Raw genomic sequence first — 57671 nt, 5'->3', positions numbered from 1 at the left:
AAAGATCACTCTTGCAGCACAGCAGGTGTTCAACCTCGCAGTCAACGCAGCAGTTCCGACCTCATGTCCGTTTGTTACTGAGGCTCAGATTGCAAAGGCTGTCCGTGAGGCACGCAACCTTGGTGTGGAAGCCCCGATCTACGAGAAGGGTGTCATCGAGATGATCATCAGCAAGGCATACAGACAAGCAAACGCCCTGAAGGCATAATTATCATACAAAATAGGTGAAGATAAAATGGAGTACATTTACGCAGCTCTGTTAGTTCACTCCGCAGGCAAGACTGTGGATGAAGAATCGGTTAAGGCAGTTCTCTCTGCCGCAGGTATCGCAGTTGACGACTCCCGTGTAAAGGCACTTGTTGCCGCACTTGACGGTGTCGACATCGAGGAAGCAATCTCCAAGGCAGCAGCAGCACCGGTTGCAGTTGCAGCAGCAGGTGCAGCAGCACCGGCAGCCGCAGCAGCAGAAGAGGCAGCAGCACCGGAAGAGAACAAGGAAGAGGAAGAAGAGGACGCCATGGCAGGCCTTGGCGCACTCTTCGGATAAATTTCGATTCCGTTCTCATACAAGAGTTACATCGAAATATGCCGCAGCAGGTTACTGCCGCGGCATAATCCATATTTTCCTGACGTTTTTTGAGTACTGTTTTCACTCTATGCACCGACTTCGCGTCGGTTCCCTGACGGGACAAAAAATACATTCTACAAAACAGAGAATCGCAGAAAAACAGTTTTTCACAAAAAATAGTTTGATTGGTTTCTCGTGGGAATGGCGTATCTGTTTGCAGCATATCTGCAAATCGCGGCCAGTACCAAAAGGAAACAATCCTCCTATCTTGGGGACACAGATTCTTTCAGGGGAGCTGATTGTGCCGAAACGGTACTCTTTGACAGCTCCAGAAAACTTCCGGAAGCTGCCAGAGTTATCACCAGAATCCGCCTACGCCAACAGAACTCCCCAGCTCTGACGAATAGGTTGATGTGACACTGGCTTCGTCATAGACGAACAGTACCTGGGGTAGATACCCGTGATACTTTATTTGGACATAACCCAATATAAAGATTTTAGTTATGACAAAAATTCGCGGGAGGATTTTTCCCTGGTAAAATGGGATAAACCATCAGGTTTCAAGCGCTTTTCTGGAAATAGTGCCGTTTCGTGCAATCCATAACTCGGCTGATGCACAGGCATTTTCAATCAGTTCTGCAAGATCCAGACTCCCTTCCTCTTTTTCGATCAGTTCGACCGTGGAACGGGTGGCAGGTTTCCTGGGAACTGCAAGGCACCCGGTATCTCCCGGATTTTCATGAAATGTCCCGATTTTTCTGGCAATTGCAACTGTTTCCTCTTTATCATATGTAAGGATCGGCCGGAGGATCGGTGTCTCCACCGATGCGGTGATCACGCGCATATTCTGGATTGTCTGTGACGCAACCTGTCCAAGATTCTCTCCGGAAACAAGTGCATCAAACCTTCCCCGGGATGCAAGTGCATCCGCAACCCGCATCATAAACCGCTTGCAGAAGATGCACGTATAATGCCGGTCACAGGACGCAATCATCGCCGCAAAAAACGGCTCCATGTCCACAACCCATACCGCAAAATTTCGGCCCGGAGACCAGGTGGACAGAATCCGTGCATTGTCAAGTGCAAGATCTTTTGTTGCAGGTCCCGCCCATCTGCCGCCGTCCATAAAGACACCGGAGACGACAACACCGCGCCGCATCATCAGCCAGGCTGCAACCGGAGAATCGATTCCCGCCGAAAGAAGAACCATTGCTTTTCCTGCTGTTCCGAGCGGCAGCCCTCCCTGCCCCGGAATGCGGCTGTCGTAGACGATACCCCCGTACTCGCGTGCTTCCACAAAGATCTCGTACTCAGGATTATCCAGATCCACCACAAAATCCGGAACCTTCTCCCACACGGCATCCGCAACAATACGCGCAAGTTCCTGACTGGTGAACCCGCCAACATGCTGACGGCGTGCCCGTACCGCAAACCGCATTCCGGGATGCAGTTTTCCTTCGGCAACGGATATCGCCGCCGCAGCAATATCCTCGGGAGAGTTTCCGCAGGTTGTACAGATGCTCACATCTACAATCCCGAATACCCGTGAGACAACCGATGCAATCCGTTCCGCATCACCGTAGATCAGGACCCTGCCCCGGTACTCTTCGGTCTTGTACTCAATACTCTCTGCATCAAGCGCCGCACGGATATTGTGCATCAGCGATGCCATGAACTGTTTCTTTACCTGCTCGCTCTTCAGCCAGAGCTCGCCGATTCTCACCATTACTGCTGTGTCTGTCTCCATCGCTCCACACCTCCTGCCGCATAGCCGGCAACCCGTACATGGGAAAATCCAAGACCTTCCAACCGATCAAGGAGGGAGAGCGCTTTCTGCATCTCCCATGCCTCCACCTCCACAACCGCTTCATCTGCGATCAGCCGTACCCGGAGGGTCCCGGAAATTCCCTGATCCCGCAGCAGTGTTTCTGCAGCGGCAATCAGGCTCAGACGTTCCGTGGTAATGGTCACGCCGAACGGCAGCCGGGTTGCAAGACAGGATGACGGAGGAATCCGGGGGATCTCCAGCGTGTCGGCAAGGGAAAGGATATCTGCTTTCCCAAGACCTGCCTCGGCAAACGGACTGCAGATACCAAGCTGCTGCAGAACTGCATAGCCGGGTCTTTCTTTCGGGGAGTCATCAGCATGCGTACCGTCGCAGACACTGCTCCCCAGCTCATCCGCCAGCTTCAGAAGCGGGCGCATAATCTGCTGCTTACAGAGATAACAGCGGTCCACCGGATTTGATCGAATTGCTGCGTCCTTAAGCAGACCGATCTCAATCGGATACCAGGGAACACCAAGTTTTTTGCACATCGCATCTGCCCGTTCCGTCTCTCCCGGAACCGCAAACTCCGACAGAATAGTCGCAGCAGCAACCGGAAGATCCAGAGCCTTTGCTGTTGCAAGAAGGACAAGACTGTCCTGACCCCCGGAAAGTGCAATCAGCAGTGGTGCACGTTTTTGCAAAATCGATGCAAGTTTTGCCGGAATTATCGAAGGATTCTCATTCACTTTGTGAACATCCTGAAGTACTCAGTATTCGCTCTGAATCAATAAATATGCGACGGCTTTACCAATGTCTTCATGTATGCACTCTCTCCTGTGCAGGAATATCACAACATCTATAAGAATCAGGGCAGAACTATTTACTGTGAGATATGGCTGCAAAGAAATCTTCTAAAAAAACGGCTGAACCGGAGGCACCGGCAAAGCTGTTCTATATCTTCTATAATCAGGAACGCTGGGACAACTGGCTGAACACTCTTGCCGAAGCTGATTTTGCCGGTGATGATGACAGTGAAGAGATGCCGGAAGGATACCGTATTCTGGACGGATTCTCCGACGACATCACGCTTGCAACAATTAAAATCATCCGCCTGTATCAGAACGGCAGAATCTCTCTGGAAGATGCACGAACCAAGCTCCGCGGCGTTGAGGAGATCGTAATGGAGGAACTGCCGGAGTCAGAGGTTGCAGAGATTGTCGGGTCTATGCAGGTGTCCATGCTGGTGCTGTTTGCAGCCGGACAGAAGTACCTGGAAGAGGCATACCCGCCCAGTGAAGAGGTCAAAAACCTCGTGAAGGAAGGCCGCAAGGTCTTCGAAAAAGATCCGGAAAAGGCTCTGGACATTGCATCCTCAATCGGAGCAGCTGTTATTAACGGTGCATCCTGCTGCGGAAAATATGTCAAGGATACCGATGAGCCGACCCTCTTTGATGAGTGGCTTGTTGAGGTGGAGCGCATTGCTGACGCCATGAAGTCCTTAAAGAACTTCGACGAGGAAGCCGGAGAAGCCCAGTGATCGCAGGCCGTGCCCGGTTCCGCTACATCAAAAAACTTCAGCGGGCAGCGGGATACCGGTTGCCGGACGGCGCGTTTCACCCGGCAAATCTGGAAGCCATCACAGGGTCAATGAATATCGACAGCCTGGATCCCGGAACACGGGATCAGGTTCTCCGCTTTTACAAAGACTTTCTTGAGTGCAGCTGCCGCGACTCACCGCTCTGCGGGTGTCCGGAACGAAAGTTTGTGATTGCGGTTCTGGAACTGCGGGAGATGGGACTCAACCATAAGGAGATTCACAATCATCTTCTTGAAGAATACGGGATTGATCTGTTCCCTGCGGATATACTCAGTTTCCTTGAAGATTCCGTGCATCTTCTGGAGGCGGTGCGCAGCGTTGCAGACCTTGCCGGGCAGGAGGGACTGGTCAGACTTTCCGACGAACATATCCGCCAGATTGCCCGCTAACTGTTTTTCCCGTCACGTTTTTTGAGATGCAGAGTACAATAGATCATACATGAATCCGGGTTTTTCCGTATACGGGGTTGCTACCGGTCTTCTTGAGCCGGGCGATGATATTGTCGGGCGGGTGATTGCAGCCGTTGGTGATACGGAGGCAGAGAGAATCTGCGACCGTGATATTCTGCTCTTTGCAGAGTCACCCTTGTCCACCACCGAAGGGCGGAACATCCGGCTTGCCGATATTACGCCGGGCGAGAACGCCAGGGCGCTTGCAGAAAAGTATGATCTTGACCCACGAATTGCCGAGATTGTGATTGCGGAGAGCGATGAGATCCTTGGCGGTATTCCGGGATTTCTGCTTGCCGCACGGGGAAATCTTGTGCTTCCGAACGCGGGCGTGGATGAGTCCAACGCGCCGGACGGCTGGGTCACCCGTCTGCCGGAGGATGCAGACGCGAGTGCGGCACGCATCCGAAGGGAGATCCGGGAGCGTACCGGTAAAGAGGTTGCAGTGATCATCATCGACTCGCGCACGCATGCGATGCGGCTCGGCGTGTCGGGTGTTGCAATCGGATGTTCCGGTATTCTTCCGATCACCGATGAACGCGGCAGGCCGGATCTCTTCGGTCATGAACTGCAGGTGACCCGCCGGGCAATTGCCGACTCACTTGCATCAACCGCCGAGCTTCTGATGGGCGAGGCGGATGAAGGGGTGCCGGTGGTGCTTGTCCGCGGGTATCCGTATACGTTCGCGGAGAATGCGACAATCGAATCCATCGCACCGGATGAAGATCTTTTCCTGGGAAGTCTGACGAAAAAAGTGTGAGGACGGCCTTACGCAATGCGAAGGCCGTTCTCCTCGGCAATATCCACAAATGCGGCGGCAAGATATTCGGCCTGTTCCCGGGTCAGGCCGTAGGTGTTGAACTTCCACTGCTTTGTTACTCCCGGCATAATGCCGGTGATGCCGCGTTTTGCAAGGGCACTTGAGAGGAAGAAGCCCCGTTTTTTATGCGTCCGGGCAACCACATCAAAGGATGCGGAGGTGTCCATTCTGGTGAGTGTGTGGCGGCGCGGGACCTCTGAGGCGATCTTTGTTCCTTCAATGGAGAGGAGGGCATCCGTTACAATTTTGTGGTTGGCAAGTTCCTCGTCCCAGTGTTTCACCCGTTCCTTCACCGTCGGGAATGAGGCTATCAGCCCGACAATTGGAGCGCCCATGAGGGAGCAGCCGAGAATGCCCACCTGTTTTATGCCGAATCTGCGGCCGGTAACATCTCCGGAAATTTTCGTTGTCCGCAGAACAACGTCGGCATACTCATCGGTCGTGGCAAGGACGCCGGATGGTGCGGGGGCTGCCATGCTTTTGTGACCGGAGCCGACGACAAAGTCGGCGCCGAGGTCTTTTCCGTTCACCGGCAGGACCCCGACGGTATAGACGCCGTTGTAGAGTACGGGAATATCATACTGATGGGCAACCCGTGCAACACCTTTCACGTCATGGAAGTTACCATACATGAAGTCCACTGCATCGATGAAGAGTAGTTTCGGTGCGTACCCGAACTCGCGGATGGCCGCTTCGATCCGCTCGGCAGCGGTGTCGGCGGTGATGTGATGGTCCGGGGTCGGCGGAATTTCCCGGACCACGCCGTTGACCACTTCAACCGAGAGATACGCGGTGTAGTGTCCCATGCCGGTCATCATTACCGGTTCGCCTTTGCCGACGAGAGCGCCGGTCACTTCCTGAAACGCTCTGCGTGCACCCGGTACTACCTGCGACTGATCCATGCCGAGCCATGAGGAGAGGTCTGCGTGGAAGTCTGCAATGGGCGGGTTTGCAACGTAGTCCAGACGGAACGGTTTGTGGCAGTGATCACAGACCGAGTAGCCGTCGCCCCAGGCAATTACTGCCTTCATTGCTTCCGGTGTCAGTCTGCCAGCAGCCTGGATGGGATCTAGATTGATCGAGGACTCTTCCACGGTCCGTGTCTCAATTCCCGCGGCACATCTCATCGTCACAAGAGTTCCTCCTCAAGAACGGCAAGCTGTTTGCGTACAGCGTCAATAGATGTTCTGGCTGTTTCCTTCTCTTCATCGTTCAGCTGATGCAGAGGCGCTGTCCGGCGAAGTATGGTCCGGATATCGGTCAGGTGAAAGAGACCGGCAAATACTGCATCAATTGCTTTTTGTGACATAGATATCATCATGCATATCCGGCATTTGGTAATCCGCATGGATACAGTGCGGCTGGTTTTATTTCATGTTGGAATTCGGTCTTTCCCAAAGAACGGGAAGGCATGCTCATACTGCCAGTATGGTCGAATAAGAAAATTTTGCCCCTTGCGGGAAGAGCCAGGTGCCTGAATTGAACAGGCGTGGAACTGCTCTGCAGGCAGTCGCGTAGCCACTCCGCCAACCTGGCAGAAATCATCTCCTGCAGGTTTGCCGGAGAAGAGTTTCCGAGGATTCACAGTGTGAACTTCACACTGTGAATACAAGATTGTCTTCACTCCTATTTATACTTATTCGGAGTTTCGGCATTGTCCGCGGCATGAAAATCTATTTACCTGCAAAAGAAGAATGTGTATTCACAGTGTGAATGCAGCACGCAGGAGAATTTTTTCCATGACCAATACCTACAAAAAAGAAACGCTCGCCATACATGCCGGACAAAAACCGGATCCCGCAACAGGCGCGCGTGCTGAACCCATCTATATGACAACGGCCTACGTCTTCCGCGATGCAGCGCAGGCGGCAGGACGCTTCAGCCTCACTGAGGAGGGAAACATCTATACCCGCCTCACCAACCCGAACAACAGCTCGTTTGAGGAAAAAATTGCCGCACTCGAAGGAGGGACTGCGGCAATCAGCACCGCGTCCGGCATGGCAGCTATCAGCTACGCAGTTCTCGCCGTAACCCGTCCGGGGGATGAGATCGTCTCCGCCGACAACCTCTACGGCGGAACCTATGAACTCTTTCACCACACGCTGCCGAATCTCGGACGCACGGTCCGGTTTGTCAGCTCAGACAGCCTTGCGGAGCTGAAAGAGGCGATTACCGAAAAGACCCGTGCCGTATATTTTGAGTCCATCGGAAATCCGAAGCTTGACATCCCTGACTTTGCGGCGGTCGCAAAGATAGCTCATGACGCAGGAGTCCCTTTCATCGTTGACAACACCGTCGGCGTCGGTACGGTGCGGCCGATCGAACACGGCGCAGACATCGTTGTCATGTCTGCAACAAAGTATGTCAACGGTCACGGAACCGCACTTGCCGGCGTCATCGTTGAGAGCGGTAGATTCCCCTGGGATAACGGCAGGTTCCCCATGTTCACCGAGCCGGACCCGGCCTATCACGGTCTTGTACACTACAAAGCCTTCGGCCCTGCCACCGTCTCAACCAGTATCCGCGTCTCTCTGATGCGTGACATTGGTGCAACGCTCAGTCCGTTCCATGCCTGGCTTTCCTCCATCGGTCTTGAGACACTCTATCTCAGAGTGGGAAGGCATGCGGAGAATGCTCTTGCGGTCGCCGAGCATCTCAAAAACCATCCCAAGGTTGCCTGGGTCAACTATCCGGGACTTGCCGATCACCCCTCGCATGCAAACGCTGTCCGGTACTTCGGCGGTTCCGGCGGCCCGCTGGTCACCTTCGGGGTGAAGGGCGGATACGATGCAGCCGTCACCGTGCAGAACAGTGTGAGGCTCTTCTCGCTTCTTGCAAACATCGGTGATGCAAAATCCCTCATCATTCACCCGGCCTCAACCACCCACCAGCAGTTATCCTCGGAGGAACAGCGGGCAACCGGGGTAACCCCCGATACCATCCGGCTTTCCATCGGTCTTGAGAATGCCGCAGACATCATCGCCGACCTTGATCTGGCGCTGGAAAATATCTGAAAAATATTTTTTTATCTGCGCAGCGTTCCAAGCACCGCCGCACCGCAGACGATCAGTCCCGCCCACCAGAACACGACCGACGGTGACTCGGTTGGTGCCGGCGGAACGGTTGTGGGAACCGTGGTCCCCGGGATGGTCTCTGTCGGCCTGGGTGTCGGCGTCTCCATCGGCTTTGGTACCACGTCAAACGTTGCTGAAGAACTTGTGGAGACGGACTCACCCGAAACCTTCACGGTATAGGTATCAGGGGAAAGTTTCGATCCATCCACGGAAAAGCTCCATGAATTATCGGGAGAACCTTTCATCACCGCAACCGATCCCGCAGTTCCGTACGACGACACGGGATTATTTTTGCCGGAAGGAACAAAGGAGGCGGGCACTACTTCGACCAGCAGCTTGTCCTGCGGCGCAAGATTTGTCCGGCCGGACACGGCAAACGGCTCTCCGGCATACCGGGTGCCGACCGGCGTAATCTCAATGTACGGTGACTGCACCGTCAGTGTCAGCGTGGTGTAAAGATCATCGATGTACGGGGAGGCAAGCATCTTCACCAGAGCATTCGCCGCCTGCGAACCCTGTAACCTGCCGGGACCTTCCACCACAAACGAACTCTGGGTTCCGCCGCCCGGAGCCGCCATAGCAAGGACAGTTTTACCGTCCTGATGGATCTCCTGCACACCGAACCTGCCGTCGTTCATCGGATGCTCAACCACCACAAAGTACTCGCCTGCGGACATACTTTCCGGAATTGCCATCCGGTAGTCGTACCCGCCGTCGCTCACCGAAACGGTTCTGCGTTCATAGTAGTTTGAACCGAAGAGGAAGATCGCAACCGAGGATGGACTGCCGGTGACGGTTCCGGTGATATGAACGGTGTCGCCTTTGGCGGCGGCAAACGATGACGTTGCGGTACTGAGGCCCGGCTGCTTCAGCTGCACGGAGTAGGTTGCATACTGGGTGCCGGAGAGATGGGACTTGTCATTCATCGTGCTGACCGCGTAGATGGTGTAAGAACCGGTATCAAGACCGGTTGAGCTGGTATCCCACCGGTACTCCCAGGTGTGATCGGATTTAACGGAGACTTTGGTGAGTTCGCCGGATGCAAGGGTCGCAAGGCTGACACCGTTGGAGTTCAGGTTCGGGCCGGTGAGGAAGAGGTAAGTGGTATCCGAATCGGTGTTGGTTCCGGAGAGCCGTATTTCTTCCCCGAGATAGTATGAGTTCTTGGAGTCGGTTGCGGTCATACTCATGCCGCCGACGGTTATTCTGATGCTGACCCGGTCATAATCACTTCCTTTTCCGGCTGCTGTACCGTAATCAGTGATGTCGTTGATCCGGACGGTGTAAGAACCTTCTTCGACCGGACGGCCGTTTACGGGGCTGGTGGAGTACTGAACCACCCGTTTTCCGGAGGCGTCGGTGGTGACAACACCCCATGAGTTCGGATCGCCTGACGCACCGTCGGGAAGCAGAACGGATTTTTCACCGCCGCCGATGCTGACCTTCGGATTTTCCGACCCGCGGACAACACCGGGCTGTCCTGCGATCAGCTGCGGGCCCGGGCTGCGGCCCGCGTCAAGGCTGATGAGGTAGGGAGTGTTCGGCAGACCGCTGACGGTTACGGTGAACGGATTGCTCCGGACAACGGTTTCACTGCCGGCTGTGAGCGAAATTCCGGTACTGCTGCCAAGATAGTAGGTGACAGTGTTGGATTTCTTTGCGTAGTTGGCAAAGACCTGCGGCGTTATCCACTCGGCACGGGAGGTGTAAGTTCCGCCGCGCAGGGCGGAGTCGGCAAGGGATATGTCACGGGTTGTGACACGGACGGAGTTGATGTCAATGTCTGCAAGACTGACAGACCCAAGCATGGTGGTCTGACCGCCAACGGGTGTGGTTACGATGATCTGCGCTTTTGCGCCGATTCCGGACGGGCCGACCTTGGGTGAGTCAATGATGTAGTGGATGCTGCTGCTTTTGCTGACGGCTTTGCCGTCCACGGAGTCGGTGGAACCTGCATACTCAGCACGGAGGATAAGGTCCGGCTGCCAGATGTAGAGGTAGCCGCCGGTCCATTCACTGCCGTTATAGATGCGGTAAGCCCCGGTGTACCCCCCGACAGAGACGTCCAGGAGATTGATGACACCGTTTGCATCCGCCTGGATGGTGTTGAGGGCGGACGGATTTGCCGATCCGCTCATGTAGGCAATGGAGGTGGCATAGGCGGAGGCAGTGATTTGTATTTTGATCTTTTCATAGACAAATGCCGTATTTCCAGGGTACACGAGGCGTGCATCGCCGTTGAGGGGATAGGATTCGGCAGTCCCGCCGGAGAGGTATTGCGGGGATGGAACGGATACGGGCTGAGGTTCTTCTTCCTGCCGGGTCGATGCAGCTACTTTGGCATCAGCCTCTTCAAGAGCCTCCTCCAGTACGGTCTTCTGTTTTTTAAGGAGCCCCTGTATGCCCTCTACATCTTCCGGAAGAGAGGATTTCTCCGTGTCGGCGTATGGTTTCTGTTCGGGAGATTTCTGCTCCCCGGATTCAGACTCCTGTGTGGTTTCTGTTGGCTGCTGCGTCGGAATCACGGTCGTTGCTTCCGTCGTCGGCATCGTTGGTATCTCCGTTGTCTGCACGGTCGTTTCCTCGGTTGTCGGCACCGTTGGTATCTCCGTTGTCTGCACGGTCGTTGCTTCCGTCGTCGGCACTGTTGTTATCTCCGTTGTCTGCACGGTCGTTGCTTCCGTCGTTGGCACTGTTGTTATCACCGTTGTCGGTACGGTCGTTGCTTCCGTCGTCGGTACCGTTGGTATCTTTGCAGGGGAGGAATCCTCCTCTGTTCCGCCTTCATCAGCTGCCGCTCCTGCGGCGAACAACAACGCAAAAACGATCAGCACAAACAGATATTTTCTCGTAAATACACACTTCCCGAAATGTACTAAAAATAGATCGCAGGAAAATATAAAATCCTGTGGCTGGAAGATTACTCTTCCTTCTTTGCCGGAACACCGGCAATAGAACAACCTGCCCCGCACGGTTCCTTGGCAGCATCAGGTATCACACGATAGGCATTTGCCAGAACCGATGAGTTTGCAAGAAGTCCTGCAACCAGCACCGCCTCCAGAATTTCCTCTTTGGGGATACCCATCTTTTTTGCCACCTGCATGTGATACGCCGTACAGTGATCACAGCGGAGGGCTGCCCCCACCGCAAGGCTGATCAGCTCGATCACCCGCGGCTCCAGACTGCTCATCTGATTCACTGCATTCTTGTAGAGAAGATGCGAAATCAGCGCTTCGGGGCAGTCCTCAAGCTTCTTGTAAATTAACGGGGCGGTCCCGTACTCCTCCTCAACCCGGGCAAGCCAGTCGGCCGCCGTTGTTTTGGCACCCTTTTCTTCAAGTTCCCGGATAGCTTCCTGAAAATCCAAATCAAACTCAACCATGAATTACACCACAATATTTGTCTCCGATAACGGACGGATCCGGATCAGAATGTAATTGCGCATCCGGGACGGCAGGACATCCGCCACATCACCGACCGTAATATCCCCCTCAATCACCAGATCGCGAATACGCTGTGCATACTCCGCATAGCTGAGCTTTACCCGCAGACCGGTCAGCTGCACCGCAATCGGCGACGGCGAGTACACATCCTCTATCTCCGGAATCTCCTGCTTGATCATATCCTGAATCCGTGCAGGCGACACCGAGAGCGGATCATGCGACAGCTCTTTGCGTTTCTCGGAGATCACCCGTTCCACCTCCTCGATCACCAGATCCAGCCGGTGAATATCCGCCTCCGTCTGTGTCCGGTGCATGAACCGGCCGAGACCGCCGACATATCCCGCCACCGGCGGATCGGTCTGCTTCTCCAGCTGTTCGCGGGACGGCCCTCCGGTCAGAATGATCGGTACCGTAACGCCGCGGCGGAGCTTCGGGAACTTCTTCTCAATGCAGGTTGCAAAGTTGCCGAGCACATAGATTGCCAGATCGTGCTCATTGATCAGGTCGCGCTCCTCGTCATTGATCTGCGAGATGCGTTTGCCAAAACCTCTGGCCATTCCGAGAATGTTTGACTTCGAGCCGTGACTGCGCAGGTACTCGGCAACATCACAGGCCGAGTGCGGCAGGTGATGAATCTCCAGACTTGGAATCACCACGACAATCTCGGTACCGACCAGAGGCGAGGTCTGGACCTCGCCTGCAAGCGGACGGGAGAACTCCTTCAGCCCTTCGATATCGTCCTGCGGCATCAGCACCTGTAGCACAACCTCGTTGGCAATGTTGTGCCGCTGCACAATGTAGCCGCCGAGATCCTCAATGTAGTCAACCACCTCATCGAGCCGGTACACACCGCCCTTGTAGGTAACCGGAACAAGAATCATCGCAGCTCCTCCTCCATGAGCGTGAACCGGTCAGCAATAATCCGGTCAACATCCTCAGCCGGAAGCGTGTTCTCGCTTGCCGCATAGGAGAAGCGATCAGACCCGTAATTTTCGCGGCGGACCTTGAAGCCTTCCGGTGCAATCACCTGAATTGCATAGATCAGATCCTTAAACAGCGACTCTGCCGGATCGATGACGATCCAGTTTTCGAGATCTTTTGGGATAGCCACGTTGCTGATGATCACCGTGAACCGGTCGGGCTGGTCCACGTTGTCGTGACCGATCCGGTTCCAGAGCATCGCGAGCATCGCGGCAAGATAGGTCTCGTCACCTACTGCAATCGTTGCTTTTCCGTCCTGCACCAGCACGTTGCCCACATCCGACACCCGGATAGCCGCTCGCGGCGGACGGATCAGGCCGGTCGCCACAAACAGCGGATACTCAGGATCGATGTAGAGATGCAGCCCTTCCACAATCGAGAGCAGGTTGTGATCCTGCAGAACGGTTGTGGCGATTTTGTTGTAGTTGTCGGCACCATCCTCCGTGGACTCAACCGCGAAGTAGTCTAAGCCTGCCATCTACGCCTCCTTTTTCTGGTCAATGAAACCGGAGGCAAGAAGCGCCCCGCCGGTTGCGCCGATGTACTGTGAGTGGTGCGGAACAACGACCTCGGTGTTAAGCATGCGGCCCATGGCGCGGACGAGTCCCTGAATCAGGGACGAGCCGCCCACCATGATGACCGGCTCTTTGATGTCAACCTCCTGCAGCTGCTGCTCATACACCTGCTGGGCAACGCTGTGACAGGCTGCCGCCGCCACATCCTCGCGCTTGTATCCTGCGGCGAGGGCGTTCACCAGCGACTGGGTGCCGAACACGATACAGTAACTGTTCATCGGCACATCCTCGCCGCCCGCGCTCTTCATGGAAAGGGCGCCAAGTTCGGTGATGTCAACGTCCAGACGCTTTGCGGTCATCTCAAGGAATCTGCCGGACGCTCCGGCACAGATGCCGCCCATCGTAAACGATCCCGGAATTCCGTCGTTGACGCTGATGGCTTTGTTGTCCATACCGCCGATATCAATGACCGTGGCAAACCCTTTCTGGGCGTTCGCGAGATAGACGGCACCCTTCGAGTTGACCGTCAGCTCTTCCTGCACAAGATCGGCGTTCAGGTGTTTGCCGACAAGGAACCTGCCGTATCCTGTGGTGCCGATGGCTTCAATGTCGGAGATTTTGAGGCCGGACTCTTCGAGTGCCAGAGCGACGACTTCGTCGGCGCTCTTGAGCACCTCGGTGGTCGGTCTCCAGCCGGTACCGATGATCTCGTCGTCCTGCATGATGATGCACTTCGTGGTCGAGGACCCGGAGTCAACGCCCATGGTTGTTCCAACCTGCACTTCGCGTGCCATGAGGCTGCGTCTGCGGGCGATGGTGGTCAGGGCTTCGAGTCGTGTAAGAAGGGTGGACGAGCCCGTCCGCTCGTTGAAGGAGTAGGATACCACCGGAATGCGGGAGTTCTCTACGATGTAGCGGCGGAGCTCGTTTCTGACAATTGCTGCTTCCGCACAGCGGAAACAGCTTGCAATGAAGATACCGTCCGCTTCGATGCGGCCTTCAACGATAGCTTGGGCACGAGCGATGGCAAGTTTCAGGTCAGGGCTTTTGACCGGCAGACCAAAGTCTTTGTAGGCACGTTTGACGTCCTTTAATGCAACGTCGGGATAGAACATCTTGCCGCCGACCGTCTCGGCAGCAGTGGTTATTTCGTTCTGGATTCCGCTGTATTCTGCGCCGCAGGTGATCTGGGCGATTCGTACGGGCTGTTCGCTCATTGTTGTACCTCCAAGTTTTTCAGGAACTCTTTGATCGATGCAACAAACGTGACACCTTCCTCCTTTGATGTCGGATAGCGGAGTTCAAGCCGCGGAATGTCCTTTTCCCGGAGCATGAAGGCAAGGAGTTCGTTGGTTCGTGCACAGCCCATGCAGCCGAAGGCGAGATCGGGTTCGTCAATGATGATCGCGGCTTCCGCCTCCTCAACCAGTGGGCCGTAGAGGGACATGCGTCCCCGGATACCGGACGGAACTTCGACAGCCGCCCACTTGAGACCTTTCTGCGGGTCTTCCGAGGTCATCTGAATCGGGGGAGAGTCAAAGCCCGGGGTCTGAATATGTTCGCGTATCGAGATTGCCGATCCGAGCGGCTGATGGCCGAAGCGTGCCACGAGATCGGATAAGATGAGGCTGGTTGCCGGATAGATGAATACTTTTGCCATGGTGTTTACTCCTCCTTCATAAGGGATTCCAGAATGTCGATGTCAAGCGCTTCCGGCGTCGGCATCTCCTGACCGGCTGCTGCCCTGAGTTCTTCTGCGGTCATGGGATCGGTCTGTTCGAGGCCGTAGGCGATGTAGCGCACAAGACCCATTTCATATTCATGACCGAGATAGCCGGGACGTGCACCGCCGAGATCGGCACGGCATCTGCGTGCATCGCCCGGCGGGAAACCGCGGTCCTTGACATAGATGCGGTAGGGATCGAGCTTTCGCAGGTGGGAGATGATTCGTTCCACGTCCTCCGGGCTGCCGGTGATCTGGCAGCCAAAACAGGTCTCCTTGATCATGACGCCCTGGGCAATTTCGTAGGCTGCGGTTGCAATGTCCTGCGGGGTGGTGTCGGGCGAGTCAACGAAGACGTACTTGGTAACGGTTCCCACGTACTGGGGCACATAGGGTTTCACGGTTTCACCTCACGGATGAACACGATTGAACCGTCTTTGATGAGAGGAAGTTTGTCGGTGTCAAGCACCGTTCCGATCACGTTGGTTCCCTCAAACGGTTCGCCGGTCGGACCGTACTCCTCGTTTGCGACACTGCGCACACCGGTCATCCCGCGTGCTTTTCTGGCGTCATTGGTGATCGCAAGGGCATACGGGGGAACCGGCTCTCGGGGAACGTTCTCCGGAATGATGTTGACGTTTGAGGCGAACTCCGGTTTGAAGAGATACATCTCGTTGTCGATGTTGTAGAAGAATGGCATACTGCCGATGGCGTACATCTTGAGACCGGTAACGCGGCGGAAGAGATCAACCGTCCGGGGAGCGTGTTCGTAGTCCAGCGTGATGTCGATGACATCTTCGAGGGCAACGGTGGAGAGTGCGACCTTTCCCTCTTTGAGGACTTCAAGGGTGGTTGCCGGTTTCTGGTCGATGACGACCCGTCCGTTCACGTCGCGGTTGTCGGCAAGCACGCGCAGTCCCCGTGCCTTGGCACGGGCGACTGCCTCGCCGAGCGGCAGACCGCGAAGGTCGAGCTGTTTTGGAACGACTTTGACGGACAGTTTTGTTCCGGCACCGGCAAACCGGGCGAGTTCAATGCCGCGGACGACCGTTCCGGTACGGGTGTGATGCTGGTTGCTCGGGACGTCTCTGGTGTAGATGTAAATGGCGCCCGAACTTTTCCCCGAGGTCCGCACGGTGACGGTTCCTTCCCGCCGGGGTTTCTGGAGTTCCATCGGGACGGTAAGTTTTCCTTCGGCGTGATCGCGAATGTAGGTGGACGCGGTCCGATCGATCACGTACTCGGCGTTGCGCAGCGCAAACAGAAGATGTTCCACCGATCGGGTGCAGGAGGTATCAATCCTGGTGTGATCTTCCGTGTAGCCCTCCGCGTTGATGCGGATCTCGGAAAATATCTGCATGCCGTCCTCAACCGCAAGGGAGAGGTCAGTGGTTACGGCAGCGTTGGTTGTATCGATCGAGGAGAAGACGTGTTCTATTCTGGTGATGCGGTCGCCGTTTCTCCACCGGTTCATGATGCCGAGACCGGAGATGACGGTGCCGAGAACCGCTCCCCCTGCTGCTGCCCCATGGTCTCCCATATGCTGGAGACGGGAGAACATGAGGTAGGAGGTTTCCGAGTCGTACCCGCCGCAGCCGAGACAAAGTACGCCGCGGTCGTAGCGGTAGGACTGGCGGTCCGGGATGAAGTCTGCCCGGAAGGGGCCGAAGGCAACGGCGTATTTGTCTTCCCAGTGAACCCGGAGGTTGGCGTCGGAGACGTCACCGGTCGGTACCGGCAGGACAACGCCCGGCAGGAGTTCGACGACGATGTCGCCCGCGGTCGTTACGAACCGGAGCTGGGATGTGTCGCGCGACCCGTCCGCATCCCCTGCGGCGGCAACTCCGGGCCGGAGAACGGCAACTCCGGGCCGGAGAACGGCAACTCCGCATCCCGCCGGGTGCTCCGGCAGGAGTGCGGCCAGTGTGGTTCCTTGGGGGACGGATGTTGATTCCCCGTTGAGGAATATCTGCATATTTGTCACGGTAACTCTCTTTTTCAGATTTTACATCTCGAACATTTCATCGGTGCTGGTGTGAAGTGTTCCGGCGTTCTGCTCGGGAACGTCTTCGCCTTTGGGATCGGCCTGGGTCGGGACGGATTTGGGGGTGTTGTCCATGGCACGGTCCCGTTCGGTGGCGACTGCCCGCGCCATGATATCCTTCTCGGCGTCGGTCAGGGCCGCAAGAACCTCATGGGTGGGACCTATCTGGATGATCTTTCCGCCGCGCATGAACATGCAGCGGTCGCAGACGTCACGGACGAACTCCATGTCGTGCGAGACGATAACAAAGGTTTCGTCCATCTCTTCGCGGGCGTGGATGATGGAGTGTTTGACGTCCACTTTGGTGATGGGATCCATGGTTCCGGTCGGTTCGTCCAGGAGGATGATGCGGGGTTCGCGAATGAGGACCTGGGCAAGGGCAACGCGGTGTTTCTCTCCTTCGGAAAGGCTTGCCGGATAGCGGTGCAGGACGTCTTTTGCCTTCTTTTCGGTGAACCCCGCCATCTGAAGGGTGATCATTGCCTTGCGGGTGGCAAGTTCTTTGGGGAACTCAAGACCAATTGCATCCGTGAGGTTGTCGATGATGGTCCGGTGAGGGTAGAGGTCGTACTCCTGGTGGAGGAGGCCGATGTATTTCTTTGCCCGCCCGCGATAGAGGTAACCGGGTTTGGTCATGTCGATCCATTCGTCCCCGATACGGACCTCCAGTTTTCCGGCGGTCGGTTCGTAGAGTCCGGCGATCATCTTGGACAGTGTGGTTTTTCCTCCGCCGGAAACGCCGATGATACCGAAGATTTCCCGTTCGTTTATGTCGAAGCTGATCTTATCGACCGCGTTGATGACGCCCCGGTCAACGGCGATGAATTTTTTGGAAAGGTTTTCGGCGCGGACGATGGGATTGCCGATCTCCTGATCGGTGTAAACCAGGTCGTCATGGTAGTTTTCCATGAACGCGGTGATGATCTCTTCGGGTGTGCCGATTCTGGTGATCTTTCCGTCGTCCAGAAGTACCGCCCGGTCGGCAACGTCTTCCAGGACCTGGGAGAAGTGGGAGGTGATCAGCATTCCCATGCCGTTCTCCCGTGACGCTTCCTTGAGCAGGTCGTGCACGATCTTGGCGGTCTTGGGATCCAGGGTGCCGGTTGGTTCGTCGGCGAAGAGGAACACGGGGTCGCGGGCGAGCTGGCGGGCGAGGACGACACGCTGTTTTTCTCCGCCGGAGAGGTCGCGGGCAATATGCATCATGCGGTGGGTAAGACGTACCTCGTCGAGCAGGTCGGCAGCCCGGCCGATGGCTTTTTCGGACGGGTAGTCGATGTCATCCAGGGCCCGGAGCACGTTTTCGATGACGCGGTCATCACCGTAGAGAGCGAACGTCCGCTGGAACATGATGGCAGTTCTTGCCATGATGCGGGTTTTGAGGGTCTCATTTTCCGGTGCCCAGAAGTCAATGTCACGGCTTTCCAGTTTTCCTCCGCAGGTACTGCAGGCGGACCCGGCGTGGCTCGGAAGTTCGACTCTGCCGCATTTGGGGCAGACGGCGACGTGGTAGATGATCTGTCCGGAGGTGGGGGGCTGATCGATACCGCGGACGAGGTGGATCAGAACGGTTTTTCCGCATCCGGAACGTCCGATGATACCAACGATCTCTCCTTCGGTTATTTCGAGGTTGATATTGTCCAAAACCCGTACCATCTCCGGTGCTGTCGCACACTGGGCATTATCGGAAGGACCGTCTGATGGTCCGTATGCAGGAAAATCCATGCAGAGGTCCTTAATGGTGATAAACGGTGTCGTCATTCAAACATCCTCTATGATGTTAATTGTATGTGCTCTGAGGTGTTATTAGTGTTTAGAAGAATGCATTCCGGGGGTTTTTGACGGGCGAGCTGGCAGGCGGAACGTGACGCGGTGATGCCGCGGGAATCTCACCCGGAAAAAGAAGAGGGATTTTTGGGGGAAACGGATGGTCCGGGCCGGATACCTGAAAGGTTACCGGAGGGGTGCCGGACAGACCGGCCCCTTCCCGCGGCGGATGCGAAGCACCGAGATATAGAGGAACACCGAAACAATCACAACCATTGCAACCGGTGCCAGCCAGGGAGGCGTGTGAATGCCGAAACCTTCCGCGACCATGATGAGACTCAGCGTCAGAACCGAGTACATCGCACCGTTCTTCAGGTAGATGTAGCGCTTGATTGTATCAATGTACTTGATGGTCAGCTCGCGTACCACAATCGCACCAAGTCCGCATCCGATAAAGATCAGCGGTACCGAAAACGTAAATGCAAACGCTCCGATAACACCGTCAATCGAAAACGTACTGTCGATTACTAAGAGAAGCATCAACTTTGCCGCATCAGACTTTTCACTGTGACCGAGCTCCGCCGACTTCTGATCCGCCGACAGCCGGAACCCCTGCACCAGGAAGAACAGGGTCGAACCCGCGACTGCGGCAAACGCGAGAATCGGATCCGACTCCAGCGTTGCCCAGACGAGTGCCAGCAGGAGAACTGCAACAACCGCATAGAACCATGGCGCCTGTTTTGTCAGGAACCGCTCACCCGGCATAATGCAGTCCTTCTTCTCGGCAAACAGCCAGTGACAGAACAGGAACAGCATAAAGACACCGCCGAACATCAGCAGATAGGGAGCCGTGCTCTCCATTGCAGACGTCGCCAGATCATCGTCGGTAAACGTTACGGTAAGAGCGCCAATCGGGCCGAGAGCCGGATTTGCCGCCCACAAAATCAGCCACGGCAGAACGCCGCGGACCAGAAACACCGACAGAAGGATACCCCATATGAGGAACCACCGCCGGGCCTTTTCTTTCATAGTGGCTAAAATATCAGCATTGATGATCGCGTTATCAATACTTGCGATCGACTCAAAAATGAACAACCCTATGATTACAACAATAGCGTAAAGAAGTTCCATTCAAACAACAACGCGTTGTTACGCGCTATTTATTCATATGAAAATACCGGTTAATAAATGTTCGGAACAAAACAAGTGGGGGAGAAGGTTACTCTCCTTCCTTCTTTGTATCGATCTTTTCCTTTGCCTTGTTGGAAACAAAACCAATCCACAGGGTAAAGATAACCGCAATAACCGTCACAAAAACCGCATACCCAAGCATCGCCGGAATGCTGCTCTGATCCCCGAAAATCTCCTTGAAAATAGTCTGAATTGCCGAGTTCCACGCAAGTGCGGCAACCAGCCCAAACGCAGCAGTAACAAGTGCTGCAAGTTTGTCAATCACATCAACACTAAATGACATACAAAACCCTATTAGGAAACAAAGATACTTAAATCATATTATGTTCCCTTCCCTGCCCCGGTACCGGGGATGGCATACTTCTTTTCCAGCCGGTTAATGGCAATGGTGGCAATCGTTACAATCACCAGATAAAACACACCGACCGCTGCAAACGCTTCAAAGTAGGCAAAGTATTTGCTTGCAATAATCTTTGCCGCACCCGTCAGCTCAATCACGGTCACCACATAGGCAAGGGACGAGTACTTGATCAGATAGATGAACTCGTTGGAGACACCGGGGAGAGCCTTGCGCAGGGCCTGCGGGATAACAATGTAGCGGACGGCCTGCAGTTTCGTCATGCCAAGAGCCTGCGCTGCGGTCATCTGCCCGCCTTTCACGGACTGAAGTGCCCCGCGGATGTACTCAGAGTTGTAGGCCGAGTTACAGAGAATAAATCCTGTCAGCGCCGACAGGAACGACCCCAGAACGATCCCGATCGACGGAAGACCAAAGTACAGAATAAACAGTAGCAGCAGAAGCGGACAGCCGCGGAAAAAGATCACATACAACTGTGCCGCCCAGCGGACAGGACGCACCCCGTACACGCGGGCGACCGCAACCAGAAGCCCGAGAAGAAATCCAAACGGTGCAGTAAGCGCCACCAGCTGAAGCGTGACAATAAGACCGTCCCAGAGTGCGGGCAGGAGAATATCCTGCCAGAATGGAATCTCTGCGAGAATGTGTGCCCAGGTTTCGCTCAGAAAATCGGTTATCCCGGACAGCGCAGTCGCATTGTTGGTAAGATTCGTCGCCGCGTCCATGACTACTCTTCGTAGGTTCCCATAAAGGCACGGGTGCGTTCAAATGACGGGCTGGTCGGAATATCGGCAGGACTGCCGCGCTCCACAATCTCGCCCTTCTCCATAAACAGGATCTCACTGGCAAACGAGGTGGCAAAGTGCATCTCATGCGTTACGATCAGCATCGTCATACCGTCAGCGGCAAGTTTTCGCATGACCTCAAGCACCTCACGCTTCAGTTCCGGATCGAGGGCCGAGGTCGGTTCATCAAACAGCATGACATCCGGGTCCATGGCAAGTGCCCGGGCAATGGACACCCGCTGCGCCTGACCGCCGGAAAGCTGGGCCGGATAGTAGTCGGCGCGGTCGGCCATGCCGACGCGCTCAAGCTCGAACATGGCTTTTTTGCGTGCCGCAGCCTTGTCCATCTTTTTGACTTTGAGCAGTGCTATCTCCACATTGCGGACGGCGGTCAGGTGATCAAACAGATTGAAGTTCTGAAAGACCATGCCCATCTTCTGCCGGTACTCGTTGATCTTTGAACCGGAGTGGGTGATCTCCTCACCATTGAGGTATACATGACCGTCGTCGGGGACGGTCAGCTGGTTGATACAGCGCAGAAGCGTACTCTTTCCGGTTCCGGACGGGCCGATGAACGCCTTGGTCTCGCCTTTATAGACATCAAACGATACCGACCGGAGAACCTCCAGATCGCCGTAGGCTTTGGAAAGGTTCTCGACCCGGAGAATAGGAGTGTCACTCATGTTTCTGTCACCTCATTATTGCCGAATCCGGGGATCCGGACTTTCTTTTCCACCCGCTGAATAACCATCATGCCGCCGTAGTTGAGGAGGATGAAGATAACCGCACAGGTAAGATACAACACCATTGGTTCCCCGGTTTTACTGATGACCTGTGCGGTCCGGGTAAGAAGTTCTGCAACGCCGATCACATAGGCAACGGCTGAATCCGTCAGGAGAACCGGGTACTCGTTCGACCAGCCGGGCAGGGAAAGCCGCAGAGCCTGAGGAAGGATCACGGTTCTGATGCTCTGCCATCTGGTCATGCCGAGCGAACGTGCGGCAAGCATCTGGCCGTCGGCGATGGACTCAATGGCGCCGCGGAAGATCTGGGACTGGTATGCAGCACTCCTGAGACCGAGCACGACAACCGCAACCGCAAATGCCGGGACGTCAAAACCGGTCATCGGGAAGAGGGCGAAGTAGAACAGAAACAGAAGAACGATATTCGGCAGTCCGCGGAAGAACCAGACGTACACATCTACCAGACGTTTGACGAACCGCGGGCCGTACACCTGTCCGAGCGTAAGGGCAATCCCGCAGAGGAACCCGATCAGGAGCGAGATTGCTACCAGTGCAAGGGTTACGCCCATTCCTTCCAGAAGGTAGGGTGCGGATGTGATTACTGCGGATAATGCCTCGGACATGGGACGGCCCCGAAAGAAGTAGTATATACTGTGACGCGGTATCAGAAAAAAGTGTAGGGATGACCCTCTTCAGGCAGCTTTGCAGAGATTGCCGTCCGGAAGAATCCGGCCGTCGGCAACCGCGGCATCAATGCCGGATGCGATGCGGTCGCGGACCTGCGCCGTTGCCTTGAATCCGAGAACAAGAGCTGTCTGGCGGATCAGATCGTCTCTTGGGGTGGAGAACTGTTTTTCCAGAACAAAAACGGCTGCTGCGGCAATCTCGGCAAGGGATACATCCGCGGGAGACCATTTGGCAGGCCGTTCCCGCGGAGTGATGACGCATTCGGGAACGGTCAGGAATCCCTCTTCGTCAGAGGAAAGCCGTCCTTCGGCAACCTCTGCGGAGGTAACCGAGGCGATACGGTCACGGACGGCTGCGGTCATGCGGGGCACACGGCCAAGTTCTTTGATACGTGCCGCGAGAACGGAGGCGGAGACCGGACCTTCGACTGCGACTATCTGCACGATTGCCGTACCGAGAACGGAGTCAGGAACCGAGGCGAACTGATGGTAACTGCCAAGGGAACACTCCTCACAGCAGACGTAGGGCTCAAGCCGGAGACTGACCGCGGCAGAAACTGGTGCGGCATTGGTTGCGGCGGCGGATGGTTTTTCCGCGGATTTTTCTGCCGCCGGTTTCTTTGTGGATGTCTTTGGCGCGGGTTTTGCTTTTGCAGGTTTTTTCTTCGGGGCTTTCTTTGCAGTCTCCACAGCGTCAAGCAGCGTTTTGGTGCAGGAAGCGGGGTGCTGGTACCACTCGGTCGCCCAGATGCGGATGAGGTTCCAGCCGAGTCCTTCAAGAACCTGTGCCCGGAGCCGGTCCCGATCGCGGGCAACCCCGGACGACCAGTAGTACGGGCCGTCGCAGAGAATTCCCGCAAGATACACTCCCGGTTCTTTGGGGTTTTCCACGGCAATATCGATCCGGAATCCGGCACACCCGACATTCTTCGCAACCGTGTAGCCGTTGTCCTCCAGCAGCCGCGCGATGGTGTCACCGAACAGTCCTGCCACGTCGTCGGGCGCATCCCCGCCTGCCTCAAGAGGCGCGCTGCGGTCCGCGGCATAGGTCAGGAAGGTGGCAAGTGCGGAGATACCGGACGCCGATCCCGGTTCGATTGCGAGATCAGATCCCCGGAAGTTGGCAAAGACCACACAGCGTTCGCGTGCACGGGTGATTAAAACGTTCAGCCGCCGCTCGCCGCCGTCCTGATTTAAGGGACCGAAGTTCTTGCTGAGTTTGTGGTTCTCGTCAAACCCGTACCCGATACTGATGAGCATCGTATCGCGTTCATCACCCTGCACGGTTTCCAGATTCTTGACAAAGAAGTTCTCCCCGTTCTCCGGCCGCATCAGAGACTCAACGTCCGGGTTGTCGCGCAGCAGAAGTTCAACCTCGTGACGGATTGCTTCCTGCTGACGGGTCGAGAAGGTGGCGACACCAAGCGTCTTGTCCGGGAACCTGCGGTAATACTCAATGACCGCCGCGGCCACGGCCTGCGCCTCGCCGCGGTTGACCCCTGCCTTCCCGCGCTCGTACACGGTATCGGGCAGGTGGACGAAGGAGAGACCAAGGTCGGGCGTCTCGTGCATGGGCGAAGGGAAGACCATGAGGTTGCCGTCATAGAACTCCTGATTGGATACGGCGATCAGGGATTCATGCCGCGAGCGGTAGTGCCAGCGCAGACGTTTTGTTTCGTAGGACTGCTTGCAGACGTTGAGCAGGCTTTCCATGTCGGTGATGCTTGCGACCGACTCAGCCTCATCCTCTTCATCGGAGGCTGCGATCTGGTCGAAGAAGGTGGTCGGTGGAAGCTGGCGTGAATCACCCATGACCACCAGCTGACGTCCGCGCATGAGTGCGCCGAGTGCGTCCTCCGGCCTGACCTGACTTGCTTCGTCAAAGATGATGACATCAAACTGCACGGAACGGGGATCGAGGTACTGGGCAACGGAAAGGGGACTCATCATGAAGCAGGGTTTGATCTGCTGAATCAGCCATCCCGCTTTGCTCATGAGCATGCGAATGGACATGTGACCGCGTTTGCGGTTGAACTCGCCGGTGAGAACACCCATCTCGGAGTCGCGGGAGGCTCCTGTGTAGAGTTCCGGAATTTTTTCGTCGAGGATTTTTGCGATGCGTTTGCAGTTCTCCGCAATGGCGCTGCGGTCGCAGGAGGCGAAGGCCGCAATTTTTTGTTCGTGCGGAATCTGGGAGAAGCGTGCAAGGAGCGGACGCTCGGCGATTGCTTCCCGGAGCAGGGAGTCGGCATAGCCGGTAAGGAAGGCCGGGACGAGTTCGCCGGGGGCGAGTTTGTCGGCGAAGAGGAGTTCCAGCAGCGGGGCGGCAACGGTTTTGCCGAGCGCGTCGGTGTAGGCGAGAAGTTTGCTCCAGAGCACAACGCCGTCGATGTCCGAGGACCAGAGGTCGCAGCGTTTGCGCTGTTCGGCAAAGGTCGGGTCTTCCATCTCGGAGATGCCGATGCGGGCGAAGAGTTTTGCGCGGGCTTCACTGTGGGCGATGCCTGCTGCTTCGACTTCGGCGAAGAGCGGGACGACTGTAGTCGTGGTGATGGCACCCGTACCGAGAAGTTCCAGCGTGCGCGAGGTTGCAAGGCCTTCCTTTATCATGAGCCGGATGGCGGATATCCATTCGGCGTACCTTGCGAGCGCGGCGGGATCGGTTTCTTCGCCGTTCCAGACCGGCGCAAACGCGGAGGCATAGAGCGGTTCGTCCTGTGCCCATGCGTCGCGTTCGGTGAGGTAGTCACGGGCGTCCAGCAGGTCGGTAAGAATCTGGGCGTCGGGCGGGACTGCGCCGCGGTAGTAGGAGGAGATTTCTGCTTTGGTTTCTTTGTAGGCGGAGGAGAATATTTTTGCAATCGTGCCTTTTCCGGAGACTTCGCGGAATGCGGAGTAGAGCCGGTTCGGGTTGCGCGAGAGTATTTCCGGGGTGAAGGAGGCAAGGATGCGGGTGCGGTGATCGGCAAGTTTCTGCATGCCGGAGATCAGCCGGGCGACTTCGGTTTCTTTGTCCCAGAGGGGGTTGGTGAGCGCTCCGGCGTCTGCGGCGAAGTCGCTGGTAAGCAGGCGGCAGGACTCGACCATGCGGGAGACGCCGGTCTCTTCGCGGGGAACGGGTACTCCGGTGAGTTCGGAGAGCCGCCGCATGGCGGAGAGCAGTTTTTCGATTGCTATGCGGTAGTTTTCGACCAGTTCGAGGATTTCGTCGCGGTCCTGCGGGAGGACGAGACCCGGTACGCAGCCGGCCCACGGGTGCCGGGTGAGGGAGCGGCCGGTCGGCATGAGCGAGGGGAGCAGGGCTTCGATGTCATGGAGGGCGGCGATTGCGTCTTTGTACTGGTCCGGGGTGATCTCTTTTGCGGCCGGGATGATGACACGCGGGATTCTGCGTCCCGGTCCTGCGGGGCTGTCTTCGAATTCATAGCGGTACTGTTCGCGAATGCCGAAGAGGTCATACGGGGTGAAGGCGCAGTCACCGATGGGGGCGGCGAGTTCGCGGCAGTAGCCGTCAAGTTCTCCGCGGAGTGAGTCGATCTGCAGGTGCAGGCTGTCGGGTGATGCGGCGGAACTTCCGGAGTGCTGGATGCTTCGTTCGAGTTCGCGGATGACTTCGCCCTTTTTTGCTTTCTGGCTGTGGAGTTCCAGACAGAAGCGGGAGAGACCGGCGGTGTCGAGACGCCGTTTGACGACTTCGAGTGCGGCCATTTTTTCGGAGACGAAGAGAACGGTCTTTCCGGCGACGAGCATCTCTGCGATCATGTTGGCGATGGTCTGTGATTTGCCGGTGCCGGGCGGCCCTTCGACGACGAGGTTTTTGCCGGATTTTGCTTCTTCGATGACGGCGATCTGTGAGGAGTCGGCGTCCATGATGTTGTAGGATTTCTCGGACGGCAGCCGGAGATCGATTTCATGTTCCGGGAAGGTTTCGCCTGCTTCGGCGGCGGGGGATGATCCGGGATGGAAGAGTCCGGCGATGAGGGGGTGCGTTTCCGGCGAGAAGTTTTCGTCCCAGGATTCGGGGTCGAGGTCTTTGAACATGACAAATTTGCGGAAGCTGAAGAGGTCAAGTGCCATGTCCGGGCAGTATTCCCATCCTTTTCCGCGGACGGCGGCGTCGACTGCTGCGGCGTATTCGGTGAGGCCGTCGGCGGTTTCGGGCATGATGAAGTCGGGGATGGTGATTCCCTGTTCGGCAAGTTTTGCCGAGAGGGAGAGGGAGGTTACGGGGTCGTCGCCGGTCCATTTGAGGACGTAGTTGTCTTTGACTTTCTGGCGGACGAGTTCGACGGGGATGAGGAGGAGCGGGGCTTTGTAGAGTTTGTCGGGGTGTTCGGCTTCGGCCCAGCTGACAAATCCGAGTGCGAGGTAGAGGACAGGGTAGCCCTGTTCTTCAAAGACAGTGCGGGATTTGTTGGAGAGTGCGTACAGCCGCTGGCGGAGACTGATGTCGTCGTAGGGTGTATTGAGGATGAGGTCCTGCTGTTTTGCGGTAGGTTTTGCAAAGGCAGGGTATTTCCAGAGATGTTTTTCTTCGGCAGGTGCGTCGGTTTTTTTGCCGGCCGGATAAAATTTCATTCCCTTTTCGCTGATGACCAGCGTGTGATACACTGCGGCGGGGAGTTCCCCGCTGATCTCAATACTGCGGGTATTGGAGGGTTTATAGTTGAGGAGATTGTTGCGCAGTGTGAGATCGAGAAGACGCGAACGTAAGGTGTTGAGTTCAGAGGTGGTTTCGCCCGTTTTCATGCAAGTAGATCCCCGGTATCTATATGCTATTATTAGTGTGACAGAGGTAACTAAGTTTTGGGGGTGTTATGCCACGAAAGTACTTTAGTAGGTTTTTTTCTGAAAAATTGTAGGTGAGTAAGTGATGAGTGGGTGGTTCTTCTCATCCCGTCCATTCATCAGGCAACAGTTTCCGGAAAAAAAACCTACTAAAGTACTTTCATGGTATCACCGGGCAGTGCCGTGTGTTTTCTGTTTGAAAAAAAGGTGTACGGGAGATGGGTTCCCGTTAGTTTTTCCGCCGGAGGAGAACGCCCGCAGCGAAGAGGCCAAGAAGCATTCCGCAGACCGGTGCGGGTGCCTTGGTCAGGGTCGGTGAGACTCCTGCGGCAGTTGTGGTAACCGGGGCTGCGGTGGCGGCTGCCGCAGTCTGGGACTGGGTGGCCGCCGGGGTTGCCTTTGTCGTCTGCTGTGCGGTTGCTGCCGGGGTGGTGGTGGTCTGGCTTCCGGATGAGGTCGTCCACTTTGCGTAGAGGGTCATGTCGCCCGGAATGCTGTCACTGAAGTTCCAGCTTTGCGTGCATGCGCTGTCTTTGTACCAGCCGCCGAAGGTGTAGCCGTCCTTGGTTGGTGCGGGCGGCTGACTGATCTTGTCGCCGTAGGAGAGGCCGGTTGAGGGGCTGATGAAGCTGCCTCCTTTCGTGTCGAAGAGGACGCGGAAGGCGTTGTTCATGTTGCCGTCACCGGAACTGTAAACCGGCTGCGGCGGCTGAGGTGCGGGTGCGGATGCTACTTTTCCTACAATACCGTGACTGGAGAAGGAAGTTCCGTACACGGTAATTTCGTAGAATTCACCTTTCAGATGAATATTTCCGCTGCTGATCTGACGCAGGGCAACACCATCAACGTCAGCATGGAAACTCCATATTCTGCCGCCATTTGGACCACCCATGGAGTCAACCCATGCTTTCGGGACGGTGAAGACGATTTTAATGCCTCCGTCCCCGCTCGTGGTAATGTTGGCATTGATTTCGGCTACATTGGTTTCTGCGGTGATCATGGCAACCGGGTGGAAGCCGGGATTTTCCGTCTTGACTTTGTCTGCGACGGTGGCGTTAAAGGTCGTGTTGATCTGAGGAAGCTTTGTAGTTACGTTGTTCAGCGTCAGATTCAGTGTGACGGAGACCGTGCCCGGGACGGGGACATCCGGTACTGAGGCTGAGGGAGGGGCGGCGGCGGGTGTTTCATTGTAGCCGACGTCCACCTTGCTGACGTTACCGGTGACTGAACCGGTTCCTGAGGATGCTGCTATGTCGTTAAAGACTATCGTTATCGTAATGCCGCTGCTCTCATTTTTGGTGGTGGCTGTCTTAGCATTCACATCGACGTTGATGGTGTCCGTACCTGCCGGTATAATCGTGACACTGCCGTTATCGTTCTTCGTTGGTTCAGCAACTGGTGGTTTCGGTACTACCGGTTCGCAGTGTGTCAGTATTTTCTGGTTTGTTCCGTATGCTTCCCAGCAATAGTACGGGAAGTGCGTGGAACAAACATCTCCGAGAGTAAGTGCATTATAGTCCTGCGGTACGATGAGCTTTGCCTTGCTCGCATGATCCTTTTCCGTGTTATCACACGTAAATTCTACCAGACCCTCAATCACCACATTGGCATCTGCAATGGTCACGGAGACTCCATCAGTGTATGAGTTACTTGGCCAGTAATAGACATCGAATGCTACACCATTCTGAGGCGCAATAATCTTCGTACCACTCTTGTACATGACATTGCCATTGTTGTTGGATGAGGTGTACTGCTTAGTTCCTTTAAGCTGAGAGCCATCAAGCACTACATTTTCCAGCGTCAGATTTGCATAATTTTGAATGAGAATGATAGCCTTGTCTGATGTAATCTTACCATTCTTAAAGAGAATCTCATTCCCTTTTTTCAGTTGGAATCCATTTGTTTCTGTACCAAGAGAACCAACTGTTTCTCCATTTACATTATAGGTGTATCCGGAGAGATCAAGAATAATTTTCTTGTTTCCTTTAATCACAACTCCATCCCCGCTTGCATCACGGAGGAGAGTGATTGTTTTTTGATCATTATCCGCTACCGCTTCAAAAGCTGCTGTAAGGGTATCATACTTTGTATCTCCTATCTGGGCAGCCGGTAGGTAAACCAGTTGCATCTGATTTCCAACCGGTTTCCAGTTGTAACTGGCTGGATCATTTCCAGATGGAGTAAGAATGGTCTTCAGTCCATTATAATTTACTGGAACAAATAGGGTTGCAGACTGTATGAAGTTGTTAATACTCCCTCCACCTCTTGACAACTCAACACACCCATCAATAATTACGTCGTCCGTCTCAATTTTAACTGAAACGTAATTATATCCTTCATCTGGCCAATAATAAACATCAAATGCTACACCGTTTTGATGTGCTATAATCTTTGTGCCGTTTTTGTACACGACATTGCCATTGTTGTTGGATAAGGTGTAGGGAGTTACAGGCTTCTTATCCTTTCCTGGTGTTGTATTTAAGGACTGTCCATCAAGTGTTACATTGTCTAGAGTCAGGTTACAATAATTCTGAATAAGAATCTTTGCTGTCTTCGAAGTAATTGTACCATTTGCGAGGGTAATATTACTCCCTTTCAGCAACTGAAAAGCATTTGTTTCTGTCCCCGATGATCCGACTGTGGGGTTTGTGATGTTATAAGTATAGCCACTGAGATCAAGAATGGTATAATTTCCCGTCATGACCTGCACTCCAGGACCATCTACATTGCAAAGGAGAGAGATTGTTGTTGGCTGTCCTTGAGTACCGGATGCCGCCGCAAAAGCAGCTGCAAGCGTCGCATACTCAGTATTACCAATCTTGGCGACATTATCCGCACTGACAGCCCCGGCCATCAGCGTACACACAAGCAGCAGAGCCGCAAGCAGCACCACACCATGCCGCCGCAGCTTCGCTGCATCATCTTTGGGGCAGAATGCCCCGTACTTACGTAAACGCATGAATTCCTCCTCAGGACAAAAACAGATACACCACCGGATAACCCGGCGGTGTGGGGAGTCCGTTATATCCTAAGCAGATAGGATATAATACAGCATCCATAATAAAAGTATCTCAGCCATGAAAAACAATCACCGAAATAGCAAAAACACAAAAATATCGGGACATCTCCATTAAACAGAGAACACAACCGCATAGCAAAATTCCCAACCTATCCGATCAGTCTCCGATAAAAAACCCGAAATACCCATAAAAGTCCCCTGAAGATCGCCGCCCCGCATGCTATCCTCTCTGCTGAGGATTCAATCTCCTGTTACCTTCCGATCGGTAACAAAAATACCTCATATAAACCATCTAAAACGAAAATAACCGAATATCCAAAGAAATCTCAAAATTTGTTACCTCTGTTACCGCAAAAACAGTACTCTGTACAAAAACAAAACAAAAAACCAGAACAGAATGTCAAATCATCGGTAACAAAAACAAAAACGTTCCAAAAACACTTTTAAATCCAAAACGAGCCCCGGAAAAAAGATAGTTTTGTTACCGCACCCATCGGTAACAACATTACGCATCCTCCCCAAGACGCCAGTCCATCAGAACATTCGTCTCCAGTTTTCTCCCGACCCGCATCCGCTTCCGCACATCAATCCCCCGCATCCGCAGTCCCGCATACAGCTCCGTCGCACTCACATTCCGCCGCAGACCTTTCCCTCCGCGGGCCTCATGCACCTCCTGTTCATCCCCGAACTCCCACGCATACCACCGTGCAAACACTTCGCGTCCCGGCGTCCGTGCCCCTTCCTCCTGCACCAGACATACCCGCACAAACTCACCCAGCGAATCCTGCCCTGCAAGCACATCCCGGGAATCTCCCGTAATCCGCGGACAGAACGCACTCCAGAACGCAGACTTATTTGCCGCCTCCACATACTCCATTGCCCCTGTCGCCATCTTCCCCAGCAGCCAGCGGTTCCCCTCCGGCGTTGCCAGCCGTTCCAGCAGCCCCTCATCCTGGGCATCCGGCGCAACATCCAGATCAAACGGAATACACACCTCCCGCCGCATCATCCCCTTCCCGCCCGAAGAAAACACCGGCAGGGAATTTGTCACAAACAGCGGCGTCCCGTTCACGCGATACTCCCGTTCCCCTGCATAAATCGCATTCAGTGTCACCACCGTATCCCCCGTCAGCCGCTTCAGCAGATCATCGTTCAGCACACCGCCGCCCGCCTCCGACACCACCAGCAGCCTCCGGTGCGCATTCCCCGCAAGCGTCGTCTCCCGCGCCGCGGTATTCCCGCAGAACAGCTCACGGGGCGCAACGCGCCCCGCAAGCTGCCCGACGGTCCGCATCACCCACTCAATCAGCACTCCTTTTCCGTTCCCGCCCGAACCATGCAGCACAAAAAACTTCTGCGACGGATTGCCGAGCAGCAGACAGTAGCCCAGAACCCGGAACAGATCCCGTTCCCACGCGGGATCTTCGCAGGAGATCTCCCGGAAAAACCTCTCGCCTTCCGGAAACCTCTCCGGCGCATCCGCATACGGCGTCGCCGCACGGACGCGCACAAACTGGCTTGGACCATAGGGAACCAGTTTCACCCCGCCCTCCGGCTGCGGCTCAATAATCCCGTCCCGTGCGGGGATTCCCGCAACCAGATCGAACGGACTCTCCTCCACCACCCGGTAATCCGTAAGGCGGGACACAAGATCCTTCTTCAGTGCAACAACCGGTCCGCGGTACAGCATCGCATCCAGCACCCGCTGGACCTCGGCTTCGACGTGGTGATCGTTCTGTTTATAGAGTCCGGTTGTGTGGTCGTAAATCCAGAGAACACCGGAAACCGTGACCGGTTTGAAAAGCTCGACGAGGTAGGAGGAAAACGCGGTGACTTTGATCTTCGGCAGACCAAACTCATCATGATAGAAAATCTCTGCGCGCAGTTCCCCCAGCCGCAGACGATCGTCCGGCAGAGAAAGGGGATTTTCAACAACGGTGAGCGTAGCGGAGGTGCTTTCGGCGGAGAGGGAACCCGCGTAGGACGCGAGATCCATATCAGGGTCAGTGGTGGTGATTGGCATTGTATTTCTGTAATACATTCGTATTCTATATATAATAAATGTATCTCACAAGCACCGAGCTGCGTGGGCGTCTCCTGATATGTGTATTACAAACGTATTTGGAAATCATTAAGTGTATTCAAAGACATACATAATAGCAATGATTAACCAGCCTGACGGCGGCAAGCCCGAAAAAAAACTCATCTCTCTTCGGCTTCCCCTCCCTCTCCTCACCGCAATCGACGACTTCGCCTGGCACCACCACACCGATCGATCCGACATCATCGAAAAATCCTGCCGCTTCTACATCACCGCAGTCCCCTGTCCCCAGTGCCAGACCCTCAACCCCCAGAACGGCAAACACTGCGCCCTCTGCGGCGCAGAACTCCTCCGTCCCGACCACTGGATAGACACCCTCCGGCAGATCACCGACCAGCTCATGTTCCGTCAGCGAAAACTCTGCACCACCGAAACCAGCCTCGAAACCTCCCTCTTCACCCTTGAAACCCGGGAAGACGAAGTGGCATCCGACCAAAAACCCTTCCTCCTCCTTCAGATAAACGAAAGCCTCCTCCTCTTAAAAGAAATCCAGCAAGCAATCCTCCTCAGCGACACCGCAGAGATCACCGCCGACATCCGCGCCGCAGAACTCCTCCTCCAAAACCCTGACAACTCCCAGATCCCCGAAATGATCAGCCGCATCTCCCGACGCCTTGCCGAAATCGAACAGCTCGAAGATGAGGCCGCCCATCTCATCGAGTACAACCAAACGTTCCTTGACACCCTCGATACCCTCTGACCATGTCCCGTACGCGTTCCTCTCCCCAAACCCCCAAAGACTCTCTTCACCGTCAGGGATACAACTTCATCTCTCCGGAAACCGGAGCATCTGCCGCCGTCAAACCCTGCATGTGGTGCAAACGCGCACTCCGCGGCGGCGACCAGTGTTACAAACACCAGTTCTACGGCATCGAAAGCTGGCGCTGCGTCCAGATGACGCCAACCCTTCGCTGCAACCAGCGCTGCCTCTTCTGCTGGCGCAGTATGGAACACGAAATCACGCGGGAAACCGAACTCACCCCCGAAGAGATCGTCGCCGCCATCCCCCGCATGCAGAGAAAAGGACTCTCCGGCGACAAACCATGGAGTGACCCCGACCGCTGGGAAACCGCCACCAGTCACCCCAATCAGTATGCCATCTCCCTCTCCGGCGAACCCACCCTCTACAGTCGTCTGCCCGAACTCATCGACCTCCTCAGAGACGCCGGAAACAGCGTCTTCGTCGTCTCGAACGGGACCGTTCCGCAGATGATCCAAAAAATCAGGCCGACTCAGCTCTACCTTTCCTTAGACGCCTCCGACCTTGCCGGATACACGCGGCTCTGCCGCCCCATGGGCGACCCGGCCGCCATGTGGAACAACATCTTGACCTCCCTTTCCCTCCTCAGAGACAAAGAAGCGGACGGCATCCGCACCGCCGTACGGATAACCCTTGTCAAAGGATACAACGACGGTGACGCCGCAGCACTCGCCGCTCTCATCCGCGATGCCGCCCCTCGTTACGTCGAGGTCAAAGGATACATGTATCTTGGATACAGTCGAATGAGATTACCAGAAACTGCCGCACCGGACATGGACGAAATTCGGACCTTTGCCCGTGCCGTGGCAGAACACGCAGACTACCAGATACGCGACGAAAACGCACCCAGCCGGGTCGTATGCCTTGAGAGAAAACCATGAAATTCGACATAGAAGAGTTCAAACAGCGCAGAAAAACCGACTTCGAAGGAGCCTGGCATGCAGGTCCCTCCGTCATTACTCCGCCCGCCGCCGCAGGCATGTATCCGCGCTACACGTACCGCCGAGCGAACGTTCATCCGATCTTCGATACCATTGCACGTCTTCGGGCGGCTTATCTTTCGATGGGTTTTGATGAGGCAATGGTGCCGGTCTTCATCGACGAGCAGGATGTGTACCGCCAGTTCGGTCCCGAAGCCGCCGCGGTGCTTGACCGCGTCTACTACGTCGGCGGTCTTCCGCGTCCGAACGTCGGCATTTCCCGCGAACGGCTTGATGCAATTGCTGCCATTACCGGCAGTCCCGTTGATGAGGCAATCGGCGAGAAACTGATGAAATGCCTGCACGGCTACAAGAAGGGAAAGTTCGATGGTGACGATCTTACGCATGAGATGTCGGTTGCCCTTGGTGTAGACGATGGCGTCGTCGTCCATATTCTTGATACCGTCTTTCCGGAGTTCAAGGAGCTTGCGCCTGAGTCTTCGCGGACGACGCTGCGGTCCCATATGACCAGCGGCTGGTTCCTGTCGCTTGCTCAGATGTGGGACAAACGTCCGCTGCCGATTCGCATGTTCTCCGTTGACCGCTGTTTCCGCCGCGAACAGGAGGAGGACGCGACGCATCTGCGGACGTATCACTCCGCTTCTTGTATTGTTGCAGGCGAGGATGTCACCGTCGATGAGGGGAAGGCCGTTGCCGAGGGTCTGCTTTCGGCGTTCGGGTTTACGGAGTTCCGGTTCCAGCCCGACGAAAAGCGGTCCAAATACTATATGCCTGAGACCCAGACCGAGGTGTACGGGAAACATCCGGTGCATGGATGGGTGGAGGTTGCGACGTTTGGTCTCTACTCGCCTGCTGCGCTTGCGGAGTACGGGGTCGGTGTGCCGGTGATGAATCTTGGTATGGGTGTGGAACGGCTTGCGATGGTGTTAACCCAGGCGGAGGATGTGCGTAAGCTTTCCTTTCCCCAGCTCTATCCGCCGGTCTATACGGATACGGAGCTTGCAAAGGCGGTTGGTCTGCGCGAGGAGCCGCAGACCCTTGCCGGACGCCGTGCGGTTGCGGCGATCGTCGCAACTGCGGCGCCGCACGCAAACGATCCGTCGCCCTGTGAGTTCCCTGCATGGACGGGCGAGCTGTTCGGAAAGACCGTTGCTATTTCGGTTGCAGAGCCGGAGGAGAACTCTCGTCTGCTCGGCCCTGCGGCACTGAATGAGATCTTCATCAGAAATGGTGCTATCCTCGGTGTTCCGGACAACGAAAAGTTCGCAGAGGTCCGGGCAGAGGGTGTGCCGACCGGTATTTCGTTCCTGTATGCCGCGGCAAATCTTGCGGTGGCACGGATTGAGGAGGCGGCACGTGCCGGTGAGGGGACGTCCGTTCAGGTGAAGATGTCTAAGCATCCCAGTGATGTGAATCTGAAGATCGAGGAGTATGCGATGCGGTATGTGACCGATAATAAGAAGAAACTCGATCTCCGCGGTCCGGTATTTTTGACGGTGACGTCAAAAATTCTGTAATTTTTTCTTTTTTGCGGGCGGTGTCCGCGATACAAATAGTAAAAAAGAGATCAGGGAAATGGATGGGATTTTCTCTCAACTCCCTTTTTCGGTGTGATGTGACGCAAGTACTTTGTAGTTTTTCTGGAAGCTGTTGGTGGGGGAGTGGTGAGTGGGAGCTTCGCGAGCATTTTTAGCTGCGTTTGCGACAGCAACGCCGCCCGCCCGGCTCCGGGCGAGATGGCGAGCAGCGTTAAGAAAATGCGACGAGCGAAGCTGCGCCGTTAGGCGCATCTGCGTTATCTGCGTTTTCTTTTTCCATTCTACCCACTCACCACTCCCCCATCAACAACTTCAAGAAAAAAAGGGTTGTTAGAAATTCTCAGGATTTTCACTCCTCTTCCCGTGCTTTTATCTCCTCAATATGTCTGCGTACCGCAACCGTATCCGCTGAAAGCGGCAGATCTTCCCATTTCACCAGTTCTCCGTCCGTGTCGCATAATGCAACCGGAGGGTCCGACTTCTGGGTCAGAAGCGCGGTTACTAGCATTGCAATGCCGCCGAGTGCCCACGGGACAAATGTCTGAATCCCAATCCACAGGTTGTCCTGCGGTTCAATTGCAATCTGGCCGAAGTAGATCGACTGGGCAATAATGCAGAGAATCACTCCTGCAAAACCCACCAGAATCGATGCAATTGCCGCCGAGGCGTTGCACCGTTTCCAGAACAGTCCGCCAACGAGCGCCCAGAACATGCAGTTGAACAGGATGGTAAACGAGAAGATCATCATCCAGTACAGACTGTCGATGACGAAGCTGAAGAACACACAGAAGACGCCTATCACCAGCACCAGCATCCGCGTCAGCCGCAGTACCTGTAAGGATGTGGTTGCGTACTTCGACAGCGAACCATGCAGCATCAGCGTCGAAAGAGCCGCAGACGCCGCAAAGATCGTGGAGCTCGACGTTGACATAATCGCCGCAAGCAGCGACCCAATGAAGATTGCCATCAGCGCAACCCCGATGACTCCCATCACACTGGGATCAAACAACCGTTCTGCAAGCACCAGCAGTACATAGTTGCCGTCTTCTGCGAGCAGTTCGCCCATCGGGATGCCGGACGGCGTGGTTGCGCCCTGGGAAACCATCACAATTGCAATCAGGGCAATCATCATCGAGAAGAATCCGGCGATCGCATACATGCCGGATCCAAGAAGCAGACCCTGACGTGCTGCCTTCGTGTCGCGGGCACACAACACCCGCTGTGTCAGCTCTACTGATGCGAGATAGCCGAATCCCATTCCGGAGAGACCGGCAAGCCACGTAAAGATACCGAGCGGGTCTACGGTGAATCCCGAGGCAACCGCTCCGGCACCGTCGTTTGGCAGAAGGTTCCAGAAGTTCTCCGGCGTTGCCGCAGCCAGCGCATCAAACCCGCCGACAAACGCAATGCCGGTCGGAATCAGGATGATCAGGCCAAGCATGATCATTACCGCCTGAATATTATCTGTGTAGACGACTGCGAGCATCCCTCCGAGATAGGTGTACAGCACGACGATCAGACCGGCAATGATCGCACAGATCAGGGGGTCAAAATCCAGAAAGAGCTTAAAAATTGTTGTCAGTGCAACGATGTTTGCCGCAGTCCAGGTGATCATCGAGGGAATGCACATCAGGGTTGCAACCGTCGCCCCCCGTTTTCCGAACCGGAGCCGGTACATCTCCGAAAGAGACGCAATTTTGAGTTTGCGCAGTATCACACAGAAGAAGGCTGCCATCAGGACCAGTGTCAGGCATGTGGCCCACGGGTCGGCAATTGTGGAGACCACGTATCCGGTATATGCTGTTCCGGCAGCGCCCAGCAGTACTCCGCCGCACCAGTTGGTAGAGAAAACGGTGCCGCCGACCATGAGAGGGCCGACGCCTTTGTTTGCGATCAGATAATTTTCTGCGCTTTTATCTGCACCCTTTCGCTGGACGAAGTATCCGATGGCGATCATCATCGCCATGTAGATCACCACAATCAGCAGAACGAGATTGTTGACGAGAAACTCGCTTATTTGTTCTAAGCCCATAGACCACACTCCTATTTTGTACGGGGAGGAAATTTACAGGAATACTCCCATGTCCGCCACACTCGTGACACCACACGTGTTACGTTAAGGTAGTTACCTCTGGAGTTTCTTAAAGATGTCTCTCCCGGGAATCAGATATGCGTGAGCGCCGGACGGATTTTTGGAGTTTCCCGCAGGAATTCCCCGCGTAAATCTCACGGGTCTGTGTCTGAAATCCTCATCCCTGTCTCCACAAAGATTTTATGGATATTAGGATCCGGTACGAAAAGAGATCTGTTGCGGCAAGGCTGTCTCCTGCCGCGCAAACAGATGCGATCTACAGAATGGTAATTTCCACGGTGTCGTAGAGTTCCTGATACGTCAGACCCTCGTCGGTCACGGCAACAATCAGCATCTCATGAATCATCGTCTGCTGGTTTGTGAGTGTACTCTGATCGTACTCGCCGTTTCCGGTACTGGCGGCATCGCCGATCGTCCGCGTATAGGTAAGCCGGTCACCTGCTTTTACCAGACGTTTGTCCAGACCCTGCTCTTCACACTGTTCATTCGTCCAGAATCCGGTCTTCTCGGTTCCCGCGGCATAGATGGGAATACGGATCGTATCGCCTTTTGTAAGACCGATAATATTTCCGGCGATCACATTGTATTCTCCTTTCAGGAACCAGTACGGGTTCTTGTGGGTTTTGGCAGGAATGGTGAGATCATCGTTGTCCGTGACGGCTCCTGCTGTAATAACCGGGTCTTCGGTCAGAATGAGCGGGACCGGCATGTTTCCGCTCTTGAGAATTTCGTCGTATTTCGTTTCATTCGACGTTACCATTACGGTGTCGCCGATGTACATGGTAAACGCAACGGTGACGTTGTCACCTGCCTGTACCGGCCCGGGCGGTGTTGTGTCGATACAGCCTGCGGCAAATACCAGACCGCCCAGCACAAAAACAGCAAGAACTGCTGCAAGATATTTCATGCAAGATGTATAGGACACTATACATTAACAACCTTATGGAAAAAAGAATATTATTTGATTGTGGTCGTGAACGCCCATTCCGGCAGATCCATGGTAAATCCGAACGCCCACATTACCACGGTGTACAGCAGAATCGTAAACACCGCAACGCCCAGCAGGTTCAGCGCCCATCCGGCTTTCACCATGTCCTTCATCTCGACATACTCCGTACTGTAGGCAATGGCATTCGGCGGCGTTGCAACCGGCAGCATAAACGCAAAACTCGAACAGACCGCAGCGGTCATCATCAGAATCCACGGATTAATTCCGAGGGATAACCCCGTCACCGCAAGAATCGGCATCATGACCGATGCAATTGCGGTGTTTGAGGTAACCTCCGTCAGGAAACAGACCACCAGCGCGATAATAATTATGAGCAGAATGACCGGCACTCCGTTCAGCACGGTGAAGTAATCCACAATCGACTGTGCCAGACCGCTCTTGATGAACGCGGCGGACAGACACATACCTCCGCCGAACAGAAGCAGAATTCCCCACGGGATCCGCACGGCCCACTGCCAGTTCATCGTAAACTCCTGTTTTCTCCAGTTGACCGGCAGCAGAAACAGCAGAAGGGCGCCAAAAATTGCAACCGTACAGTCATCAATACCCGGGAAGATCATCTCAAGACCCGGCAGAGTGAACGTTCCGAAGTCCTTGTTCTTCTCAAAAACCCACAGAAATGCCGTCAGCAGAAACACTGCAAGCGTATTCTTCTCTCCGCGCGACATAGGGCCGAGCGCTGCGACCTCGCTTTTGAGTGCCTCTTTTGCATGGTCAAGTGTCTTCGGCATTTTCCGGTATGCAACCCGGGTCAGCCATGCCCACGTAAGCGGAATAAAGATCAGCAGCAGCGGAATACCGAACTTCAGCCACGTGAAAAAATCAACCGCCGGTGCGTCCGGGAAGATCGTCTGCATCTGGGCGACAAGAATTCCGTTTGCCGGTGTCCCGATAAGTGTTGCAATTCCGCCGATACTTGCCGCATACGCCACCGCAAGAACAATACACCCGGCAAACGCCTTATGTTCCTGCGTCATGTCCTTGTAGACCTTCGTCGGCAGCACCGTCGCAATGATGGCAATTGCAATCGGCACCATCATCATTGCGGTTGCCGTATTCGACATCCACATGGACAGAAACGCCGTTGCAATCATAAACCCGAGAATGAGGCGCCGCGGGCTTGTTCCCGTAAACTCAATGATTTTCAGCGCAATCCGTTTATGAAGACCCCAGCGCTGCATCGACATTGCAATGATAAAACCGCCGAGGAAGAGGAATATAACCTTGTCCGCGTACGGCGCACACGCCTCTGCGGGACTCAGAATCCCAAGAAGCGGAAACGCAACAATCGGGATAAGGGCGGTCGCTTCAATGGGGATGGGCTGGGTGATCCAGAAAATAGCCATCAGCACCGTAACGGCCGCAGCATACCGGGCTGCGGTCGGAAGGACCTCAGGATCTATCGGGATTAACAACAAGGCAAGAAATGCTGCAATGCCAAGTATTAACCCAATACTCTTGTTCATAACTTACATCTTACGCATGATACAAATTTGAGTGTTCCTTTTTGTACCGGTGACAGCTACCTCATCATTAATCAGGTTGTCCGACCAATGGTACACCACATTCTATACACGAATAAGATTTTGAGGATTTGCATATACAATGGCAGAGGAAATACCCCAGGCACAAATTGAAAAGGATGAAGCGCGAAAGCGGTATGAGTTCAAAAAGGCGTTGGAAAAGCTGGAAGAAAAGGAAGGGTCCGGTACCGAGTTAATCTCCCTGTATATTCCGCCGGACAAACAGATCTACGATGTAACCGCCCAGCTGCGCGACGAGTACGGGCAGTGTGCCAACATCAAGAGCAAACAGACGCGGACGAATGTGCAGAGTGCGATCTCCTCCATTCTTGCACGGCTCAAATACTACAAGACGGCTCCGGAAAACGGTATGGCTGTTTTCTGCGGGGCAATCAACGTCGGCGGAGACAAAACCGATCTTGAGTCCATCATCGTTGAACCGCCGGAAACCATCCGCACCTACAGTTACCGGTGCAGTTCCAGCTTTGAACTTGAGCCGCTCAAAGCAATGCTTGACGATAAGTTCGTCTATGGTCTGCTGGTCATTGACCGCCGCGAAGCCTACTGGGGCTTCCTGCGCGGAACGCACATTGAGCCGATCAACGGAACCAACTCCACGGTTCCCGGAAAACAGCGGAAAGGCGGTCAGTCAAGTATCCGTTTCGAGCGTCTCCGGCTGATTGCGATTCATGAGTTCTACAAAAAAGTCGGTGAACGTGCTTCCGAGGCGTTCCTGGCCGAGCCGAACTTCTTTGAAAAGTTCAAGGGTCTGTTAATTGGCGGCCCGATGCCGACCAAAGAGGAGTTCGCCGAAGGAGACTTCCTCCATCACGAAGTGAAGAAACGGATTATTGGTCTCTTTGATGCCTCTTACACCAACGAGTTCGGTCTCCGTGAACTGGTGGACAATGCTCAGGATGCCCTTCGCGGCGTTGGCATCATGGACGAAAAGAAGGAGATGACCCGGTTCTTCAAGGAACTGATCAAGGAGAACGGATGCGCTGCATATGGAGAGGAGAGCGTCCGTGCCAATCTTGAAGCAGGGGCTGTTGACACGCTTCTTCTCTCGGAAAAGCTGCGAAAGGCCCGGCTGACCATTGCATGCGGCAACTGCGGCTATCAGGAGGTAAAGACCATGCAGGTCGAGGCAGGAAAGAAGTTTAAGGATCTGCCCTTTGGTCACTGCCCGCAATGCCAGTCTCCGCTCTATCTTACGGATGAAACGGATATCATTGAGGAGCTGACCAACCTTGCGGATATGTCCAATACCCGCGTTGAGATCATCTCCGATGATTTCGAGGAAGGATCCATGCTTTTCAGTGCGTTTGGCGGGATTGCCGCTGTTCTGCGGTATCCGACGGGGATGTAATTACCATGTATCGGGAGTATATTCACAAAGTAGAACATCTTCTCCGTGAAATCACGGGAGAAGATGACGTACTGCTCACAGACGGCGGCGATCACGCGGATATTGCATCAACGGTTGCCTTTGCACTGGCGAAAAAGGAACGGAAAAATCCGGCGGCGATTGCAGCAGACATTGTTGCGAAGATAGCCGCCCATCCGGATTCGCAGGGGCTGACGGTCTCGGCGGTTGGTCCTTACATCAACTTCGTCTTCAGCGGGGAGTACGTTGCGGACTCTGTCCGCGCCGCCCGGCACCCGGATTACGGTCAGCTTCCTGCGCGAACCGAACGGGTCATCCTTGAACACACCAGCGCCAACCCGAACGGGCCGCTGCATGTCGGTCACATCAGAAATACCGTCATCGGCGACACGCTGGTCCGGGTATTCCGGAAAGCCGGATACCCGGTTGATGCGCAGTACTATCTGAACGATATGGGGCGCCAGATCGCAATCGTTGCCTGGGGAGTGAAACATCTCCACTACGACCGTCTGCCGAACGAAAAGGGTGACGAGTTTATTGTGCGCCACTATGTTGAGGCAAATAAAATCGCCAGGGAACAACCAGAGATCGAACCTGAGTTTGACGAGATGATGGAAAAGATCGAGGCGGGCGATCCGGAGACGGTCCGGCTTTTCCATGACTCTGTGGACATCTGTGCCGAGGGCATCAAAGAAACTCTTGCAGCGATGAACGTTCATCACGACCGGTTCGTCCGCGAGACCACGTTCCTTTGGAACGGTGACATGCAGAAGGTTCTTGCACGAGTCGAGGCACTTCCCGAAGCACAGCATGACGGGCAGATGATGTATCTTGATCTCTCGGACAAGGGTTTTGGCAACCGTTACGTTCTGCGCAGGAGTAACGGCACCTCGGTCTATGCGGCACGCGATCTTGCCTTCCATTTATGGAAGAACAGTCAGTGTGACCGGAGCATCGATGTCCTTGGTGCCGATCACAAACTGATCGGTGCACAACTCCAGACGACGCTTTCCATGATCGGCGAGCGCCCGCCGGAGATTGTACACTTCGAGTTTGTTTCTCTGCCGGAAGGTTCGATGACTACCCGCGGCGGTGTCTTCATCACCGCAGACGAGCTGCTGGCCGAGACCAAGAAGCGTGCCTTAGAAGAGGTCAGTGTCCGCCGCCCGGAGCTTGGCGAGGCCGAACGCGAGCGGATTGCATCCGCGGTTGCGGTCGGTGCAGTGCGGTATGACATCGTCAAAGTCTCTGCTGAGAAATCAACGGTCTTTGACTGGAAGGAAGCCCTTGACTTTGAGCGGCAGAGCGCACCCTATATCCAGTATGCGCATGCCCGTGCCTGTTCCATTCTGGAGAGGGCAAAAGCTGATGGCGGCTTTACCGAGAACTACAGCTTCTCTGATCCCTACGAAATTGCGCTGGCAAAACACATTGCACAGTTCCCGTATGTGATCGAAAAGGTCGTGGTAGAGCTGCGCCCCCATCTTCTTGCAACGTATGTCCGTGACCTTGCGGATCTCTTCAACTCCTTCTACCGGTTTGCGCCGGTTCTGAAGGCCGAAGGCGGTGTCCGTGACGCCCGGCTCACGCTGGTTGATGCAAGCCGGAACACGCTTGCCGCAGCACTTGACGTACTGGGTATTGAAGCACTGGAATCAATGTAATCGCGTGTGTCTGACATACGGCAGTAAAATTGCGAAATACCCAAAAAATCTCCTTTTTCATTACAAATACTTTCTTCCCTGTATTCGTTTTTCCTCTGTATTTCCCTGTTCCGGCAGGAAATAATCGTTGCGTGTCCCGGATTCGTGTTTCCTCACATACCGCGCAGTATTTGGAGTCACTCGGAATCCTATATATGTTTTTACTAATTTGTGTTGTTAATTGAATATATCTAACTTGCCGGAAAGAGAAGCCTAATATCAAGGGGAAATCACCGGATTCAATAGTCGGGTTATAAATATGCCTCCCTCCAATTTCCAAGTAACACAACTCTACCCGCCGCTGGCGGGAGGGATGTGAGGTGTGTATTCATGGTAACATTCAGCCCGGCGCAGGTTTGCGTCAAAGTTGGAACGGCAGGCAAATCCAAATGCAGTCTGCCGGCAGGCAACATGTTTGTCCGTGCCTTCCTCGCGGGTGCCTACATCGCAATGGGTGCGGCGCTTGCAACGGTTGGTTCGACCGGTGTTGCAGATTTCCTTGGTGCAGGTATTGCCCAGTTCATTCTGGGAGCACTGTTCCCGATTGGTTTAATTCTCGTGGTTCTCACCGGTGCAGAGCTGTTCACCGGTGATGCAATGTTTGCCCCTATGGCAATCCTTCAGGGTCATACCGGTCTTAAGGGCCTCATATATCTGTGGGTCGTTGTGTATATCGGTAACCTGGTTGGATCGCTCTTTATGGCCTACGTCATGGCAAACGGTCCGTTCGTTTCCTATGCAACCGGTACTGCAGTTGTTACTGCATTCGGTACCCGTGCAATTGGTATTGCGACCGCAAAAGTTTCCTATGCAGGTATCGGCGGTATCTGGTCCGTGTTCCTGAAAGGTATTCTTTGTAACTGGCTGGTTTGTCTGGCTCTGTTCCTTGGTCTTGCAGCAGATGAAGTTATCTCCAAGATTGTTGCAATCTGGTTCCCGATCATGGCTTTCGTTGCCACCGGATTTGAACACTGTGTTGCAAACATGTACTTCATCCCGGCAGGTATCCTGACCAACATGGTTGCAGGAACGGCAGATACGAATCTCCTGAACTGGGGTACCATGTGGACGAATAACATTATCTGGTCCACGCTTGGTAACATTGTTGGTGCAGTCATCTTCATGGCAATTATCTACTACTACTGCTATAAGAGTGAGATCTGCGCACTGTGTGAAGCCAAATAATCCTGGTGAAAAAAAATTGAAATGAAAGAGTTTCTTTCGTTTCAATCCACCTCTTTTTATTTTCCGTTTTTGTCCTGTTTCAGACTATACAAGTATTTATGTTTATGAATTGCATTTACAGTATTCAACCGGCTATCCGGAATTCTGTGTGAGGAAATAGTATGAAAGTACGTGGTGTGACCATTGGCTTGTCGCCATTGCATCTGATTGTTGTGGCGTTCTTTATCGGACTGTTTGTGTTCTCTTATGTGAATACCAAGGAAACAGCCTTTCTTATCTGGGGAATCCCTTTATCTCTGGTTTTGCTGATCATCCCGGTCTTCAACAGTTACAGTGTCGGGTCCCAGTATGTCCGGCTCCTGCCCGAGTATGAAGAGCAGTCCAAACGCGTCCGTATAAAACAGATCACTCTTGCTATGCTGGGAAAGCCCGTCCGTGTCGAAGGTGTTGTGCAGGCCGTCAAAGGTACCTGGCTCTGCCGTCCGACACTCACCATCTTTGACGGGTCTGCTGCAATTGTTGCAAAAAAATCCGTGCCGCTCGAGGTGGATGTTTCGGTTGGTGATAATGTTGAGGTCGTGGGTATGGTGGTTCGCCGGTTTACCATCTTTGGTGATGTGATGGTACATGCAATCGGGGTGAAATTGGTGGAGAATCTTACTCCGCTGGAGGAGGAGGAAGCCCCGAAGACTGAAGAGATCCGCATTAAAAAATACTGACCCTTTCTTTTTTCCCTCTACCTGAGGTTATTAATCATCAGCGATCAAACGATCTATCTATGTCTCATGAAGTGATTGTGTACTCTCTGACTGGGTGTCCGCACTGCCGGAATCTCAAAGGATTCCTGGACAAGCAGCATGTCTCCTACACCAATTATGATGTGGGCGAGGATGAGGCAGCGGCAAACAAAATGATCGAGCTGACCGGCCAGCGTGGTGTTCCGGTAACGATCATCGACGGTCAGATTGTCATCGGTGATGATCTGATGAAGGTTGCGATGCTGCTGGATGCTCCCTCACCTGCGGACGAGACGAAGGATATTCCCAAGGATCACGAGTTGATCATTATCGGTTCCGGTGCTGCCGGACTGTCGGCCGCAATGTATGCCGGCCGCAAGGGCCTGGAAACCCTCGTTATCGGGGGGGCGGTGGGCGGTATGGCCACCAAGAGCAGTTCGGTTGAGAATTATCCGGGATTCCCCGATATTCCGGGTGATGATCTGATGCAGAAGTTTGCCCAGCATGCCCGTGATGCGGGGGCGGTGATTGCTGAGGATGTTGGGATGGCAATTGTTGTCAAGGACGACAGATTCAGTATCACGACACTTTCTGAGAAGGAGTACACCGCAAAGGCGGTTATTGCTGCAACCGGCAGGTCCCCGCGCCTTTCCGGGGCACCGGGAGAGGCAGAGTATCTGGGCAAAGGCATTGCCGTCTGTACGACCTGTGACGGCCCGATGTACAAGGGGAAGACGGTTGCAGTTCTCGGCGGCGGTAATACGGCGATGGATATGGCAATTGAGATGGCAGGGATTGCGGCACAGGTGCATGTGATCTCTGCAACCCCGCTGGATGCGGATGCGGTTCTCATCGGACGGCTGACGGAGATGCAGAACGTTACGTTCCATACCGGATTCACCATTACCGAGTTCGGCGGCGGTACGATGCTTGAGTATGTCAAGATGATGCCGGTTGATGCAGAACCGGAGCAGAAGAAAGGATTCCTCAGTAGTATTCTGAAGTCTTCTCCTGAGAAGAAGCTGAAGGTGGACGGGGTATTCCTCGGTGTTGGTCTTGATCCGAATACGGCAATGTTTGAGGGTTTTGTCCCGATGAATGCGGAGAAGGAGATCCTTGTGGATATTGACTGTAAGACTGATGTTCCCGGGTTTTTTGCTGCGGGGGATTCTACGTCGGTTGCCGCAAAGCAGATCGCATCCTCCGTTGGCGAAGGCGTAAAGGCGCTGCTGTCGGCATACGATTATCTGAGGAAGTAATTCCCCGGAACTTTTTTTACAGGGGTTATACAGTCCGGCTCTCTGTTCATTTCTCATTCGCCCATACCCAAAGAGGATGCCAAGTAGAGGGGAGATTTTTCAGAGGCAATGAAAGAAGACTTGAGTAAAAAAAGAATAATTCCGGATACAATCCGGCTGCTTTACTCGTAGAGCTGCGTCTCGTCGATCTTCTCGTACGAAACGATCTCTGCATCGGTAAAGTGAATGGTAATCTCGCGTGCTGCACTTTCGGGTGCATCGGATGCGTGAATCACATTCTTCCCGATTGAGAGAGCATAGTCACCGCGGACGGTGCCGGGTGCTGCCTCTGCCGGGTTGGTTGCCCCGTTCATCTTGCGGACCGTTGCAATAACGTTGTCGCCCTCAAGGACAAAGCGGAGCACGGGTCCGGAGGTGATGTATGCCTTCATTCCCGGGTAAAACGGCTTTGCGAGGTGTTCCTCGTAGTGCTTGTCTACAACTGCTTCCGGAAGCACGCCAAACTTTGCGGCGACGATCTTGAATCCCTTCTTCTCGAAACGGGAAAGGATCTCACCGACCAGACCACGCTGAACGCCGTCCGGCTTGATCATCACAAAGGTGCGTTCCATTGGATTTACTCCTTGCCGCGTGCCTTGCGTCCGGCTGCCGTCCAGGCAACGCGGCGCGGGATACGACCGAGTTTGTAGTTGCTCTGACACTTGGAGGAGCAGAAGTAGAAGACTGCGCCGTCCTTTCTGACGAACAGTTTGCCGGTTCCCGGCTCAAGCTGTTTGCCGCAGTAGCTGCAGGTATAGATATCAACCATTTCTTACTCACCGTCTTGAGAGCTTCTTTGCTTCACGTTCTGTTTCAAGGAGCATCAGGATGTCACCCTCACGGATCGGACCGAAGGTATTCCGGGTGATAATCCGCCCCTTGTTCGGGCCGTCAAGGACACGGCATTTAATCTGGGATGCCTCTCCGTGCATACCCGTAAGGCCGATAACCTCAATGACTTCTGCTGGCGTTGCATCATCAGGCATGGTATTTATCCTCTGAGTGCCTTAATCTGGCCTGCAAGGTCCTCAACGATCTCCTTGCCTTTGCCGACTTTAACAATTGCAACAGCAGTGCAGCCGACGTCAAGGCCGCATGCAGCACCGATGTCTGCCTGCTTGTTAATAAAAACGAACGGAATCTCTTTTTCGTCTGCGAGTCCCGGAATGTGCATAACGATCTCTTCGGGTGCAACATCAGCACCAATCAGGACGAGAGCTGCGGTTCCGCGCTCAACGGCCTTGGTTGCCTCGTTTGCGCCTTTCTTAATCTTTCCGGTGTCACGTGCAAGCTCAAGAGCTTCAAGTGCTTTGTTCTGAAGTTCTTCAGGGACTTCAAACATCTGGTAAATCTTTGCCATAATGACTCACTTCACTCGGGACGGTTCAAAGACCATCCGTCATCGCTCATCAGCGGCTCTACTGGTAAGGTAACAGACCGTTGCTGGCGTAACTCTATATATGGGTGAGAGTCTGGCATAAAGGTTTGGACATCTTCTCCGGATACGGCATCAGATGTCCTTCGGGTACCGGCCCGCAATGCGTATCCGCCAGGCAAGCTGCAGCACCGACCAGCCCATCGAAAAGATGTCGCGGGTTCGCACGTTCGTTTTTTCGCCCTGTGTCCAGGTGATCGGAATCTCCTCAATTGTAAGCCCGCATCTTTGCGCAAGTGCGAGCACCTCGGTATCCCAGGTCCATCCGCGCGCCTGCACGTACGGCATCAGTTTCACCAGCCGTTCACGGCGAAACGCTTTGAATCCGCACTGGTGATCGCGGATACTGCTTCCAAGAAGCATCCGCACCAGCCGGTTGAACCCGACACTGGTTGCTTCGCGGTCGCCAGAGCGCAGCACTGTACTTTGCGCAAGGAACCGGGACCCGACAACAATGTCCGCTCCTGCCTGAATTTTTTCAAGAAGTGTTGGCAGGTTTGCAAGATCCGTCGAGAGATCCACATCGTAAAAACAGAAGATATCCCCATGCGATGCCGCGAGCGCATCGGAAAGGGCACCGCCCTTTCCCCGCCGTACATCGCTGTGGTTGACCCGGATCCGGTCGTCGGATGCGGCGAACGCTGCTGCTGTTTCCCGGCTGCCGTCGGTACTTGCATCCTCACAGAGGATCAGTTCAAAGGGCAGCCCGAGACCTTCCAGTACTTCCACCGATGCGGGCACCGCAGCCCGGAGAGCCGCCGCGTCATTATAGACCGGGATTACCACGGTAAGTACAGGATGATCCATTCTGTCTAACACGTTAGTTGCTGCGCTGATAAATACTCACGCCGTCCGCCGCAAAGATCCTGGTCAGACCATTCTCCGGCAGGTTCACGGTGTACAACTCCCGTTCCACCTCACCTACGAACAGATACTTCGCGCCGTATTTGTCCATCAGGGAAACAGTCCGGGACGAATCCTCATAGATGCTCCGGACATCACTCCACCGCGTTCCCGCATCCCCCACTCCGCTCCGCCATCCCGCCTCGTGTCCGACCCAGCCGACGATCGTCGGGAGTCCGGTCATCGCCGACACACGACCGTTGTACGCATACGAGCCGTCCGCCGCTTCCACCACGACATCACCGGGTGAGGCAGCGCCGGTCAGAAATGCAATGCCTGCCGCATCCGCCGGATGGTGGCTCTCCAGCCAGGCCGATCCGTCCAGTGTTCCTCCCGGATATCCGAGCTGAATCCCGCAGCACCCGATCAGTGCTGCAAGCACCACAAAAATAACCGCGGCAACTGCAACAGCCCGGCCTTTGGGAATCTCTGCAAACCGGTTCTCCGCATACCGGCCAATCATCAGAAGTACCGAAGTTCCCAGCATAAACCAGGCACAGAACCCGAACTTGAACACCGTGTTCATCCGGTAGTTCACATCGCCCATGTAATCCTTCAGATAGATGAACTCCATCAGGAACACAATCACCATGCCGAGAATCCCGAACAGCACGTCCGGTGCCGCACTGCGTTTTCCGGCCAGCAGAAGAATGCAGAACAGCGCAACCCCTGCACTTGCGTACCCGGCAACGGCAAATATCACCGGCACCGCAATCAGCCACGGATATTTTTTCAGAACAGAGAATCCGAAGGCTACAAACACCGCGATAAAGAACAGATACACGCCGAGGAACTCGTTGATCGGTGAGGGGGTGGTCACCAGGAAAAATCCCTGGACACTGGACCCGCCGCCGGACAGCATCGTGTACAGGAACGGTGCATAGGATGCAAGCGAAAGAACCGGCACCAGTACAAGCGGCACTGCATCGCGGAGGCTGTGTCCGTGCATCAGCCAGAGAACAGCAGCAAGGACAAGATACACGCCGGCATACACCATCACATCCCACGAGTTCATCGCAGGCATCGTTCCAAGCGACAGCGCAAGAATCACTGCCAGCAGATACTTTCCTCCCGTCGGTAGCACCTTCCATCTGACCAGCATTACCGCAAGCAGACACAGGAAGAACAGCTGATTAAAGCAGCCGAGTACGTGTGCATGGGGATCTCCCCAGAGGAATGAGAACAGCGGGTACTCATTGATCGTATTCTCGATTACCCGTGTTGAGGCCCACCAGATGCCAAGTGTTCCGCCGCCCGCAATCGTGTGCCAGAGAAGAGCGGCATTGGGGAGGATCAGAACCAGCATCGGAATCCACTGATGCCGCTTCAGAAGAAGAACTCCGATTGCATACGCCGAAACAGCTGCTAGTGCAAACACGGTCGGCAGCATCAGATTAAACACAACCGTGGGAGCACCACCGGCAAAAATGCCGAGCATCCCGCACATCCAGTGACCGAGATAATAATAGATGGACAGCTCGCCACCCGCATACCAGGGGTCCAGCGGGGTAACCGCCGGGTCCAGCATAATGCTTCCGAGGAACGCCGCGTCCATGAACTTCTCGCCGCTCGGGATAATCCCCGGTGTCAGAAACCGCGAGATGAGCATCAGGAAAAATGCACCGAGGAACACCAGATCCCATTTCAGGTTCTGCCGGATCTCCGTTCTGTCATACCGCTTTGAGAGGACGGCATACCCGCCTGCTGCCGCGAAGAGCAGCAGAGCCAGCTGTACCGGAAGACCGGCAACCCCGAGATACCAGGTGACAAAGGTCAGCAGCAGAATGGAAAACGGATAGGCAAGACCATACGAAAGGTTGCCGACAGCCGGTTTCAGATACGGATAGACGGTCATCTGGCAGAACTTCATGATTATCAGCCAGAGAATGATCGTCAGTATCTGTGTTTCAGGGGGAACCATGCTCCTCCTTCAGTTTTTTTGCATCTTCATGGAACAGCCGTTTCAGCAGTGACACCGCCCAGTCACCGAAGTAGTAGAGGGATACCACGCCCCCTGCAAGCGTAACAAGGTTCTTGATCAGATGATCCACCACCGCAATCAGGGTTGCCGTCGCCGCAGGCACGCCGCCGATCTCAAACGTGATCACGAGCGCCAGCTCGTACGTCCCGATTCCTCCGGGTGTAATCGGGACAGCTTTGACGAGGTTACCGATCACAATTGCAAGCAGCACCAGCATAAACGGAATTGTAACCCCGAACATCAGCGAGACAAGGTAACAGATGGTTACGTCCAGCATCCAGATGACCGCAGAGGAGACCGACAGCGCCGCAAGCGATCCCGGTGTTGAGGAGACCTGCCGGAGCTGATCGAGGACCTCCAGAATTTTTTTGAATATTTTATTTTCTGCATGCAGTCTGCGGGAGAGAAAAAGGAACAGGAAAAAGACTGCCCCCGCTCCCAGAACAAAGACGATCATCCAGATGAACCATGCGGGAACAAGGCTGATCAGCACCGGCAGTGCGAACAGTCCGAGAACCGCGATGATGATGACATCATACACGCGCTCTGCAACAATCGAGGTGAACCCGTTCGTGTAGGGTGTTCCCTTTTCATGCTTCAGAATAAACAGGCGGACAAAGTCACCGAGACGCGCTGGAATGATGAGGTTTGCCGTCTGCGAAACGTAGATACAGGCCGTGGAAAAGTTGAGGCCAATTCTGGTTCCAAGTCTTTCGATAATGTACTGGTACCGCCACCCGCGCAGATACCACGCGGCAAGACAGATCAGAACCGCTGCGATGAGGTAGGCAGGAACCAGATGCTGAACCGCAACCAGCAGATCATCCCAGACGCGCATGAGCATGAACACAATCAGGGCGGCAGCAATGATGCTTGGAATCAGAACAGCACTAATTTTTTTCCACATGCAGCCGCCACCACATTCTCAGAATATCCATTCCCATCCCGTACACATCCTTGAACCGGACGGTTGTTCCTGGACCCTGAGTCCAGACAACCGGAAATTCCTCCACCCGGAGTCCTGCACGTTGTGCAAGCACTACTGATTCTGTGTCCCAGAACCAGTGCGGTGCATGAATCTTCGGGACAAGTTCCTGCAGTACCCCGGCCCGGTACGCTTTGAATCCGCACTGGTGATCCCGGAGTTTACTGCCAAGGAACAGTCTCACAAGCGTATTGTAGCCGCGGCTTGCAAACTCCCGGTCACCGCTCCGGATAATCCTGCTCTCCGGCATCAGCCGCGATCCTGTTGCAACCGCCGCCCCGTTTTCAACTCTCGTCAGCAGTTCGGGCAGGTGTTTGATGTCGGTTGCAAGATCCACATCATAATAGCAGAATATTTCGCCGTGCGACTCTGCAAGTGCACGGTTCAGCGCCCGTCCCCGTCCCTGCCGCTCGTCGCTGTGCAGCAGCCGTACCCGCGGGTCTTTCTGTTCCCACTCCTCCACCAGTTCACGACTGCCGTCGGTGCTTCCGTCCTCGGCAACGATCAGTTCAAAACTTCTGCCGAACTCTGTCAAAGCCTCAAGGGATTTCGGGATTGCAGATTTCAGTGCTTCCACATCATTATAGACCGGCAGCACTACAGTAATTTGTACGGGATTCACGAAATTTTCTCCTCAAGCAGGGCAGCTGCGCGGTGTCCTGCACGAATTGAGCCTTCCATGCTTCGTTCCGGATAGTTCTCTTCCGAGTACATGCCGGCGATGAACAGATTGTGTCCGGCATCGGTATTGGGGAGAGTGTTCCGGTAGCCGGTTACATATACGGGACCCGCGAATTTGTCGATGTACAGGTCAGCGTGATGAATTATCTCTTTTCCGATCCCAAACCGGCTGCAGAAGTCATCGATCATTCTCTCTTTGAGATCTGCTGCCGGTTCGTCCTTGAAGTACGAGGCAAGATACACCACATGTTCGCCGTACCAGTCGTACGGGACAAAGTTCGTGTGAACGACCACCGCCCCGTAGGGTGCGGGATCGCCCATGTTGGTCCAGTAAATGCCTGCCGCCGGGTCGTGGGAAAGTCCCAGCGTCATGCAGGCTGCTCCCTGATAGGAGAGTTCCGGCAGGGAGAACTGTTCTGCGGTTGTCTCATCCATCAGTGACTTCGTCACCTGCGGCGGAAGGGTGGACACCACCGCGTCAAACTCTTCTCCGTTAATATTCCATTTTCCGTCCGAGAGCCGGAGAATCTCAGCCGGTGTGGAAAACCGGAGGGTTACACCGGCTGCTTCAAGCTGCTGCACCATGGCGTCGATCAGACGGTGCCAGCCGCCTTTCAGGTATCCGAGCCGCTCGCCCTCCGCTCCGCGATCGGATCTGATGGCGATTCTGCTCATCAGCCACGCCGCGGATACTTCATCCTTTACCGGGCCGAACTTACTGGTAAGAAGCGGAGCGAAAAAGGCGTTATAGATGTCCCTGCCGACTTTTTCGTAGAGATACTCTTTTGCGGTGATGTTGTCAAGCGCCGCCATATCTGTTCTGCGGGAACTGAGGACGAACATGCCGAGCCGTGCCTTCTGCAAAAAACTGAGGCAGGGATAGCGGAGAATCTCCATCGGTGTGGTAAGCGGATGCAGTTTTCCGTTCATGTAGTAGCCGGTCGATCCTTTCAGCCAGATCAGATCCTCTTTGAGGCCGAGGTCTTCCAGAAGGGAAAAGAGTCCGGTATCCCCGGAGAAGCAGTGATGATACAGGGTTTCCAGCGTATAGGTTCCGTACGTTTCGGAGGATAAACATCCTCCGGCAACTGCATTCTTCTCAAATACAACGACCTCGCCTGCTTTTGCCAGACGGTGTGCAGCAGCAAGTCCCGTCAGGCCTGCACCGAGAATACCGATCTTCATTATACTATTTAGTACACCTGATTCATAAGAAAGTTTTTGACCAACGTAGCCGTATAACTAATGCAGTCATATATATCCAAGAAATGACATACATACACTCAACAAAAAGGTGTCAGTGTAAATGCGGGTATTTTTTATAGGATTCGGACAGGCAGGAGGAAAGCTCGTGGATATGTTCCTTGCACAGGACAGAAAGTTAGGATCTACGAGTTTCCGCGGTATTGTTATCAATACGGCCCGAACCGATCTGATGGGAATTAAGAATATTCCCATGGAAGATCGTCTCCTGATCGGTCAGACAATGGTTAAAGGTCACGGTGTCGGTACCGACAACGTGACCGGTGCAAAAGTAGCAGCAGATGAGATTGACACTATTATTAGTGCAATTGATCGCCGCGGGACGCATGACATCGATGCATTCGTTGTGTGTGCAGGTCTTGGCGGAGGAACAGGTTCCGGCGGTTCTCCGGTTCTTTGTCGTCATTTAAAGCGTATTTACCGCGAGCCGGTGTATGCGGTCGGTGTTATTCCGGCTCCGGAAGAGGGACGTCTCTATTCCTTAAATGCGGCACGCAGTCTTTCAACGCTGGTCAATGAGGCGGACAACGTTATCGTGTTCGACAACAGCGCATGGAAGAATGACGGCGAGAGTGTGAAGAGCGCATACGAACGCCTGAATGAGGAGATTGTCCGCCGGTTTGGTGTCCTGTTCCGTGCAGGAGAGGTCAGCAAGTACGGTGTTGGTGAGATGGTTGTTGATTCCAGTGAAATCATCAACACACTTCGCGGCGGAGGAATTTCCTCGGTCGGTTACGCCATCAGCGAGGCTATCCCGATGGCAAAGAACGGCGGCAAGTCGTCTTCGAAGAAGGACAACAATGGTGGTCTTCTCTCCGGTATTCTCGGGAAGAAGGAAAAGAAGGCCGAGCCGCATGTGGACATTGCCTCAGGTGAGGACAAGTCCGCAAAGATCATTGGTCTGGTTCGTCGGGCCATGCTTGGCCGCCTGACGCTTCCCTGTGATTACTCAACCGCTGAACGTGCTCTTGTACTGGTTGCAGGTCCGCCGAGCGAGCTTGACCGGAAAGGTGTGGAGAAGTCCAAGAGCTGGGTTGAAGAGAACATCGCGGGTGTTGAGGTCCGTGGTGGTGACTATCCGGTGGACAGCGGATATGTTGCGGCAGTTGTTCTGCTTGCAACGATCGGTGATGCCCCGCGTATCCGTGAGCTGATGGAGCTTGCAAAGGAGGCAAAGGAAGAGGTCGTCCGTTCCCGCGAGCGGTCGCATACTGCAATGTTTGAGGACGGAGTCGATCCGCTCTTTGAATGAGGTATAATATGAAGAAAATCACATATTTTTTGATTGCTCTTCTGCTTTGTGCAGCATTTGTCGGCACTGCAAGTGCCTGGAACAGCAACTCTGAAGCAAATATCAATCCTTCAGGAAATCTGATGCCTGGAGATACTGTCTCGGCAACGATGACCATCAAAATTCTGCAGGACAGTACTGTTTACCGCATCAATATGTACACGGATCTGACCTCTGCGGTCTGGACAGGATCTCTTGCAACAACTGATGGTACCCCGATTACGGAGTTCCCCGCAGGAAAGAGATACATTGACGGATATCCGCTGACAAAACTGCCGCAGGATACTGTTCTGACCATCTATCTGGATGGAAAAGTCCCAGATGCCAAAGCCGGATCAGAGATTACGGTCATAACGGTTGAAGAGGTCAGCAGTTCCGAGAGTGTTATTTCCACCTACTCGTCGAAGAAGCAGATGGTCTATAATCCGGATGATGTGCCGAAACAGATCGAGGAAGTCGGTAAAGCAATCAATGAACTGGATGCCCAGATCACCGAGCTTTCCAAGCAGGGGGCGGATGTCTCCGCGGCAATTTCCAAACTGGAAGTTGCACGAAATGATCTGAATGCAGCTGACAATCACAAGACTGATATTGCCACTGCTTCCAAGGAAATTATCTCGGCAAGTGCCGCTCTGGTAGAAGCGGAAAAAGAGATGGTTAATGCCGCTCTGGTGAAGACCAAGAGCAACCTTGATGCAATTGAGCAGAATATTGCAAACCTGAATGCAAAGGGCTGGAATGACAACAGGGTAATTCTTCTGTCCAATTCCAAACAGACTTCGCAGAACCTGTACAACACTGCAAAAGCCGCATATGATGCATCAACCAGTTCCGTATCCGCCACAACCCGAAGCCAGTCGCTTGAAGCGCTGAACGGTTCGGTCAGTACGCTTGAGACGTCAAACGCCCTCTGGGAAGAAGCACAGAAGTCTCCTCTTGATGCTGTAGGCCCGTATGCGATGTACATCGTCATCGGTGTTGTCGCAGTAATTGTGATCGTCGGTGCGATCGTTGTTATCCGCCGCCGGAATGAAAACGACTGGGATGAACTCGGATAATCCTTTCCGGATTACTTCCTGACACCTGTTTTTTTCGTAAATTAAAAAAAAGTATTTTTCGTCAGTGGAAGAGACTGTCCATGTACTCCACGGATCTGCCTTCCGCCTCTTTTTTGGTAAATACGGTGATGACATCGTCCGGCTGAAAGGTGACGTTTCCCGAAGGGATGATGAGTTTTCCGTTTCTCCGGATGGCGATGTAGAGCATGTCCTTGACGTCTGAGACTTCCCGTACCGTTTTACTGACACCCTGTGCCCCCTCACTGACTTTGAACTCGAAAATACTGCCGCCTTCAATAGATGCGAGCAGCTGGGTGTCGGGATTTTCCGACCAGACATACAGACTGCGGGCAACGATCTCGTCAGGATTTTCGCTGATCCGGACACCGACCTCTTTGAACAGTTCTGAATGTTCTTTCTGATTGACGATGGAGACCAGAGTCCGCACATTGTAGCGTTTCGCAAGCCAGCATGCCATCAGGTTGAGGGCATCATCACTCGTTGTCGCAACAAGGGCGTCGGCCCGGTCCACCCCTGCGTCCTCAAGCACCGCTTTGTCGGTGGCGTTCCCGGCGATTGCAAGGAGATCATGCTGCGTAAGAATTTCCGCACACCGCTCCTCGTCGCGGTCAATGACCACCACACTGTGACCGTTCTCGGAGGCGATGCCGGCAAGACTTCTGCCGATGCCGCCAAGACCTACGATGATGAGATACATACTGAATCGTTTGGGATCGTGGGGTATTATACCTATTCCCTGTGATAGATACTGATCAGATGAGTATCTGCGGGGTTGATGAGGCAGGCAAAGGTCCGGTTCTCGGGCCAATGGTGACCGCCGGGGTGCTGGTTGACGACGCGGCAGAGCTGGAGGGTCTTGGTCTCCGTGACTCAAAACAGCTGACACCGCACCGGCGCGGGGAGTTGTACGGCGAGATCACCAAACGATGGAAGACCGCGGTTGTGGTGAAAACTCCGGAAGAGATCGATGCACGGCCGGGAACGATGAATGCATTTACCGCGTCCTGTCATGCCGCGGTGATCCGGTCCCTTGGGCCCGGCACGGCTTATGTGGATGCCTGCGATGTGAATGCCGCCCGGTTCGGATCCAATGTACGGGAGCTGTCCGGCATGCCGGAGCTTCAGATGATCTCCGAACATAAGGCGGACGACAAATTTCTGATCGTCGGGGCGGCAAGTATCGTGGCAAAAGTTACCCGCGACCGGCTGGTTGCGGAACTGTCGGATGTGTTCGGGCCGGTCGGCAGCGGGTATCCGTCGGACCCGGTGACGATCCGGTTTCTTGAAGGATACATTCGCGAACACGGATGTCCGCCGTCGTGTGCCCGCCGGACCTGGAAAACGGTGGATGAGATCATAGCCCGTGTTTCCCAGCAGAGTCTCGCGGATTTCTTCTGACGAGTGCTGTCGGACTCTGCGCAGACACGCTGCAAAAAAATTTCATTGGTTTTTTTTTCTGG

51 protein-coding genes and 1 tRNA gene (1 of these 52 cut by a window edge) are annotated in these 57671 nt (G+C 54.5%); 17 read left to right on the top strand and 35 right to left on the bottom strand.

Annotated elements, in window-relative coordinates; genetic code table 11:
* Together O0S09_RS02315 and rpl12p are read left to right on the top strand one after the other, a co-directional pair.
* A protein-coding gene (locus O0S09_RS02315) for a 50S ribosomal protein L10 (RefSeq protein ID WP_268922300.1) crosses the window boundary here: on the top strand, positions 1-208 show its final stretch. It extends 638 nt beyond the left edge of the window; the window shows 208 of its 846 coding nt (coding positions 639-846); the start codon falls outside the window, past its left edge; the stop codon is at positions 206-208.
* 27 nt (positions 209-235) lie between these two features.
* Complete coding sequence (rpl12p, locus tag O0S09_RS02310; protein ID WP_268922299.1) at positions 236-547, top strand: 50S ribosomal protein P1; 312 nt, start codon at positions 236-238, stop codon at positions 545-547.
* Positions 548-1121: 574 nt separating this feature from the next.
* Here the strand turns inward: rpl12p and thiI are convergent.
* Positions 1122-2315 carry a tRNA uracil 4-sulfurtransferase ThiI gene (gene thiI, locus O0S09_RS02305; RefSeq protein WP_268922298.1) on the bottom strand — a complete coding sequence of 398 codons (1194 nt, stop codon included), beginning with the start codon at positions 2313-2315 and terminating at the stop codon, positions 1122-1124.
* Entirely contained in the window at positions 2294-3082 is a 789-nt protein-coding gene (gene larE / locus O0S09_RS02300) for an ATP-dependent sacrificial sulfur transferase LarE (protein WP_268922297.1), read from the bottom strand. Before larE ends, thiI begins: the two co-directional genes overlap by 22 nt.
* A gap of 146 nt (positions 3083-3228) precedes the next feature.
* Here larE and O0S09_RS02295 point away from each other — a divergent pair, with 146 nt between their 5' ends.
* From O0S09_RS02295 to cofE, 3 genes are read left to right on the top strand one after another with little or no spacing between them, the layout of a single operon-like run.
* A complete protein-coding gene (locus O0S09_RS02295) occupies positions 3229-3873 on the top strand; it encodes a DUF2150 family protein (protein ID WP_268922296.1) in 645 nt (214 codons plus the stop codon).
* Positions 3870-4322: a DUF5814 domain-containing protein gene (locus tag O0S09_RS02290; RefSeq protein WP_268922295.1), complete on the top strand. Its 453-nt coding sequence runs from the start codon at positions 3870-3872 to the stop codon at positions 4320-4322. The genes O0S09_RS02295 and O0S09_RS02290 overlap by 4 nt, the downstream gene beginning before the upstream one ends.
* 49 nt (positions 4323-4371) lie before the next feature.
* Positions 4372-5142: a coenzyme F420-0:L-glutamate ligase gene (gene cofE, locus O0S09_RS02285; protein WP_268922294.1), complete on the top strand. Its 771-nt coding sequence runs from the start codon at positions 4372-4374 to the stop codon at positions 5140-5142.
* An 8-nt stretch (positions 5143-5150) separates the two neighbouring features.
* Here the strand turns inward: cofE and pscS are convergent, their stop codons facing one another.
* The 3 genes from pscS to O0S09_RS02270 form a co-directional block, all read right to left on the bottom strand.
* The gene (gene pscS / locus O0S09_RS02280) at positions 5151-6329 is read right to left on the bottom strand and encodes an O-phospho-L-seryl-tRNA:Cys-tRNA synthase (protein WP_268922334.1); all 1179 of its coding nucleotides are present in this window, start codon (positions 6327-6329) and stop codon (positions 5151-5153) included.
* Between the two features lie 2 nt (positions 6330-6331).
* Positions 6332-6511 carry a hypothetical protein gene (locus O0S09_RS02275; RefSeq protein WP_268922293.1) on the bottom strand — a complete coding sequence of 60 codons (180 nt, stop codon included), beginning with the start codon at positions 6509-6511 and terminating at the stop codon, positions 6332-6334.
* Positions 6512-6666: 155 nt separating this feature from the next.
* Positions 6667-6738: transfer RNA gene (locus O0S09_RS02270), tRNA-Cys, on the bottom strand.
* A 203-nt stretch (positions 6739-6941) separates the two neighbouring features.
* Between O0S09_RS02270 and O0S09_RS02265 the strand changes: the two genes are divergently transcribed.
* Positions 6942-8216, top strand: coding sequence for an O-acetylhomoserine aminocarboxypropyltransferase/cysteine synthase family protein (locus tag O0S09_RS02265; protein WP_268922292.1), 1275 nt, complete (start codon positions 6942-6944; stop codon positions 8214-8216).
* Between the two features lie 11 nt (positions 8217-8227).
* Here the strand turns inward: O0S09_RS02265 and O0S09_RS02260 are convergent, their stop codons facing one another.
* From O0S09_RS02260 to O0S09_RS02180, 17 genes are all read right to left on the bottom strand, one after another.
* On the bottom strand, positions 8228-11110 hold the full coding sequence (locus tag O0S09_RS02260) for a hypothetical protein (protein WP_268922291.1): 2883 nt from the start codon (positions 11108-11110) through the stop codon (positions 8228-8230).
* An 86-nt stretch (positions 11111-11196) separates the two neighbouring features.
* Positions 11197-11658, bottom strand: a complete 462-nt coding sequence (locus tag O0S09_RS02255) for a carboxymuconolactone decarboxylase family protein (protein ID WP_268922290.1) — start codon at positions 11656-11658, stop codon at positions 11197-11199.
* A gap of 3 nt (positions 11659-11661) precedes the next feature.
* On the bottom strand, positions 11662-12600 hold the full coding sequence (locus tag O0S09_RS02250; protein ID WP_268922289.1) for a methanogenesis marker 7 protein: 939 nt from the start codon (positions 12598-12600) through the stop codon (positions 11662-11664).
* Positions 12597-13178: a methanogenesis marker 17 protein gene (locus O0S09_RS02245; protein WP_268922288.1), complete on the bottom strand. Its 582-nt coding sequence runs from the start codon at positions 13176-13178 to the stop codon at positions 12597-12599. The genes O0S09_RS02250 and O0S09_RS02245 overlap by 4 nt, the downstream gene beginning before the upstream one ends.
* Positions 13179-14432, bottom strand: coding sequence for a methanogenesis marker 15 protein (locus tag O0S09_RS02240; RefSeq protein ID WP_268922287.1), 1254 nt, complete (start codon positions 14430-14432; stop codon positions 13179-13181).
* Positions 14429-14875 (bottom strand): methanogenesis marker 5 protein, encoded by a 447-nt coding sequence (locus O0S09_RS02235; protein ID WP_268922286.1) that lies wholly within the window; start codon positions 14873-14875, stop codon positions 14429-14431. Before O0S09_RS02235 ends, O0S09_RS02240 begins: the two co-directional genes overlap by 4 nt.
* 5 nt (positions 14876-14880) lie before the next feature.
* On the bottom strand, positions 14881-15339 hold the full coding sequence (locus O0S09_RS02230; protein WP_268922285.1) for a methanogenesis marker 6 protein: 459 nt from the start codon (positions 15337-15339) through the stop codon (positions 14881-14883).
* Positions 15336-16913, bottom strand: a complete 1578-nt coding sequence (mmp3, locus tag O0S09_RS02225; RefSeq protein ID WP_268922284.1) for a methyl-coenzyme M reductase-associated protein Mmp3 — start codon at positions 16911-16913, stop codon at positions 15336-15338. The genes O0S09_RS02230 and mmp3 overlap by 4 nt, the downstream gene beginning before the upstream one ends.
* 30 nt (positions 16914-16943) lie before the next feature.
* Positions 16944-18743: a methyl coenzyme M reductase system, component A2 gene (atwA, locus tag O0S09_RS02220; protein ID WP_268922283.1), complete on the bottom strand. Its 1800-nt coding sequence runs from the start codon at positions 18741-18743 to the stop codon at positions 16944-16946.
* A 192-nt stretch (positions 18744-18935) separates the two neighbouring features.
* Positions 18936-19880 (bottom strand): DUF475 domain-containing protein, encoded by a 945-nt coding sequence (locus tag O0S09_RS02215; RefSeq protein WP_268922282.1) that lies wholly within the window; start codon positions 19878-19880, stop codon positions 18936-18938.
* Between the two features lie 88 nt (positions 19881-19968).
* A complete protein-coding gene (locus O0S09_RS02210) occupies positions 19969-20223 on the bottom strand; it encodes a DUF5654 family protein (RefSeq protein WP_268922281.1) in 255 nt (84 codons plus the stop codon).
* A 38-nt stretch (positions 20224-20261) separates the two neighbouring features.
* The gene (locus O0S09_RS02205; RefSeq protein WP_268922280.1) at positions 20262-21023 is read right to left on the bottom strand and encodes an amino acid ABC transporter permease; all 762 of its coding nucleotides are present in this window, start codon (positions 21021-21023) and stop codon (positions 20262-20264) included.
* 2 nt (positions 21024-21025) lie between these two features.
* Positions 21026-21766, bottom strand: a complete 741-nt coding sequence (locus O0S09_RS02200; RefSeq protein WP_268922279.1) for an amino acid ABC transporter ATP-binding protein — start codon at positions 21764-21766, stop codon at positions 21026-21028.
* Positions 21763-22449 carry an amino acid ABC transporter permease gene (locus tag O0S09_RS02195; RefSeq protein ID WP_268922278.1) on the bottom strand — a complete coding sequence of 229 codons (687 nt, stop codon included), beginning with the start codon at positions 22447-22449 and terminating at the stop codon, positions 21763-21765. Before O0S09_RS02195 ends, O0S09_RS02200 begins: the two co-directional genes overlap by 4 nt.
* A 69-nt stretch (positions 22450-22518) precedes the next feature.
* Positions 22519-27261 (bottom strand): DUF3320 domain-containing protein, encoded by a 4743-nt coding sequence (locus tag O0S09_RS02190; RefSeq protein ID WP_268922277.1) that lies wholly within the window; start codon positions 27259-27261, stop codon positions 22519-22521.
* Positions 27262-27529: 268 nt separating this feature from the next.
* The gene (locus tag O0S09_RS02185) at positions 27530-30259 is read right to left on the bottom strand and encodes an InlB B-repeat-containing protein (protein ID WP_268922276.1); all 2730 of its coding nucleotides are present in this window, start codon (positions 30257-30259) and stop codon (positions 27530-27532) included.
* Positions 30260-30824: 565 nt separating this feature from the next.
* Positions 30825-32360 (bottom strand): DUF5906 domain-containing protein, encoded by a 1536-nt coding sequence (locus O0S09_RS02180; protein WP_268922275.1) that lies wholly within the window; start codon positions 32358-32360, stop codon positions 30825-30827.
* 121 nt (positions 32361-32481) lie between these two features.
* On the opposite strand from O0S09_RS02180, the gene O0S09_RS02175 reads away from it, so the two are divergent.
* The 3 genes from O0S09_RS02175 to sepS are packed head-to-tail and all read left to right on the top strand — an operon-like array spanning position 32482 to position 35638.
* Positions 32482-33120 (top strand): zinc ribbon domain-containing protein, encoded by a 639-nt coding sequence (locus O0S09_RS02175; RefSeq protein ID WP_268922274.1) that lies wholly within the window; start codon positions 32482-32484, stop codon positions 33118-33120.
* Positions 33121-33122: 2 nt separating this feature from the next.
* Positions 33123-34061 (top strand): 4-demethylwyosine synthase TYW1, encoded by a 939-nt coding sequence (twy1, locus tag O0S09_RS02170; protein ID WP_268922273.1) that lies wholly within the window; start codon positions 33123-33125, stop codon positions 34059-34061.
* The gene (gene sepS, locus O0S09_RS02165; protein WP_268922272.1) at positions 34058-35638 is read left to right on the top strand and encodes an O-phosphoserine--tRNA ligase; all 1581 of its coding nucleotides are present in this window, start codon (positions 34058-34060) and stop codon (positions 35636-35638) included. Before twy1 ends, sepS begins: the two co-directional genes overlap by 4 nt.
* Before the next feature lie 370 nt (positions 35639-36008).
* On the opposite strand, the gene O0S09_RS02160 is transcribed toward sepS, so the two are convergent.
* The 3 genes from O0S09_RS02160 to O0S09_RS02150 all read right to left on the bottom strand — a co-directional run bounded on the left by O0S09_RS02160 (position 36009) and on the right by O0S09_RS02150 (position 40226).
* A complete protein-coding gene (locus O0S09_RS02160; protein WP_268922271.1) occupies positions 36009-37691 on the bottom strand; it encodes a sodium:solute symporter family transporter in 1683 nt (560 codons plus the stop codon).
* A gap of 316 nt (positions 37692-38007) precedes the next feature.
* A complete protein-coding gene (locus O0S09_RS02155) occupies positions 38008-38658 on the bottom strand; it encodes a hypothetical protein (protein ID WP_268922270.1) in 651 nt (216 codons plus the stop codon).
* Positions 38659-38708: 50 nt separating this feature from the next.
* The gene (locus O0S09_RS02150; protein ID WP_268922269.1) at positions 38709-40226 is read right to left on the bottom strand and encodes an SLC13 family permease; all 1518 of its coding nucleotides are present in this window, start codon (positions 40224-40226) and stop codon (positions 38709-38711) included.
* Positions 40227-40365: 139 nt separating this feature from the next.
* Between O0S09_RS02150 and prf1 the strand changes: the two genes are divergently transcribed.
* From prf1 to O0S09_RS02125, 5 genes are all read left to right on the top strand, one after another.
* Positions 40366-41652: a peptide chain release factor aRF-1 gene (gene prf1 / locus O0S09_RS02145; protein ID WP_268922268.1), complete on the top strand. Its 1287-nt coding sequence runs from the start codon at positions 40366-40368 to the stop codon at positions 41650-41652.
* A gap of 5 nt (positions 41653-41657) precedes the next feature.
* Entirely contained in the window at positions 41658-43334 is a 1677-nt protein-coding gene (argS, locus tag O0S09_RS02140) for an arginine--tRNA ligase (RefSeq protein ID WP_268922267.1), read from the top strand.
* Positions 43335-43703: 369 nt separating this feature from the next.
* Positions 43704-44558, top strand: a complete 855-nt coding sequence (locus O0S09_RS02135; protein ID WP_268922266.1) for a formate/nitrite transporter family protein — start codon at positions 43704-43706, stop codon at positions 44556-44558.
* Positions 44559-44719: 161 nt separating this feature from the next.
* Positions 44720-45277 carry a hypothetical protein gene (locus O0S09_RS02130; RefSeq protein WP_268922265.1) on the top strand — a complete coding sequence of 186 codons (558 nt, stop codon included), beginning with the start codon at positions 44720-44722 and terminating at the stop codon, positions 45275-45277.
* A 59-nt stretch (positions 45278-45336) separates the two neighbouring features.
* Positions 45337-46554 (top strand): FAD-dependent oxidoreductase, encoded by a 1218-nt coding sequence (locus tag O0S09_RS02125; RefSeq protein WP_268922264.1) that lies wholly within the window; start codon positions 45337-45339, stop codon positions 46552-46554.
* A 161-nt stretch (positions 46555-46715) separates the two neighbouring features.
* Here the strand turns inward: O0S09_RS02125 and ndk are convergent, their stop codons facing one another.
* From ndk to O0S09_RS02080, 9 genes are all read right to left on the bottom strand, one after another.
* Complete coding sequence (gene ndk, locus O0S09_RS02120; RefSeq protein WP_268922263.1) at positions 46716-47165, bottom strand: nucleoside-diphosphate kinase; 450 nt, start codon at positions 47163-47165, stop codon at positions 46716-46718.
* Positions 47166-47170: 5 nt separating this feature from the next.
* Positions 47171-47362: a 50S ribosomal protein L24e gene (locus tag O0S09_RS02115; protein WP_268922262.1), complete on the bottom strand. Its 192-nt coding sequence runs from the start codon at positions 47360-47362 to the stop codon at positions 47171-47173.
* 7 nt (positions 47363-47369) lie between these two features.
* A complete protein-coding gene (locus O0S09_RS02110; RefSeq protein WP_268922260.1) occupies positions 47370-47579 on the bottom strand; it encodes a 30S ribosomal protein S28e in 210 nt (69 codons plus the stop codon).
* A 5-nt stretch (positions 47580-47584) separates the two neighbouring features.
* Positions 47585-47953 (bottom strand): 50S ribosomal protein L7Ae, encoded by a 369-nt coding sequence (gene rpl7ae, locus O0S09_RS02105; protein ID WP_268922259.1) that lies wholly within the window; start codon positions 47951-47953, stop codon positions 47585-47587.
* Between the two features lie 150 nt (positions 47954-48103).
* On the bottom strand, positions 48104-48835 hold the full coding sequence (locus O0S09_RS02100) for a glycosyltransferase (protein WP_268922258.1): 732 nt from the start codon (positions 48833-48835) through the stop codon (positions 48104-48106).
* A gap of 13 nt (positions 48836-48848) precedes the next feature.
* Positions 48849-50852 (bottom strand): DUF2298 domain-containing protein, encoded by a 2004-nt coding sequence (locus O0S09_RS02095; protein ID WP_268922257.1) that lies wholly within the window; start codon positions 50850-50852, stop codon positions 48849-48851.
* On the bottom strand, positions 50839-51819 hold the full coding sequence (locus O0S09_RS02090) for a lysylphosphatidylglycerol synthase transmembrane domain-containing protein (protein ID WP_268922256.1): 981 nt from the start codon (positions 51817-51819) through the stop codon (positions 50839-50841). The genes O0S09_RS02095 and O0S09_RS02090 overlap by 14 nt, the downstream gene beginning before the upstream one ends.
* Positions 51803-52519 carry a dolichyl-phosphate beta-glucosyltransferase gene (locus tag O0S09_RS02085; RefSeq protein WP_268922255.1) on the bottom strand — a complete coding sequence of 239 codons (717 nt, stop codon included), beginning with the start codon at positions 52517-52519 and terminating at the stop codon, positions 51803-51805. Before O0S09_RS02085 ends, O0S09_RS02090 begins: the two co-directional genes overlap by 17 nt.
* Positions 52516-53763 carry an NAD(P)/FAD-dependent oxidoreductase gene (locus O0S09_RS02080; RefSeq protein ID WP_268922254.1) on the bottom strand — a complete coding sequence of 416 codons (1248 nt, stop codon included), beginning with the start codon at positions 53761-53763 and terminating at the stop codon, positions 52516-52518. The genes O0S09_RS02085 and O0S09_RS02080 overlap by 4 nt, the downstream gene beginning before the upstream one ends.
* Before the next feature lie 121 nt (positions 53764-53884).
* On the opposite strand from O0S09_RS02080, the gene O0S09_RS02075 reads away from it, so the two are divergent.
* Both O0S09_RS02075 and O0S09_RS02070 read left to right on the top strand, forming a co-directional pair.
* The gene (locus O0S09_RS02075) at positions 53885-55093 is read left to right on the top strand and encodes a tubulin/FtsZ family protein (RefSeq protein ID WP_268922253.1); all 1209 of its coding nucleotides are present in this window, start codon (positions 53885-53887) and stop codon (positions 55091-55093) included.
* A gap of 8 nt (positions 55094-55101) precedes the next feature.
* Positions 55102-56190 carry a hypothetical protein gene (locus tag O0S09_RS02070; protein WP_268922252.1) on the top strand — a complete coding sequence of 363 codons (1089 nt, stop codon included), beginning with the start codon at positions 55102-55104 and terminating at the stop codon, positions 56188-56190.
* A gap of 61 nt (positions 56191-56251) precedes the next feature.
* Here the strand turns inward: O0S09_RS02070 and O0S09_RS02065 are convergent, their stop codons facing one another.
* Positions 56252-56908: a potassium channel family protein gene (locus tag O0S09_RS02065; protein ID WP_268922251.1), complete on the bottom strand. Its 657-nt coding sequence runs from the start codon at positions 56906-56908 to the stop codon at positions 56252-56254.
* Between the two features lie 41 nt (positions 56909-56949).
* Here O0S09_RS02065 and rnhB point away from each other — a divergent pair, with 41 nt between their 5' ends.
* The gene (rnhB, locus tag O0S09_RS02060) at positions 56950-57609 is read left to right on the top strand and encodes a ribonuclease HII (protein WP_268922250.1); all 660 of its coding nucleotides are present in this window, start codon (positions 56950-56952) and stop codon (positions 57607-57609) included.
* The last annotated feature ends 62 nt before the right edge of the window (positions 57610-57671 follow it).

The sequence above is a fragment of the Methanocorpusculum vombati genome (assembly GCF_026891935.1).
GTDB classification, from domain to species: domain Archaea; phylum Halobacteriota; class Methanomicrobia; order Methanomicrobiales; family Methanocorpusculaceae; genus Methanocorpusculum; species Methanocorpusculum vombati.
The sequence above is the reverse complement of the archived record's forward strand: the minus strand, read 5'-3'. Positions and strand labels throughout refer to the sequence as shown.

What these genes read in the sequence shown, in the direction of transcription:
- rpl12p (WP_268922299.1), top strand. Translation starts at nt 236, where the DNA reads ATGGAGTACATTTACGCAGCTCTGTTAGTTCACTCCGCAGGCAAGACT.
- thiI (WP_268922298.1), bottom strand. Translation starts at nt 2,315, where the DNA reads ATGGAGACAGACACAGCAGTAATGGTGAGAATCGGCGAGCTCTGGCTG.
- O0S09_RS02295 (WP_268922296.1), top strand. Translation starts at nt 3,229, where the DNA reads ATGGCTGCAAAGAAATCTTCTAAAAAAACGGCTGAACCGGAGGCACCG.
- cofE (WP_268922294.1), top strand. Translation starts at nt 4,372, where the DNA reads ATGAATCCGGGTTTTTCCGTATACGGGGTTGCTACCGGTCTTCTTGAG.
- pscS (WP_268922334.1), bottom strand. Translation starts at nt 6,329, where the DNA reads ATGAGATGTGCCGCGGGAATTGAGACACGGACCGTGGAAGAGTCCTCG.
- O0S09_RS02275 (WP_268922293.1), bottom strand. Translation starts at nt 6,511, where the DNA reads ATGTCACAAAAAGCAATTGATGCAGTATTTGCCGGTCTCTTTCACCTG.
- O0S09_RS02265 (WP_268922292.1), top strand. Translation starts at nt 6,942, where the DNA reads ATGACCAATACCTACAAAAAAGAAACGCTCGCCATACATGCCGGACAA.
- O0S09_RS02255 (WP_268922290.1), bottom strand. Translation starts at nt 11,658, where the DNA reads ATGGTTGAGTTTGATTTGGATTTTCAGGAAGCTATCCGGGAACTTGAA.
- O0S09_RS02250 (WP_268922289.1), bottom strand. Translation starts at nt 12,600, where the DNA reads ATGATTCTTGTTCCGGTTACCTACAAGGGCGGTGTGTACCGGCTCGAT.
- O0S09_RS02245 (WP_268922288.1), bottom strand. Translation starts at nt 13,178, where the DNA reads ATGGCAGGCTTAGACTACTTCGCGGTTGAGTCCACGGAGGATGGTGCC.
- O0S09_RS02240 (WP_268922287.1), bottom strand. Translation starts at nt 14,432, where the DNA reads ATGAGCGAACAGCCCGTACGAATCGCCCAGATCACCTGCGGCGCAGAA.
- O0S09_RS02235 (WP_268922286.1), bottom strand. Translation starts at nt 14,875, where the DNA reads ATGGCAAAAGTATTCATCTATCCGGCAACCAGCCTCATCTTATCCGAT.
- mmp3 (WP_268922284.1), bottom strand. Translation starts at nt 16,913, where the DNA reads ATGCAGATATTCCTCAACGGGGAATCAACATCCGTCCCCCAAGGAACC.
- atwA (WP_268922283.1), bottom strand. Translation starts at nt 18,743, where the DNA reads ATGACGACACCGTTTATCACCATTAAGGACCTCTGCATGGATTTTCCT.
- O0S09_RS02215 (WP_268922282.1), bottom strand. Translation starts at nt 19,880, where the DNA reads ATGGAACTTCTTTACGCTATTGTTGTAATCATAGGGTTGTTCATTTTT.
- O0S09_RS02210 (WP_268922281.1), bottom strand. Translation starts at nt 20,223, where the DNA reads ATGTCATTTAGTGTTGATGTGATTGACAAACTTGCAGCACTTGTTACT.
- O0S09_RS02205 (WP_268922280.1), bottom strand. Translation starts at nt 21,023, where the DNA reads ATGGACGCGGCGACGAATCTTACCAACAATGCGACTGCGCTGTCCGGG.
- O0S09_RS02200 (WP_268922279.1), bottom strand. Translation starts at nt 21,766, where the DNA reads ATGAGTGACACTCCTATTCTCCGGGTCGAGAACCTTTCCAAAGCCTAC.
- O0S09_RS02195 (WP_268922278.1), bottom strand. Translation starts at nt 22,449, where the DNA reads ATGTCCGAGGCATTATCCGCAGTAATCACATCCGCACCCTACCTTCTG.
- O0S09_RS02190 (WP_268922277.1), bottom strand. Translation starts at nt 27,261, where the DNA reads ATGAAAACGGGCGAAACCACCTCTGAACTCAACACCTTACGTTCGCGT.
- O0S09_RS02185 (WP_268922276.1), bottom strand. Translation starts at nt 30,259, where the DNA reads ATGCGTTTACGTAAGTACGGGGCATTCTGCCCCAAAGATGATGCAGCG.
- O0S09_RS02180 (WP_268922275.1), bottom strand. Translation starts at nt 32,360, where the DNA reads ATGTATTACAGAAATACAATGCCAATCACCACCACTGACCCTGATATG.
- O0S09_RS02175 (WP_268922274.1), top strand. Translation starts at nt 32,482, where the DNA reads ATGATTAACCAGCCTGACGGCGGCAAGCCCGAAAAAAAACTCATCTCT.
- twy1 (WP_268922273.1), top strand. Translation starts at nt 33,123, where the DNA reads ATGTCCCGTACGCGTTCCTCTCCCCAAACCCCCAAAGACTCTCTTCAC.
- sepS (WP_268922272.1), top strand. Translation starts at nt 34,058, where the DNA reads ATGAAATTCGACATAGAAGAGTTCAAACAGCGCAGAAAAACCGACTTC.
- O0S09_RS02160 (WP_268922271.1), bottom strand. Translation starts at nt 37,691, where the DNA reads ATGGGCTTAGAACAAATAAGCGAGTTTCTCGTCAACAATCTCGTTCTG.
- O0S09_RS02155 (WP_268922270.1), bottom strand. Translation starts at nt 38,658, where the DNA reads ATGAAATATCTTGCAGCAGTTCTTGCTGTTTTTGTGCTGGGCGGTCTG.
- O0S09_RS02150 (WP_268922269.1), bottom strand. Translation starts at nt 40,226, where the DNA reads ATGAACAAGAGTATTGGGTTAATACTTGGCATTGCAGCATTTCTTGCC.
- prf1 (WP_268922268.1), top strand. Translation starts at nt 40,366, where the DNA reads ATGGCAGAGGAAATACCCCAGGCACAAATTGAAAAGGATGAAGCGCGA.
- argS (WP_268922267.1), top strand. Translation starts at nt 41,658, where the DNA reads ATGTATCGGGAGTATATTCACAAAGTAGAACATCTTCTCCGTGAAATC.
- O0S09_RS02135 (WP_268922266.1), top strand. Translation starts at nt 43,704, where the DNA reads ATGGTAACATTCAGCCCGGCGCAGGTTTGCGTCAAAGTTGGAACGGCA.
- O0S09_RS02130 (WP_268922265.1), top strand. Translation starts at nt 44,720, where the DNA reads ATGAAAGTACGTGGTGTGACCATTGGCTTGTCGCCATTGCATCTGATT.
- O0S09_RS02125 (WP_268922264.1), top strand. Translation starts at nt 45,337, where the DNA reads ATGTCTCATGAAGTGATTGTGTACTCTCTGACTGGGTGTCCGCACTGC.
- ndk (WP_268922263.1), bottom strand. Translation starts at nt 47,165, where the DNA reads ATGGAACGCACCTTTGTGATGATCAAGCCGGACGGCGTTCAGCGTGGT.
- O0S09_RS02115 (WP_268922262.1), bottom strand. Translation starts at nt 47,362, where the DNA reads ATGGTTGATATCTATACCTGCAGCTACTGCGGCAAACAGCTTGAGCCG.
- O0S09_RS02110 (WP_268922260.1), bottom strand. Translation starts at nt 47,579, where the DNA reads ATGCCTGATGATGCAACGCCAGCAGAAGTCATTGAGGTTATCGGCCTT.
- rpl7ae (WP_268922259.1), bottom strand. Translation starts at nt 47,953, where the DNA reads ATGGCAAAGATTTACCAGATGTTTGAAGTCCCTGAAGAACTTCAGAAC.
- O0S09_RS02100 (WP_268922258.1), bottom strand. Translation starts at nt 48,835, where the DNA reads ATGGATCATCCTGTACTTACCGTGGTAATCCCGGTCTATAATGACGCG.
- O0S09_RS02095 (WP_268922257.1), bottom strand. Translation starts at nt 50,852, where the DNA reads ATGGTTCCCCCTGAAACACAGATACTGACGATCATTCTCTGGCTGATA.
- O0S09_RS02090 (WP_268922256.1), bottom strand. Translation starts at nt 51,819, where the DNA reads ATGTGGAAAAAAATTAGTGCTGTTCTGATTCCAAGCATCATTGCTGCC.
- O0S09_RS02080 (WP_268922254.1), bottom strand. Translation starts at nt 53,763, where the DNA reads ATGAAGATCGGTATTCTCGGTGCAGGCCTGACGGGACTTGCTGCTGCA.
- O0S09_RS02075 (WP_268922253.1), top strand. Translation starts at nt 53,885, where the DNA reads ATGCGGGTATTTTTTATAGGATTCGGACAGGCAGGAGGAAAGCTCGTG.
- O0S09_RS02070 (WP_268922252.1), top strand. Translation starts at nt 55,102, where the DNA reads ATGAAGAAAATCACATATTTTTTGATTGCTCTTCTGCTTTGTGCAGCA.
- O0S09_RS02065 (WP_268922251.1), bottom strand. Translation starts at nt 56,908, where the DNA reads ATGTATCTCATCATCGTAGGTCTTGGCGGCATCGGCAGAAGTCTTGCC.